48 protein-coding genes, 2 rRNA genes and 1 pseudogene (1 of these 51 running past the window's edge) are annotated in these 57,671 nt (G+C 66.6%); 28 read left to right on the top strand and 23 right to left on the bottom strand.

The annotated features are described in order from the left end of the window. Both H623_RS0100425 and rrf read left to right on the top strand, forming a co-directional pair. Window positions 1–200, top strand: a 23S ribosomal RNA gene (locus H623_RS0100425); the annotation flags it as partial. 134 nt (window positions 201–334) lie between these two features. Further along, window positions 335–451, top strand: a 5S ribosomal RNA gene (rrf, locus tag H623_RS0100430). Window positions 452–579: 128 nt separating this feature from the next. Here the strand turns inward: rrf and H623_RS0100435 are convergent. Continuing rightward, complete coding sequence (locus tag H623_RS0100435) at window positions 580–1,572, bottom strand: NAD(P)-dependent alcohol dehydrogenase (protein ID WP_211217951.1); 993 nt, start codon at window positions 1,570–1,572, stop codon at window positions 580–582. Window positions 1,573–1,722: 150 nt separating this feature from the next. Continuing rightward, window positions 1,723–2,748 (bottom strand): LacI family DNA-binding transcriptional regulator, encoded by a 1,026-nt coding sequence (locus tag H623_RS0100440; protein ID WP_026939752.1) that lies wholly within the window; start codon window positions 2,746–2,748, stop codon window positions 1,723–1,725. 199 nt (window positions 2,749–2,947) lie between these two features. Here H623_RS0100440 and H623_RS0100445 point away from each other — a divergent pair, with 199 nt between their 5' ends. From H623_RS0100445 to H623_RS0100460, 4 genes are all read left to right on the top strand, one after another. Continuing rightward, window positions 2,948–5,206, top strand: a complete 2,259-nt coding sequence (locus H623_RS0100445) for an arylsulfatase (protein ID WP_022898982.1) — start codon at window positions 2,948–2,950, stop codon at window positions 5,204–5,206. A gap of 72 nt (window positions 5,207–5,278) precedes the next feature. After that, complete coding sequence (locus tag H623_RS0100450; protein ID WP_022898983.1) at window positions 5,279–6,124, top strand: ABC transporter permease; 846 nt, start codon at window positions 5,279–5,281, stop codon at window positions 6,122–6,124. Then, window positions 6,125–6,946 (top strand): ABC transporter permease, encoded by an 822-nt coding sequence (locus H623_RS16975; RefSeq protein WP_022898984.1) that lies wholly within the window; start codon window positions 6,125–6,127, stop codon window positions 6,944–6,946. It begins immediately after the preceding gene. Further along, window positions 6,943–7,782: an ABC transporter ATP-binding protein gene (locus tag H623_RS0100460; RefSeq protein ID WP_022898985.1), complete on the top strand. Its 840-nt coding sequence runs from the start codon at window positions 6,943–6,945 to the stop codon at window positions 7,780–7,782. The genes H623_RS16975 and H623_RS0100460 overlap by 4 nt, the downstream gene beginning before the upstream one ends. Window positions 7,783–7,804: 22 nt before the next feature. Here the strand turns inward: H623_RS0100460 and H623_RS21875 are convergent, their stop codons facing one another. Beyond that, window positions 7,805–7,960, bottom strand: coding sequence for a hypothetical protein (locus tag H623_RS21875; protein ID WP_022898986.1), 156 nt, complete (start codon window positions 7,958–7,960; stop codon window positions 7,805–7,807). Here H623_RS21875 and H623_RS0100470 point away from each other — a divergent pair. Together H623_RS0100470 and H623_RS16980 are read left to right on the top strand one after the other, a co-directional pair. Continuing rightward, entirely contained in the window at window positions 7,947–8,888 is a 942-nt protein-coding gene (locus H623_RS0100470) for an ABC transporter substrate-binding protein (RefSeq protein ID WP_022898987.1), read from the top strand. The genes H623_RS21875 and H623_RS0100470 overlap by 14 nt on opposite strands. A 12-nt stretch (window positions 8,889–8,900) precedes the next feature. Continuing rightward, the gene (locus H623_RS16980) at window positions 8,901–9,710 is read left to right on the top strand and encodes an SDR family oxidoreductase (RefSeq protein WP_022898988.1); all 810 of its coding nucleotides are present in this window, start codon (window positions 8,901–8,903) and stop codon (window positions 9,708–9,710) included. A gap of 103 nt (window positions 9,711–9,813) precedes the next feature. Here H623_RS16980 and H623_RS0100480 read toward each other — a convergent pair whose 3' ends face one another. The 3 genes from H623_RS0100480 to H623_RS0100490 form a co-directional block, all read right to left on the bottom strand. Further along, window positions 9,814–10,650 carry a hypothetical protein gene (locus H623_RS0100480; protein WP_022898989.1) on the bottom strand — a complete coding sequence of 279 codons (837 nt, stop codon included), beginning with the start codon at window positions 10,648–10,650 and terminating at the stop codon, window positions 9,814–9,816. Window positions 10,651–10,856: 206 nt separating this feature from the next. Beyond that, the gene (locus H623_RS0100485) at window positions 10,857–11,777 is read right to left on the bottom strand and encodes a hypothetical protein (protein WP_022898990.1); all 921 of its coding nucleotides are present in this window, start codon (window positions 11,775–11,777) and stop codon (window positions 10,857–10,859) included. 1,059 nt (window positions 11,778–12,836) lie between these two features. Then, window positions 12,837–15,305, bottom strand: coding sequence for a glycoside hydrolase family 94 protein (locus tag H623_RS0100490; protein WP_022898991.1), 2,469 nt, complete (start codon window positions 15,303–15,305; stop codon window positions 12,837–12,839). Between the two features lie 568 nt (window positions 15,306–15,873). Here H623_RS0100490 and H623_RS0100495 point away from each other — a divergent pair. Further along, a complete protein-coding gene (locus H623_RS0100495; RefSeq protein ID WP_022898992.1) occupies window positions 15,874–17,727 on the top strand; it encodes a DUF262 domain-containing protein in 1,854 nt (617 codons plus the stop codon). A gap of 389 nt (window positions 17,728–18,116) precedes the next feature. Here the strand turns inward: H623_RS0100495 and H623_RS0100500 are convergent, their stop codons facing one another. From H623_RS0100500 to H623_RS21605, 3 genes are all read right to left on the bottom strand, one after another. Continuing rightward, window positions 18,117–19,472: a DUF3320 domain-containing protein gene (locus H623_RS0100500; protein ID WP_211217952.1), complete on the bottom strand. Its 1,356-nt coding sequence runs from the start codon at window positions 19,470–19,472 to the stop codon at window positions 18,117–18,119. 72 nt (window positions 19,473–19,544) lie between these two features. Continuing rightward, window positions 19,545–20,531 (bottom strand): ADP-ribosylglycohydrolase family protein, encoded by a 987-nt coding sequence (locus tag H623_RS16985; RefSeq protein WP_022898994.1) that lies wholly within the window; start codon window positions 20,529–20,531, stop codon window positions 19,545–19,547. A 70-nt stretch (window positions 20,532–20,601) separates the two neighbouring features. Beyond that, window positions 20,602–20,772 (bottom strand): hypothetical protein, encoded by a 171-nt coding sequence (locus H623_RS21605; protein WP_157560845.1) that lies wholly within the window; start codon window positions 20,770–20,772, stop codon window positions 20,602–20,604. 35 nt (window positions 20,773–20,807) lie between these two features. Here H623_RS21605 and H623_RS0100515 point away from each other — a divergent pair, with 35 nt between their 5' ends. Beyond that, window positions 20,808–21,215 (top strand): (deoxy)nucleoside triphosphate pyrophosphohydrolase, encoded by a 408-nt coding sequence (locus H623_RS0100515; RefSeq protein ID WP_026939754.1) that lies wholly within the window; start codon window positions 20,808–20,810, stop codon window positions 21,213–21,215. A gap of 18 nt (window positions 21,216–21,233) precedes the next feature. Here H623_RS0100515 and H623_RS0100520 read toward each other — a convergent pair whose 3' ends face one another. Together H623_RS0100520 and H623_RS0100525 are read right to left on the bottom strand one after the other, a co-directional pair. Beyond that, window positions 21,234–22,730 (bottom strand): sulfatase family protein, encoded by a 1,497-nt coding sequence (locus tag H623_RS0100520; RefSeq protein ID WP_022898997.1) that lies wholly within the window; start codon window positions 22,728–22,730, stop codon window positions 21,234–21,236. An 86-nt stretch (window positions 22,731–22,816) separates the two neighbouring features. Next, complete coding sequence (locus tag H623_RS0100525; protein WP_033370998.1) at window positions 22,817–23,980, bottom strand: ROK family transcriptional regulator; 1,164 nt, start codon at window positions 23,978–23,980, stop codon at window positions 22,817–22,819. Between the two features lie 291 nt (window positions 23,981–24,271). Here H623_RS0100525 and ngcE point away from each other — a divergent pair, with 291 nt between their 5' ends. Then, window positions 24,272–25,651, top strand: coding sequence for an N-acetylglucosamine/diacetylchitobiose ABC transporter substrate-binding protein (ngcE, locus tag H623_RS0100530; protein WP_022898999.1), 1,380 nt, complete (start codon window positions 24,272–24,274; stop codon window positions 25,649–25,651). A 226-nt stretch (window positions 25,652–25,877) separates the two neighbouring features. On the opposite strand, the gene H623_RS0100535 is transcribed toward ngcE, so the two are convergent. The 3 genes from H623_RS0100535 to H623_RS0100545 form a co-directional block, all read right to left on the bottom strand. Further along, window positions 25,878–26,234 (bottom strand): GntR family transcriptional regulator, encoded by a 357-nt coding sequence (locus H623_RS0100535; protein ID WP_022899000.1) that lies wholly within the window; start codon window positions 26,232–26,234, stop codon window positions 25,878–25,880. 22 nt (window positions 26,235–26,256) lie between these two features. After that, the gene (locus tag H623_RS0100540) at window positions 26,257–27,573 is read right to left on the bottom strand and encodes a threonine/serine exporter family protein (protein WP_022899001.1); all 1,317 of its coding nucleotides are present in this window, start codon (window positions 27,571–27,573) and stop codon (window positions 26,257–26,259) included. Window positions 27,574–27,712: 139 nt separating this feature from the next. Continuing rightward, entirely contained in the window at window positions 27,713–28,066 is a 354-nt protein-coding gene (locus tag H623_RS0100545; protein WP_022899002.1) for a DUF2695 domain-containing protein, read from the bottom strand. 165 nt (window positions 28,067–28,231) lie between these two features. On the opposite strand from H623_RS0100545, the gene H623_RS16990 reads away from it, so the two are divergent. From H623_RS16990 to H623_RS0100565, 4 genes are all read left to right on the top strand, one after another. After that, window positions 28,232–28,762 carry a MarR family winged helix-turn-helix transcriptional regulator gene (locus tag H623_RS16990; RefSeq protein ID WP_022899003.1) on the top strand — a complete coding sequence of 177 codons (531 nt, stop codon included), beginning with the start codon at window positions 28,232–28,234 and terminating at the stop codon, window positions 28,760–28,762. A gap of 9 nt (window positions 28,763–28,771) precedes the next feature. After that, a complete protein-coding gene (locus H623_RS0100555) occupies window positions 28,772–30,049 on the top strand; it encodes an MFS transporter (protein WP_022899004.1) in 1,278 nt (425 codons plus the stop codon). After that, window positions 29,992–30,291: a PIN domain-containing protein gene (locus tag H623_RS16995; RefSeq protein WP_022899005.1), complete on the top strand. Its 300-nt coding sequence runs from the start codon at window positions 29,992–29,994 to the stop codon at window positions 30,289–30,291. The genes H623_RS0100555 and H623_RS16995 overlap by 58 nt, the downstream gene beginning before the upstream one ends. 123 nt (window positions 30,292–30,414) lie before the next feature. Continuing rightward, window positions 30,415–31,731: an aspartate kinase gene (locus H623_RS0100565; RefSeq protein ID WP_022899006.1), complete on the top strand. Its 1,317-nt coding sequence runs from the start codon at window positions 30,415–30,417 to the stop codon at window positions 31,729–31,731. A gap of 57 nt (window positions 31,732–31,788) precedes the next feature. Here the strand turns inward: H623_RS0100565 and H623_RS17000 are convergent, their stop codons facing one another. The 3 genes from H623_RS17000 to H623_RS0100580 form a co-directional block, all read right to left on the bottom strand. Then, window positions 31,789–32,697 carry a GDSL-type esterase/lipase family protein gene (locus H623_RS17000; RefSeq protein ID WP_157560846.1) on the bottom strand — a complete coding sequence of 303 codons (909 nt, stop codon included), beginning with the start codon at window positions 32,695–32,697 and terminating at the stop codon, window positions 31,789–31,791. Between the two features lie 91 nt (window positions 32,698–32,788). Next, complete coding sequence (locus H623_RS17005; RefSeq protein WP_022899008.1) at window positions 32,789–34,306, bottom strand: site-specific DNA-methyltransferase; 1,518 nt, start codon at window positions 34,304–34,306, stop codon at window positions 32,789–32,791. A 99-nt stretch (window positions 34,307–34,405) separates the two neighbouring features. Next, window positions 34,406–35,158, bottom strand: coding sequence for an SDR family NAD(P)-dependent oxidoreductase (locus tag H623_RS0100580; RefSeq protein WP_026939755.1), 753 nt, complete (start codon window positions 35,156–35,158; stop codon window positions 34,406–34,408). Between the two features lie 285 nt (window positions 35,159–35,443). On the opposite strand from H623_RS0100580, the gene H623_RS17010 reads away from it, so the two are divergent. Together H623_RS17010 and H623_RS0100590 are read left to right on the top strand one after the other, a co-directional pair. Beyond that, complete coding sequence (locus tag H623_RS17010) at window positions 35,444–36,805, top strand: L-fuconate dehydratase (protein ID WP_022899010.1); 1,362 nt, start codon at window positions 35,444–35,446, stop codon at window positions 36,803–36,805. After that, window positions 36,802–37,755 (top strand): aldo/keto reductase, encoded by a 954-nt coding sequence (locus H623_RS0100590; RefSeq protein ID WP_022899011.1) that lies wholly within the window; start codon window positions 36,802–36,804, stop codon window positions 37,753–37,755. Before H623_RS17010 ends, H623_RS0100590 begins: the two co-directional genes overlap by 4 nt. On the opposite strand, the gene H623_RS17015 is transcribed toward H623_RS0100590, so the two are convergent. The 3 genes and pseudogenes from H623_RS17015 to H623_RS17025 all read right to left on the bottom strand — a co-directional run. Beyond that, on the bottom strand, window positions 37,742–38,680 hold the full coding sequence (locus H623_RS17015; protein ID WP_022899012.1) for an amidohydrolase family protein: 939 nt from the start codon (window positions 38,678–38,680) through the stop codon (window positions 37,742–37,744). The two genes, H623_RS0100590 and H623_RS17015, sit on opposite strands and share 14 nt — an antisense overlap. 1 nt (window position 38,681) lies before the next feature. After that, window positions 38,682–39,053, bottom strand: coding sequence for an L-rhamnose mutarotase (locus H623_RS17020; RefSeq protein ID WP_022899013.1), 372 nt, complete (start codon window positions 39,051–39,053; stop codon window positions 38,682–38,684). Between the two features lie 145 nt (window positions 39,054–39,198). Next, window positions 39,199–39,864: pseudogene (locus tag H623_RS17025) on the bottom strand (FadR/GntR family transcriptional regulator); the annotation flags it as partial. Window positions 39,865–40,019: 155 nt separating this feature from the next. On the opposite strand from H623_RS17025, the gene H623_RS0100610 reads away from it, so the two are divergent. The 9 genes from H623_RS0100610 to H623_RS0100650 all read left to right on the top strand — a co-directional run bounded on the left by H623_RS0100610 (window position 40,020) and on the right by H623_RS0100650 (window position 50,715). Next, on the top strand, window positions 40,020–41,105 hold the full coding sequence (locus H623_RS0100610; RefSeq protein ID WP_022899015.1) for an aspartate-semialdehyde dehydrogenase: 1,086 nt from the start codon (window positions 40,020–40,022) through the stop codon (window positions 41,103–41,105). A gap of 44 nt (window positions 41,106–41,149) precedes the next feature. Further along, a complete protein-coding gene (locus H623_RS17030; RefSeq protein WP_022899016.1) occupies window positions 41,150–41,824 on the top strand; it encodes a DUF1684 domain-containing protein in 675 nt (224 codons plus the stop codon). Then, complete coding sequence (locus tag H623_RS0100620; protein WP_022899017.1) at window positions 41,821–43,293, top strand: malate:quinone oxidoreductase; 1,473 nt, start codon at window positions 41,821–41,823, stop codon at window positions 43,291–43,293. The genes H623_RS17030 and H623_RS0100620 overlap by 4 nt, the downstream gene beginning before the upstream one ends. 422 nt (window positions 43,294–43,715) lie before the next feature. Beyond that, a complete protein-coding gene (locus tag H623_RS0100625; protein WP_084485467.1) occupies window positions 43,716–45,575 on the top strand; it encodes an ABC-F family ATP-binding cassette domain-containing protein in 1,860 nt (619 codons plus the stop codon). Window positions 45,576–45,730: 155 nt separating this feature from the next. After that, window positions 45,731–46,843 carry an Rv2578c family radical SAM protein gene (locus H623_RS20680; protein WP_022899019.1) on the top strand — a complete coding sequence of 371 codons (1,113 nt, stop codon included), beginning with the start codon at window positions 45,731–45,733 and terminating at the stop codon, window positions 46,841–46,843. Between the two features lie 136 nt (window positions 46,844–46,979). Next, the gene (locus tag H623_RS0100635; protein WP_022899020.1) at window positions 46,980–48,188 is read left to right on the top strand and encodes a sensor histidine kinase; all 1,209 of its coding nucleotides are present in this window, start codon (window positions 46,980–46,982) and stop codon (window positions 48,186–48,188) included. Beyond that, window positions 48,188–49,348 (top strand): hypothetical protein, encoded by a 1,161-nt coding sequence (locus tag H623_RS0100640; protein ID WP_022899021.1) that lies wholly within the window; start codon window positions 48,188–48,190, stop codon window positions 49,346–49,348. The genes H623_RS0100635 and H623_RS0100640 overlap by 1 nt, the downstream gene beginning before the upstream one ends. Next, window positions 49,335–49,988 carry a response regulator transcription factor gene (locus H623_RS0100645; protein WP_022899022.1) on the top strand — a complete coding sequence of 218 codons (654 nt, stop codon included), beginning with the start codon at window positions 49,335–49,337 and terminating at the stop codon, window positions 49,986–49,988. Before H623_RS0100640 ends, H623_RS0100645 begins: the two co-directional genes overlap by 14 nt. A gap of 46 nt (window positions 49,989–50,034) precedes the next feature. After that, window positions 50,035–50,715, top strand: coding sequence for a thymidine kinase (locus tag H623_RS0100650; RefSeq protein ID WP_022899023.1), 681 nt, complete (start codon window positions 50,035–50,037; stop codon window positions 50,713–50,715). Here H623_RS0100650 and H623_RS0100655 read toward each other — a convergent pair. Beyond that, window positions 50,708–51,496, bottom strand: coding sequence for a 3'(2'),5'-bisphosphate nucleotidase CysQ (locus H623_RS0100655; protein WP_022899024.1), 789 nt, complete (start codon window positions 51,494–51,496; stop codon window positions 50,708–50,710). The two genes, H623_RS0100650 and H623_RS0100655, sit on opposite strands and share 8 nt — an antisense overlap. Window positions 51,497–51,903: 407 nt before the next feature. On the opposite strand from H623_RS0100655, the gene H623_RS0100660 reads away from it, so the two are divergent. Beyond that, on the top strand, window positions 51,904–52,917 hold the full coding sequence (locus H623_RS0100660) for an LLM class flavin-dependent oxidoreductase (RefSeq protein WP_022899025.1): 1,014 nt from the start codon (window positions 51,904–51,906) through the stop codon (window positions 52,915–52,917). A 63-nt stretch (window positions 52,918–52,980) separates the two neighbouring features. Here the strand turns inward: H623_RS0100660 and H623_RS20785 are convergent, their stop codons facing one another. Both H623_RS20785 and H623_RS0100670 read right to left on the bottom strand, forming a co-directional pair. Beyond that, entirely contained in the window at window positions 52,981–56,049 is a 3,069-nt protein-coding gene (locus H623_RS20785; RefSeq protein WP_022899026.1) for a discoidin domain-containing protein, read from the bottom strand. 375 nt (window positions 56,050–56,424) lie between these two features. Further along, window positions 56,425–57,294 carry a dihydrodipicolinate synthase family protein gene (locus H623_RS0100670; RefSeq protein WP_022899027.1) on the bottom strand — a complete coding sequence of 290 codons (870 nt, stop codon included), beginning with the start codon at window positions 57,292–57,294 and terminating at the stop codon, window positions 56,425–56,427. A gap of 257 nt (window positions 57,295–57,551) precedes the next feature. Between H623_RS0100670 and H623_RS0100675 the strand changes: the two genes are divergently transcribed. After that, window positions 57,552–57,671, top strand: the start of a protein-coding gene (locus H623_RS0100675; RefSeq protein WP_022899028.1) for a class I mannose-6-phosphate isomerase. 1,653 nt of this gene lie beyond the right edge of the window; the window shows 120 of its 1,773 coding nt (coding positions 1–120); its start codon is at window positions 57,552–57,554; its stop codon lies off the right edge, out of view.

The raw sequence follows: 57,671 nt of genomic DNA on the forward strand, positions 1-57,671 counted from the left end.
GGAGCACCGCTGATTAGCTACGTTCGGGATGGATAACCGCTGAAAGCATCTAAGCGGGAAGCCGGCCTCAAGATGAGACTTCCATGCCCTTTAGGGTGAGAGGCTCCCAGCCAGACGACTGGGTTGATAGGCCGGATGTGGAAGCAGGGACTAACGACCTGTGCAGCTGACCGGTACTAATAAGCCAACAACTTGATAATCACCATTCTCATACCGTTGTAAGGCTGGTATGAGGAGCCCGATGCCCGCGTCCACTGAGTGGTTCTCGATGTACGGTCGAGAACCAACACAAACACGCTTTGTGTTGAACAAACACTGAAACATCACACACTGTTTCGGCGGCCATAGCGAGAGGGAAACGCCCGGACACATTCCGAACCCGGAAGCTAAGACTCTCAGCGCCGATGGTACTGCAGGGGGGACCCTGTGGGAGAGTAGGACACCGCCGGACTTAACTTAGCCAAGAAGGCCACCCATCGACGGGTGGCCTTCTTGCGTTTAAGTCGTGCGTGAGTGCCCGCAATCGGATCGCTGCGCTCGGTAGAAGATCGCGGCGGTGCGCGGCCGGATCGTCATGCTTCAACTCTTGCGCTGTTGCGGGAAGATCATCGCCTTCATCGAGTCGGGGACACGCGACGCCAACGTGATCGCCTCTTCCGTCTCATCGAGTGTGAAACGATGTGTGACGAGCGACTGCACGTCGACCCGGCCGGAAGCAACCAGCGCAATCGCGGTGGGCCAGGTGTGTGAGTAGCGATTGACGAGGCTGATTGTGAGCTCTTTCAAGTTCAACCGAGAGAGCGGGAGCTCGACATCCTTCTTGGGCATTCCGACCATCGCCGCGCGACCGTTGGTCCGCAGCCTCCAGAGTCCGGCCCCAAGCACTCCCGGTGCGCCCGAGCATTCCAGGAATACGTCGAATTCCGTGTCGGATGGTGCGTCACTGCGTTCGGTGACGAATCCGAGCCCGCGGGCCACTTCGAGCCGGAACTCGGAGACGTCGATCACGGTGACGCTCGCTGCACCGAGGGCGCGGGCCGTCTGCGCCGCGAGGATGCCGACGGGGCCGGCACCGGTGATGAGCACGTCGTCACCGGGCTCGAGAGAGGCCCGGTGACAGGCCCAGATGCCGACGGAGAGCGGTTCGAGCAGCGCGCCTTCTTCGAACGTCATCGAGTCGGGCAGCACATATAGGTTGCGCTCGTCCATCGCCAGGTATTCCGTCAGAGCTCCGTCGTGCGGAGGCGTGGCGAGAAACTTCAGCCGCGGACACAGGTGGTAGCGGCCGGCCAGGCAGTCCCGACAGTCTCGGCATGGTTGTCCCGGCTCGATCGCGACGCGGTCTCCCACCTTCACCTGCGTGACGGCACTGCCTATATCTTGCACACGGCCGGCGACCTCATGCCCCAGAATGAGCGGACCATCGACGACCCAATCACCGATGTATCCGACTCTGTAGTACGCGGTGTCGGAGCCGCAGACGCCGACCGCTTCGACCTGAACGATCACTTCTCGTGGCCCGATGCTCGGATAGCCGACGTCCTTAATCTCGATGGTCCCCAGCTCGGGCATGACTGCTGCGCAGTTCGACATTGACTTCATTGCTCCCTTTCGGCTCTTTTCGAGCTATCCGTTACCGCTTCTCCCATATACCCATTCCCCTGCGCGAGTTCGTAACGGTATGCGCCCTGTTGACCGCGCTACTCAGCTTGATGCGCCGTCTCACACCAGGCATCCGCATGATTCGCGAACGACGATGGTGGGGGTGATCAGCGTGCGCACGGTGGGACCGTCCGGGGCCTCGATGCGGCCGAGCAGGATGTCGGCGCAACGAACTCCGACCTCGTGTCCGCTCGCCGCGATCGTCGTGAGCGGCGGTTCCCAGAGCGCCGCCTCCGCCACGTCATCGAACGAGACCACCCGTACCGGACTCGGCCCTTCGGGGCGAGCCTCGCGAAGGGCGCGATACACGCCGAACGCCACCTGGTCGTTCAGGCAGATGATGGTCGGCGGGAGGGAGCCGTCGTCCAGCAGCCGCCTCGCTGTCTCAAGCCCCCATGATCCGTTCGGTGGACCGGGAATGTCGACCTCGAGCCAGGCATCGGATGCTGTCGCCAGAGCTCGCTTGATCCCGGCGACGCGATCCTGCCGCGGGCCGAGCTCGGTGAATCCTCCGAGGAAGGCGACGGGCCCATTCGTGTGCGTCAACAGATGCTCCGCAGCGCACGAACCGCCGGTCACGTTGTCGATGCCGACGTACGACAACCCTGGCACCGCGATGTCACGGCTCGCGATCACGACGGGGACCCCGACGGTGGAGAGCCGCTCGGCCATCGCCCGTGTGGTTCCGATCGCGGGGATGATGAGCAGCCCGTCGACCTGGCGCTCGAGCATCGACCGCACGAGGAGTTCCTGGCGATCCGTGCTCTCCAAGGTATTGGCGATCAGAGCCACCACGCCCGCGGCGGCCAGCGCCTCCTCGAGCCCGACGGTCAGTTCGGCGGTGAACCCGTTGGAGATATCGGAGACGATGACGCCGATCGACTGCGTCCGGCTCGCTCGCAGCGATGCGGCACCCCGATGGTAGACGTAGCCGAGCTCGTTCATCGACGCCCGCACGCGGTTGCGAGTGTCTTCGGTCAGGCTTCCGGTGTCGCGCAGGACGAGCGATGCCGTCGCTCGTGACACCCCGGCGTGCGCGGCGACGTCGGCCAGTGTGACGTGCGCCGCATTCGACGGCCGGCTCATCGCGCCTCCCAGTTCGTCGCGGTGCGCATCTCGTGCCTTCCATCGCCCAAACTAGATCGTTCTACTACTCGGGTCACCGATTTTCATGAGCGACCTGAAGAGCATCATATTTTCCCTTGACTCTAGACGCAACAACCCCATATCGTCCAAGTAGATCGATCTAGTAGAGATTGCTCGTGGTAGCGACGAAGGAGTCAGCGTGTCCTTAAGGCCCGGCATCCCATTCCGAGGTGAAATCGGAACGACGTATCGGGACTCGCGTCCGTGGTGGCCAGAGGAGCCCGAGGCGGTCGGAAAGCCGAACGTGGTCTTCATCGTGCTGGATGACATGGGCTTCGGCAGTCTCGGATGCTACGGCTCTGAGATCGCGACCCCCGCGATTGACTCGTTGGCCGCCCGCGGCGTGCAGTTCACGAACTTCCATGCGACGGCACTCTGTTCTCCGACGCGAGCCTCCCTGATGACCGGCCGCAATAGCCACGCCGTCGGCATGGCTTATCTGTCGCATGTCGACGACGGCTTCCCGGGTTACCGGGGACGGATCGGTCACGAGGCGGCGACGATTGCGGAGATGCTCGTCGACCAGGGCTACAACACGATGGCGATCGGCAAGTGGCACATGACGCCGATCGATCAGACCACCGCAGCCGGACCATATGACCAGTGGCCGCTCGGTCGCGGGTTCGAGCGCTTCTACGGCTTTCATGAGGCGCTGACGGATCAATTCACGCCCGAACTCTTCTACGACAACCACGTCGTTGACCAACCGATGTCGGAGGAGGATGGCTACCACCTCACCAGCGATCTCGTGGATCACGCCGTCGAATTCGTGCGCGACCAGACGTCGATCACGCCCGAGAAGCCGTTCTTCCTCTACTTCGCCCTCGGGGCGACGCACACCCCGTTCCAGGTGCCGCGCGAGTTCGTCGAGCGATACCGCGGCGCATACGACGAAGGATGGGACGTCATCCGTGAGCGCCGATTCCGAAAGCAACTGGAACTCGGCGTGATTCCACCCGGAACTGAACTTCCCCCGAGGAACGCGGATGTCGATGCGTGGGACTCCCTCAGCGAGGACGAGCGTGCCGCCTATACGAAGTTCCAGGAGGTCTACGCGGGATTCTTGACACACACCGACGCCGAGATCGGACGGCTTCTGTCGAGTCTGGAGGAACTCGGTCGGCTCGACGACACGTTGTTCGTGCTTCTCTCCGACAACGGTGCGAGTCAGGAGGGCGGCCGGCACGGCGTCTTGAACACGACGCAGTATGAGAACGGGCACTTTCCCGATGCGGCAGAGGTCGTGCGTCGCGCCGATGAGATCGACGGCCGCTCGGCACAGATCAACTATCCGCTCGGCTGGGCGCAGGCGGCCAACACGCCGTTGAAGAGGTACAAGCAGAACACGCACGCCGGCGGCATCCGCACGGCCATGATGATCGCACCGCCTGCGGGCCTGCCGATCCCCCTCGCGCGACGCGTGCAGCGCTTTCAGCACGTCACCGACATCACGCCGACCGTGCTCGACCTCATCGGTCTGAGCCCGACCGCTCCGGCGGAATACCGGGGCGTGGCACAGCTGCCCTTCGACGGACGCAGCATGAAGGACGTCCTTCTGCAGCCGGACGCCGTGGCGCCTCCACGCACCCAGTACTTCGAGACCGTGGGAAATCGAGCTGTCTGGAAGGACGGATGGAAGGCGGTCGCGTTCCATCCGAGTGGAACCGACTTCGCTGACGACCGTTGGGAGCTCTACCACATCGATTCGGACTTCTCAGAGTGTCACGACTTGGCAGCCGAGGAGCCCGAACATCTGCGAGAGCTCGTGGACGCATGGTGGGAAGAGGCGCGTCGCAATCAGGTGCTGCCATTGGACGACCGTGGATTCGCCCTCCGCACCAATGTGAGATTCCGACCGCACTCCCCGCGGGCCCGACAGAGGTTCGTGTATCACCGAGGGATGCATCACCTCGGTAACGGCGCCGCCGCACCGATCGCCGGGAGGTCGTTCGAGGTCAGCACGACGATCGACCGCCCTCTCGGAACTGAGTCGGGCGTATTGATCGCGCACGGAAGCTGGAACAGCGGCTATTGCATCCTGGTCGAGGACGGCAGGCTCGTGTACGACCTGAACTATTACAGCGACCACAAGGTGCTCCGTTCGACGACGGAGCTCCCGGCCGGTGAATGCGACGTCGCGGTGCGATTCGTCATCGACGATGTCGGGACAGGCGGCACCGTGACGATGACGGTCGACGGAGCGGCCGCCGGCGAGCTACGACTGGCCGAGACCTTCGAGTATTTCCTGGCGTTCCAGGGGCTGGACGTCGGGGCGGACCGGCTCTCGCCGGTGCGGGAGGACGGTCGCGGCGAATTCCCGTTCACGGGTGCGTTCGATCGCATCTGCATTCAGCTTCTCGATGACGCGACGAGCCGGTCGCACGAACCGCTCGACTGACGGATAGCCGATGGCACATCACCGGGCACAGAGGTATCACCGGGCACAGAGGTATGGACGGAGCGTGAATTCATGACAGTCGCCGTGAGGTCGACGCGTCGCGCTGCGCCGCGCAAGCCGAGCACGCAGTCGATGTGGCGCCGCGAACTGGCACGTGGCAAGAGCGTGCTGATCGGCGTCATCGCTGCCGTTGTGCTGGTCATCATCTGGTATCTGCTCACCCTGCCGGGTGGACTGATCCAGCCCTTGTTCCTCCCGCCGCCGCAGGGCGTCGCGACGCAATTCATCACCATGCTCTCCGAGCCGTATCTCGGATCGACACTGTGGGGGCACGCGATCGCCAGCCTCGGCGTGGTCCTTGAAGCATGGGCGCTCGGCGGCATCATCGGCATCCCTCTCGGCATCGCCGTTGCCTGGTGGAAGCGTGCCAGGTGGATCGTCTGGCCGCTGTTTCAGCTGATCAGGCCCGTGCCACCGCTTGCGTGGATACCGCTGGCCATCGTGTGGCTGGGCATCGGCGATGTCGCGCGGGTGGCCGTCGTGTTCGTCGCGGCGCTGGTTCCGTGGGTGATGAACTCGATCGAAGCGGTGAGGTCGATCGACCCGCTGCTCGTGAGCGCCGCTCGAACACTGGGCGCCAGCGAGCCGCAGATTCTGATGCGGGTCGTCGTGCGCACGGGGCTTCCGACCATTCTGGCCGGGGCGCGGATCGCACTCGGCAACGCGTGGACCACGTTGGTGGCCGCCGAGATGCTCGCAGCGACCGCGGGGCTCGGCTTCGTTGCGCTCAACGCGTCGCGCGTTCTCGACCTGGACACGCTTCTCGTGGCCATGGGCACGATCGGGATTCTCGGCGCTGCCCTCTCGATCCTCATCAGTTCGGCGGCCCAATGGATCGCGCCCTGGGCGGAGGACTAGATGACCCAGATCAAAAGCGCGTCCTCGACGCGCAACCGAAGCGTGAGGGTCGCGTCACAACCGTTCGTCTACGGCGCCGTCACGCTGTTGTGCGTGCTCGCGGCCTGGTTCCTCGCGACGGATGTCCTGCACCTGGTCGGTTCGAGTTTCCTCCCGTCGCCCGTCACCGTGATCGCCACGCTCTTCGGCCTGACCGTCCAGCCCTTCGCCGGCGCGACGCTCATGGGACATCTCGGGCTGTCACTGGCGCGATGGGCGTTGGGTGTCGGCGCAGGCATCCTGCTCGGCGTCCTGTTGGGGATCGTCCTGGCGTGGCTGCCACCCGTGCGCGCGGCGGTCACCCCGATCTTCGAGGTACTGCGCTACATCCCGCCATTCGCATGGGTTCCGATCGCGGTCCTCTGGCTTGGGGCATCCATGAGTGCTCAGGCGTTGGTGGTCTTCATCGCCGCGTTCCCACCGTGCGTGATCAACACCCAGCTCGGCGTGAGCACGGTCGATCCGATCCTCACGAATGCCGCACGCACGCTCGGGGCGCCCCCGATGACGATTCTCCGAAGGGTTGTCGTGCCGGTCGCCGCACCGTCGATCTTCACGGGTGCGCGCATCGCGGTGAGCAACGGATGGATGGCGCTGGTCGGGGCCGAACTCATCGTCGGCAAAGAGGGCCTCGGGTTCCTGATCGCCCAAGGTCAGTTCAACGGCGACGTCGCCATGATCTTCGTCGGAATCATCGTGATCGGGATCGTCGGCACGCTCATCGACTTCCTGATCGCCCGTGCCGAAGTCTGGACCCTGCCGTGGAAGACGGACAGCAAATGAACACCACCGTGATCAAGACCGGAGCCCCGATGAGAGAGGCCGACATGAACGACGCGACTCCGAAGATGGAGATCAGAGGAGTATCGAAGACCTACACCACGCGAAAGAGCGAGACATACGCGCTCGAGACGACGGACCTGTCGATCGGCACGGGGGAGTTCGTCACGATCGTCGGTCCGTCCGGCTGCGGCAAGTCCACGCTGATGATGATCGCCGCCGGCCTGGAGGAGCCGTCGACGGGAGAGATTCTCGTCGACGGGAGCCCGGCAGGGCCGGCGGGCCCGAAGCGCAGTGTCGTGTTCCAGAGATTCGCGCTCTTCCCGTCGGAGACGGTCGCCCAGAACATCGGCTTCGGACTCAGCGTTGCGCATGTCTCGAAGGTCGAGCGAACCGAGCGCATCAAGGAGCAACTGACTCTGATGGGGCTCGAACAGTTCAGGAACTCCTATCCGAAAGAGCTTTCCGGAGGCATGCAGCAGCGTGTCGCGATCGCCCGAGCTCTCATCGTGCGCCCGGAGATCTTGCTCATGGACGAACCGTTCGCCGCCCTCGACGCTCAGACCAGGACTGTCATGCAAGAAGAGGTCTCACGCCTTCACCGGCGCATGCAGTCCACGGTCTTCTTCATCACGCACAGCGTCGAGGAGGCCGTGTACCTCGCCGACCGTGTCGTCGTCATGTCCAAACGGCCCGGACGCATCAAGAAGGAGATCTCCATTCCACACGATGCGCCGTGGCGCACAGGCGACATCGAAGACGCCATGACGTACGGCGACTTCAACGAGCTGAGGAAGGAGATCTGGGACCTGGTTCGAGAAGAGATCACCACGCACTGACCTACCCATGCACCCCCCTCCATCAAGAGATCGAGACACTCATGCACAAGCACACATTTCGCACCGTCGCAGCTGTTGCTTCGGCAGCTCTGATCGCCGCAGCCATGGCGGGTTGCAGCTCGACGACATCCGACAGCTCATCAAGTAAGTCGACGTCGTCGAAGATGACGTCGATCACGCTCGCCAGCCAGGCGAACGAGGGCGGATTCCCGCTCTGGCTGGCTCAGAAGCTCGGATACTTCGCCGACAACAACCTCGAGGTGAAGATCACCTACGCGGCCAACGGCGCCGCGCTCCTCGGGTCAGGTGCGGCGGGCGACTGGCAGGCGGGCTGGATCGGCTCACCGCCTGCCATCACCGGATACCAGAAGTTCGGGCTCATCACGGTCGGCACCGAGATGCACGAAGACAAGAACCTCAAGCTCGTGATGCCGAAGTCAGAGCTTGCGAAGAGCTCGCCCGCCGAGATCCTGAAGACGGGGAAGGTCGGTACGACGACGAACAGCACCTGGAGTCAGGTGCTCTACGCGTGCGCCAACAAGTTCGGGGTCGATCCGTCGAAGCTGAACATCGTCCCTCTGGACTCGCCTGCAGTACGCCAAGCGCTCATCGCGGGTCAGATCCAAGCGGGGACGACCGACTCATCGGGCGACTACGACCTCCTCAAGGGCTCGGACAAGTTCAAGATCGTGTGCAATGGAGCACAAGCGGGAATCAGCATCATCGACCCCTACGTGGTCACACCGAAGTTCGCTAACTCGAACCCGAAAGCGGCCGCCGGGTTCACGGAGGCGGTCTACCGCGCGAACGAGTACATCGATGCGCACCACTCCAAGGCGCTGGACTACATGCAGGACTACTACGCGGATGCCGGCATCAAGGGCACGAAGGCCGCAGCCGAGTTCTCCATGTCGTTCCGCCAGTTCCCGACTCTGGATGAAGCCCTGAAGCAGATGAAGGACGGCTCGACCGAGAAGACGCTGAAAGCGACGGGTCAGTTCTTCGTCGACGGCGGACTCTACAAGAGCCTGCCTGACCTGTCGAAAGACATCGCGACCGGCCTGCCCATTCTCAAGGCGGCCCAGAAAATTCACGAAGGCCGATAGGCGCGGCACGTGATGGTGAGTGGTGCCCCGGCGGGGGAGGCCGGGGCACCAGGTCGAACCACGCCACCGCAGTTCTCCCTCTCCGGACGATGCGCGGTCGTCACGGGCGTCAACGGCGACATGGGCCGAGCGATCGCACTCGGCCTCGCCGCTGCGGGCGCTGATGTGATCGGGGTGGCGCGAAGACCGGGGAGCGATGAGCCCGTGCGACACGCGGTGACTGCACTGGGGCGTGACTACCTGTCGATGTGCGCGGATCTGTCCGTTCGTGCTGAGCTGGACCAGCTTGCACAGCGGTTGCGGCGATGCCGGCCGTCTGTCGACATCCTGATCAACAACGCGGCCGGCATCGTCCGCTCCGCCGCGGTCGATCACACCGACGGTGATTGGGAGGCCATCGTCGGCGTGAACCTGACAGCGTCGTTCACCCTGGCGCGCGAGGTCGGGCGCACGATGCTCGAGCAGGGCCGCGGCAAGATCGTCTTCATCGCCTCGATGCAAAGTTTTCAAGGCGGCATGAATCTCGTCGCCTACACGGCCACCAAGACCGGCGTCGTCGGCATCGTGCGTGCCCTTGCCAATGAGTGGGCGGCATTCGGCGTGAACGTCAACGCGATCGCCCCGGGCTACATCGAGACGGCGATGACCGCGCAGCGTCGGAGCGACCCTGATGCGCGGCGTGCCATTACCGACCGTATACCCGCTGGCCGTTGGGGAGGGCCCGAGGATGTCGTTGGCGCGGTCACCTTCTTGGCATCGCCGGCATCCGACTACATCGACGGTGTTGTTCTTCCGGTGGACGGTGGATGGCTCGTGCGCTGAGCGCAGCCTGGCCGGTCGTGCGGCTCCGCGTCAGCTGGCCCAGCCCATCGGCGTATCCGGATGCGAACCGACAGTCTTGACCAGGTGACGCGAAGCCCGCGTCCTATTGCAGCGCCTCGAATACCGAACCGTCGCCGAACGTGGCGACGCCACCTGTCACCGAGATCGGCACCTCGAACACGACGATGCCGCTCGCCTGCTGACCGGCGCCGAGCGTGACCTGGGGCATCTGGTTCGAGGCTCCGTACTGCGCGTCGGCGTGCGAGTACACGGTTCCGTTCGGGTCGGTGAAGCTGGCGTCGTAGGCGAGAGTGCCGGCATCCACACCGGCATCCGTGGCCTGCACGTTCACGATGAACGCGATGTACTTCATGCCGGCATCGGGCGCCTCGTACGAGTCGTAGCCGGTCCAGTTGGCGTCGTAACCGGTGATCCACTCGGTGTAGGTGACCACGGATCCGTCGAGGCGGTTCGTGCTCTGCATGGATGCCTTCGTGCCGGCCGGATACGGATTGTCGTACGACTGTCCCTCGGTCGCCTTCTTCTCGGCGGCCGCGGCGGCGGCATCCGCCTTCTTCTGAGCGGCATCGGCCTGAGCGGTCTTGTCCACCTCGCACAGGATGGCCGCGGATGCGTCGGAGTAGTCGTCCTGACAGCGCTCGATCTTCTCCTGCTTCCTCTGCTCGGCGAGGTAGGTGTGCTCGAGCGACTTCGCCTTTGCGACGTCGCCGCCCACGCACGTCTCACGCGCGTTCTTCGCTGTGAAGTCGTGATGGCACCGAGCGACGGTCGCCCGGTGCAGCGGCGGCGCGAGGAACGTCGCGTAGCTCAGCGCCGCCGATCCACCGACGAGCGCGATCGCGACGACGCCGGCGACGACATACGACAGGATGCGCAGCCCGGCGGGCCAGGCGCGGAATGCGGTCTGGATGTTCTTCATGATGGTTCTCCTTCTGTGGTTGTCGCTATGTGGGTGCGGGCTGCCTAGTGCTCGTTGAGCGAGCGGAGCGAGACGAAACGTCTCTGTGCACGTGCCCCTTCGACTCGCTGGGCTCGCTCAGGGTGCGCAGGGCGCAGGGGTGGGTGCCGCGCGCGCCCCGGGCGCAGGGCGGGCTGCTGAGCTCGCTCAGGGAGCTGGCACGGGCCTCAGGACGCGGATGTCGTGGGATCCGCTCCCGCGGTGCGCGCCCGCTCCTCGGTGGCCGCGCGGTTCGCGGCGTCGAGCCGGATGGTGTCGGCGGTGACCTGGTGCAGGGCGCTGCGGGCGGCATCCACGGGGGCGGTGTTCTGCTGCTCCCATGCGAGCGCCTGCTCCGCCTGCGCCACGGACTGGGCGAGCGCCGCGCGCGCGGCGTCGGCGTTGAGGGCCGCCTGTCTGACCGCGATCGCGAATTGGCGAACGTGGGCGCCGTCATCCGGATTGCAGGTGATGAGCGTGGCGAACTGATCACCCTGAACGAGCAGGTACAGCTCGCGGGTGTCGTGCATGCGCGTCTTCTTGGCGGTGGCGCCTACGATGGCGCCGACTGGACCGAACAGCAGAGCGCCGGCGCCGACCCGGGTGAGCGTGGACCGGCTGCTCGTGGCGAGGTTGCCGGCCGTGTCGACCGTGGCACTGACCGACGCGGTGAGCGGGAATCTGCCCTGCGGCACCACGATCGACATCGGCGTGACGGATGCCGCGCCGTCGCGACCGCGATAGCTCGCGAGCGTCTGGGTGGTCGCCGAGTGCGCCTTGGCGACGGCCTTCTCGGATGCCTTCAGCCGGCGCGTGCGCTCCTTGGTCGCCGTATCGAGCGCGCGTTCCGCAGCGGTGATGCGCGAGCGGTACTCGAGCCGCGCGTCGTGCAACTCGCGCTCGGCGGGGGAGAGAGCGGCGACGCGAGCCTTCGCGCGGGAGCGGATCACGAGCCAGATCGTGAGCGCGGCGCCGGCGGCGACGAGGAGCAGGAACAGGACGACGAGGATGCCGACAGCCGTGTCGGCGCCCATCGTCGCAGTCGACGTGAGTCGGCCGATGACGGCCGGATCAGGCGCGTCGGTGGGAGTGAGTGCGGAGTGGAACATGGTGCATCCCTCGGTGCGAGGGCCCACTGCTGTGGGGCCCAGCCAGCCGCGCTCTACAGTGTCGCGGCACCCGCCGAGTGGCGAATATTGCAGGATGCACGGTGCCACCGACATTTGCGATGCCCCAGCGCTGACGGTGCTTTTGGGAGCACTCGAAGTGGGGGTACCTCTCGCCGTCGTCTCACTGGAACAATCGCTCCACATAGGGAGCGGAAAGCAATGGTTCGAGCCAATTCAATTTCATATGCACAGTTGTCAGGGGAGGAATGCCGCGGCTTACGCGGCCCCGTCGCTGGTACGGAAGATCAGGTCGCGAACGCAATTCAAGCTCTGGGGAAAGCTGCTCGTGAGGGCAAATCATTGTCTGAATCGAAGCGGGGCAGTCAGACAGTCAAAGTGTGGTTGAGATCAACGAACATGCTTATCCGCCAGGCGGAGAGGACGCTTCGATACTTGACTGAGGCGGACCTGGCCTGGCTACCTCAAGCAAGGCTGCTACGGCAGCAGATCGAGGCGGCGAAGACATCGCATAGCCATGTCGAAGCTATGCACATCGCCGGAGGCATGCGGACCAGCCGAGCTGCAAGCAACGTCCCACGATCCATGGTTCGAGGTCTAACAGCCGAACTCGATCGGATAATTCGCTGTGGCGAGTCATTCGGAGTTAGTGGTAGGGGCAGCGGCCGGGAAGAACGTGAGTGGCTTGAGATGGCCGAGGAGATCATCGTTGAGTGCCGGGAGTTTAAGGCGCGTCATTCGATACCACGTTCCGATCGTGCCATGCTCTTTTCTCGAGTAGCAGAGCTTCTAGATCTATATCGCAAGGTTGGACGGGGAACCGCGCGGTCAGATGCAAGAAAAGTAAGACAGCCGCAAACCACCGCTAACGTTCCTGCAAGAGCATTGCACGCACCTCAGAACGGGCCCATGTCGGACAGCTACTACTCAGATCCGATCGTCGATAAGTGACTGTGCAGAGCCTGGGAGCTCCAAGGCTCGGACCATCACTCAGGGGTTCTACGTCTGCGACGGGCCAGCAACCGGCGGCGTCGGATCTGGCTAGACGCGCGCCTCCACCCGCACGGTGCTCCCGGCGGGCGCGTGCGGCACGAGGTTGCCGTCGATCGCGGCGCCGTCGACGGTCAGCTTCGCCACCGCGCCATCCGCGCCCGAGTTCGTGACAGTGATCACGTACGTCGCTCCGCGCAGCACGCGCGTGACGGTGAACTCCGGCACCTCGGGCCCGATGCGCGGGTCGACGATGAGGCCGTCGTAGTCGGGACGCACCCCCAGCAGGTGCTGCGAGATCGCCACGAAGTTCCAGGCCGCGGTTCCCGTCAGCCACGAGTTCTTCGCCTCGCCGTGCCGCACTGCCTGCTTGCCCGCGATCATCTGCGCGTACGCGTAGGGCTCGAGGCGGTGCACGTCGCTGATCTCCTCGCGGAATGCGGGGGCGATGCGCTTGTAGAGGTCGTAGGCTCGGCCGCCGCGGCCCACCCGGGTTTCGGCGATCATCACCCACGGGTTGTTGTGGCAGAAGATGCCGCCGTTCTCCTTGTACCCGGGCGGATACGTCGACACCTCACCCATGTGCACCTGGTAGGTCGTGTAGGCGGGGTACTGCAGCACCAGCCCGTGCGCGGTACCGAGCATCTCCTCGGCGGCGTCGAGCGCCTTGATCGCCGGCGCGTCGGCGTCATCGGGGCCCGACCCGACGCCGATGCCGGCCATGACGGCGATGCCCTGCGGTTCGATCCAGATTTTGCCTTCGGGATGCTCGTGGGTGCCGATCTTGCCGCCGTAGTAGTCGTAGGCGCGCAGGAACCACCGGCCGTCCCACGCGTGGGTGAGCACGGCATCCCGCATCTCGTCGACGAGACCGCGAGCGCGCTCGGCGACGTCGGTCAGGCCGCGGCGCTCGGCGAGCTCGGCGTAGTCCGGACCGTAGAACACGAACTGTCCGGCGATGAAGACGGACTCGGCGACCCCACCGGTCTTGTTCTCGGTGGTCTGGAACGGTTCGCCCGGCGTCGTGGAGAACGCGTTGAGGTTGAGGCAGTCGTTCCAGTCCGCACGACCGATGAGGGGCAGCCCGTGCGGGCCGCGGTGGTCGACCGTGAACTCGAACGAGCGGGTGAGGTGCTCGAACAGCGGCACCTCGCTTCCGGGCTCGTTGTCGAACGGCACCGGCTCGTCGAGGACTCCGAAGTCGCCGGTCTCTTTGATGTAGGCGGCTACGCCCGCGATCAGCCAGAGCGGGTCGTCGTTGAACCCAGAGCCGATGTTGTTGTTGCCGCGTTTCGTGAGCGGCTGGTACTGGTGATACGCGGATCCGTCGGGGAACTGCGTCGAGGCGATGTCGATGATGCGTTCGCGGGCGCGCTCGGGGACGAGGTGCACGAATCCGAGCAGATCCTGGTTGGAGTCGCGAAAGCCCATTCCGCGGCCGATGCCGGTCTCGAAGTACGACGCCGAACGCGACATGTTGAACGTGACCATGTTCTGGTACTGGTTCCAGATGTTCACTTGGCGGTCGAGGCGCTCGTCGCCCGAGCTCACCGAGTACTTCGACAGCAGGTTCGACCAGTGGTCGCGCAGCGCCTCGAGCGCGGCATCCGCCTGATCTGCAGTCGCGAAGCGGCCCAGAAGCGCGTGCGCCGGCGTCTTGTTGATGATCTGGTGGGCGTCGTCTGCCCACTTATCACCGACAGGGTTCTCGACGTAGCCGAGCACGTAGACGAGGGACTTCGTCTCGCCCGGCTCGAGCGTGATCTCGACCGAGTGCGAGCCGACCGGATACCACCCGCTCGCCACCGAGTTCGCCGACTTTCCCGAGCGGGGAACGGATGCCTCGCCCAGCGAGTTGTACGCGCCCACGAACGTGTCGCGGTCGGTGTCGAAGCCGTCGGCGCGCGTGTTGACCGCGAAGACGGCGTAGTGGTCGCGGCGTTCGCGGTACTCGGTGCGGTGATAGATGGCCGAGCCGTGCGGTGAATCCTGCTCGACCTCGACCTCGCCGATGGAGAGATTGCGCTGGTAGTTGGTCTGGTCATCCTCGGCGTTCCAGAGGCAGAACTCGACGAAGGAGAACGCCGTGAACGTCTTGACAACATCCGTCGTGTTCGTGAATTCGACCTTCTGGATCTCGGCCGTCTCGCCGAGCGGCACGAAGAAGAGGGTCTTCACCCGTAGACCGCCGCGCTCGCCCGTGATCGCGGAGTAGCCGAGCCCGTGCCGGGCCTCGAAGAAGTCGAGGTCGGCCTTGACGGGCAGCCAGCTGGGGGTCCAGACATCCCCGCCGTCGTTGATGTAGAGGTAGCGGCCGCCGGCGTCCGCGGGGATGTTGTTGTAGCGATACCGCGTCAGGCGCCGCATCTTCGCGTCGCGGTAGAACGAGTAGCCGCCAGCCTGGTGCGAGAGCAGGGAGAAGAACTCCTCGGACCCCAGGTAGTTGATCCAGGGGTAGGGGGTGTGCGGGGTCGTGATGACGTACTCGCGGGCAGCGTCATCGAAGTGGCCGTAGCGCATAGGTGTTCCTCGCTGTTTCTCTCTTCGGCGCCGATGCCGAACCATGGGCGTGCATGCCGAACGAATCGCTCGGGTCGAGAGTAGCGGAAATCGTGGGAGCGCTCTCACGGTGTGCTTGCGGCAGGCCGGCAGGTCTCTCAGGGGTTGGCTGCAGCGTCTTCAACGTGATGACATGGGACGTCTCTTGCGCTTCTCAGACAACGACTTGCGGCACCTAGCCAGGCGCGCTGTGTCAGGAGGTGGCGTGCGAGTACAAGTTGCCGACCGCATCCGTAAGCTGGCGTCGTGGGCGTGGCGCCTTCATCCGCTTTGAAAGTCGTCACCGTGTATGACGAAGGAGACCTATTTCATGCCGGCGCCGGTGTCCCGTATACAGGCACAGTCGCTGTTGAAGGCCGCGAGCCGCTCCGGATAGGTGGAGGTCCATCCGCCCGGCCGGTTGGTGCTTTACATCAGGGCTTGGGGCCGGGGGATAGTGCTGCTACTTTGGCGGGTCCATTTCTGACCAGTACTCTCGGAATATCGCAACCTGGCGGGTTGCATGTCACTGAACCGCGAAGGATGAGGAATGGGATTCAGCACTCCGCAGTACTTGGTTTCGGAGTACATCAAGTGGACCCACAACGGCACTATTCAGCTTCCTGACTTCCAGCGTGGTTACAAGTGGGAGGACGATCGGATCCGGCAGCTCCTAATCACAATCCTCCGTGGCCACCCGATGGGCATCGTCATGCTGTTGAAAACCGGCAATGAAAGCGTGCGCTTCAAGCCAAAGCCTCTGGAAGGAACTGCCCCTGCTGACGAGGTTGAAGCACAGAAGCTGTTGCTCGACGGTCAGCAACGGTTGACGTCGCTCAGCCAGGCCCTCGTCGGAACCGGGGTCGTCGCAACGAAGGACTCCCGTGGCAAGCTGCTTGATCGGCGGTACTACGTTCACATGGAGACAGCGATTCAGGGCGAAGATCGCGTTGATGAAGCAGTGATCTCGGTTCCGGCAGATGGAGTTGTGCGCTCGAACTTCGGGCGAACCATCGAACTCGATCTATCGACTCCAGAGCTGGAGCGCGAACACGGCTACTTTCCATTGCGGCTCCTTTATCAGCCGGATGAGGTCATGACCTGGATGTTCGCTCTCGGCAATATTCCGCTCGCGCAGCAGTTCAACAAGAGAGTCCTCGGTCCAGTCGCGTCGTACACGATTCCGGCCATTGAGCTCGATCAGAACACAAGCAAATCGGCGGTGGCGACGGTCTTCGAGAAGGTCAATACCGGTGGTATGCCACTGAATGTTTTTGAACTGCTTACGGCAATGTTTGCGGGCGATGCAGCGTACTACGATCGCACTGGCGAAGACTTCCGCCTTAGCGATGACTGGCACGCTGCCCATCAACAGTTCGCGGCCGAGCCTGCCATCCGGGGAGTCAGCAGCACCGACTTCCTGCAAGCGATCACGCTTGTCGTAACGCGTGCAAAGAACCTGGCCGATTCGTCGTCCCGGCCGCCGGCGATCTCTGCGAAGCGCGACGACATTCTCGAGCTACAGCTCGACGACTACTTGATCTGGCGAGACAAAGTTCGCGACGCGTTTCTCTGGGTCGCGACTTTCCTCGCAGACCAGCACGTCTTTGATGCCCGATTCCTGCCGTACGCAACGCAACTTGTCCCACTCGCTGTCATCCGCACGATCCTCGGCACGGGCACCGACTTGCACAGTGCCCGGCAGCGCATCACGGAATGGTTCTGGTGCGGAGTGCTGGGCGAACTCTATGGCGGGGCGACCGAGACTCGGTTCGCCCGAGATGTCGAACAGGTTCCTGCGTGGGCGCAAGGCGACGAAGGTGCAGCAGTTCCGCGTACCGTGTCGGACGCGAGCTTCCAGGAGTCACGCCTATACACGCTGCGCACGCGGGGCTCGGCCGCATACAAGGGCATCTATGCGCTGCTCATTGGTGAAGGCGCGAAGGACTGGATGTTCGATCAGTCCTTCGGCAAAGTGCAATATACCGATCTGAAGACGGACATCCACCACATCTTTCCGTACAAGTGGTGCATTGATAATAAGATCGATCCGGTCCTTCGAGAGAGCATCGTCAATAAGACTGCGCTCGCTGCAACGACGAACCGGACGATCGGTGCCGCCGCCCCATCGAAGTATTTGCGCGTTATAGAGGACCGATCGAAGGTGGACGAGTCGGAGCTCGATGCGTTGCTGCGCACCCACCTTGTCGACCCTGACGCGCTTCGCGCCGACGACTTCGACGCACACTTCGCGCACAGGAAGGAGGCTGTACTCCATCTCATTGAGAATGCGATGGGTAAACCATTGCAACGTGAAGCTTCCGTGCAAGAACCGGCTCGTTTGGCCGACGATTTCGAGGAGGAATCAGCGGATCTCGAACTAGAAAACGCCGAAGACGATTGACCGCAGGTCGCGGCCGTCCGGTGAGACTCCGGATCTGCTCGCCGCGTCTAGTGTCCCCCGTCATGTGGAAACTGTGCAGCGCGGAAATAGATAGGTCGTTCCGTCGTTCCGTCGTTCCTGTTGCCGGTCAGCGGTGTCTGTTCCAGCGGATGGCCTTTCAACCGGTGAAGAACTACAGAAGCGCGACTCGATTGGTCGATACTCACACGCGTTTTCGGAGTATGTCAAGGTTCTCTATGACTATGCGGGTGAACGGAAAGGGCGATTCCAAGGAAGCGTGCGTCAACATCTTGCCAAACGCAAAGACGAAGAACGCATAGCCTTGATTTCGTATCCGTTGCCAATCGAGCAAGAGATGGGCCGCAGTGCGTTCCCGAGAGCGTCTGCTCTTAGAGCGCCGCCAGTGCACCCTCGAGATGCTTCACGAACTGCTTCGTGCGCCGCTTGCGTCCGAAGGTCTGCAGCACCCGGGTCTCGAGCTCGATGCGGTCGAGAGACTGCGGCGATGCCTCACCAAGAATGAACCGCGCTGAGTTCGCGATCTCGACCGGAGAGATCTGAGTGAAAGGGCGATTCACTTCGCTGGAGTTCGGCCGGAACTCGTGCCAATTGTGAGGGTCAAGATCTGCGGGCCATACGAACTTGTCGCCGTCGATCTGAAGGCCGCACTGGCTGATCTGATACGAGATCTTCTTTGCTCTTGCCGGATGTACACGGTGAAGATCGAATGACTCGGCTACCAAATCGACAAGTCGCTCGAGGCTGATCGGGCCCTCAAATTCCACGATCTCGGACGCGACGGCGCGGACCTTCTCCTTCGCGCTCTTCTTCGCGATGTTGTCGAGAACGCTCACGTCGCCGACCACGACGATGGGCCACGGCTCGAAGACTTCTCGCTGCGCACCGATTGTCGGCGTACCCGCGTCGGAGCGAACGAGCACCGCAGGATCGGGCTCGACCAGTTCGCCCTCGTCGTCACTCGTCGTCATTCGCGCGAGAGCGGACGTAGCGACAGGCGCGGAAACGCTGGGCTCTTGCGGATGCCCCGTCTCTGTTGACACGGCATCCCACAAGTTCGAACGTGCGGCCTTGGCTTCGTCCGCACCCTGCTTGTCTCCGAGGTTGTCGAGAAGGCGGGCGACGAAATCGTCGCTGCGCCAGGCATCCAGCGCGGTGAACTCATCGTTGTGCGCCCATCTGTTGCGTACGATGCGTAGCTCGCCGCCGAGCACGGATGCCGTGTGGTTGTGGTCGTCGAACGGATAGCCGAGGCCGCCCAGTCGCTGAGTGAGCATGCGGAGCTGGCACTGCAGGTCGGTCGTGGCGTAGATCTTCGGTGGATAGCCCTTGGCGCTATCGAGCTCGGAAAGGATCGTCGTCCATGGGAGCCCATTGAGGGCTTTCGAGAGGCGGGCGGTGATGATCGGATCGAGCCGCCCGGCGAGCGCGTCGAGACTGCGTTGCACTGATTCTCTGTAAGTCACGTAGATCCTTGTCGCTCTGTGTGGCGGAGGCAATTGGTGTCGCTGCGCCGTGGGAATTCGGCAGGGTGCCTCACTTTGCACGCTAGCGAGCACCTGCGACGGTGGCGTTGGAAATGCAGAACGTGTGCCACGAAGTGGGGTGAATGTCGGGGCGCTGCATGGCGCGTCATGAACCATGACGCCGATCTGGAATGGATGCGGATCCACCTGACCCCGTCGCCTGAACCCGAACTCGCCTTCAGGAGGGCTGGCGCGCTTCACCCTTCCCACCGCTTTCACCAGGAGCCGGTGCGGGGCGGCCGTCCGCACCGGCCGACGGCCGCGAACGCGTCGTCAGCCTCCACCCCGCACGGCCAGCACCGCGGAGCGCATCAGATCGTCGCCGCCGCGGCCCGGCCCGCCGTGCAAGTGGCGCCGAAGCGACCAAGGCAGCGCCGACGCGCCCCACTTCGCGCCGGCCAGCGATCCGGCGATCGCCGCGACGGTGTCGGTGTCGTAGCCGCACCTCACCGCGCGCTCGAGCGTGTCGAGCAACGAATCGGCGTGCACGATCGCCGACCACGCGGCCTGCAGGGCGGCGACGACCCATCCGTTGTTCTCGATGTCGCGCGGCTGCCGGCGCTCCGCCTCGTCGAGCAGCTCGTGCCAGCGCGCACGGCGCTCCTGCGGCAGCAACTGGATGCCCGCCCTCATGTCGTACTCGCCCGTCACGATCGCGTGGCGTACCGCCAGTGACCAGATCACGCAGGCGTCGCCGGCATCCGTCTCGAAGTGCGTCAGGTCGCTGACACGGCGGGCGACGGAAGCGAGCGCATCCGGATCGTCGAGGTAGCCCAGCGCGATCGGGCCGGTGCGCATCAGCGAGCCGTTGCCGCCGGAGCGTCCGTTCGCCTCGTGCAGGGCGCGGGCGGCGCGGCGGGCGTCCTCCTCCGTGGAGTCGGCGGGCAGCGACCTGAGGATGCTCCGGGTCTGGATGCCGACATCCTTCGCCTCGCGCGTCCAGTCGCGCCATTCACGCACCACGCCGGCCAGCACGGCGGGGTCATCGAGGCGCTCGCCGCGGGCGAGGGCGTCGAGCAGGGGGATGGCCATGCTGGTGTCGTCGGTCCACTCGCCGAGCTCCCATCCGCCGCCGGCGTGCAGGACGACGGGCTCGTCGTCGGGGATCGGCGGGTGGAACTCGTAGGGGGCTCCGAGCGCGTCGCCCGTCGCCGACGCGAGCACGGCGCCCACGGCGCGGTCGATCTGCGCCGAGGAGAGGTGCGAAGCGGGGATGTGGGTGGTGAGGTGCTGATCGGTGTTGTGCTGGCTGGCGGTCATAGTGTCCTCCTTGTGGGACGTGACTCAGGTGTACAGTCTCGCGACCCGCTGGCGAAGGGCGGCGCACCGGTCAGCCGGCGGCACCGGCGAGAACGGGATGCTGAGCACCCACGGTGGTGAGGTGCACGAGGGCCGCGCCGTGCGCGTGGTCGGTGAGCGGCGACAGCGCCTCGAAGACTTCGGATGGTACCGGCGGCTCGTGGCTCGGCACCAGGCTGAGCCCGCGGGCGCTCTGACGCATTCGGCCGAGGCGCCTGCTCACGCCACACTGGGCATATGCCCATGCTCATTTCCGTCGTCGCCGCCGTCATCACGCGCGGCGACCGCATCCTCGCATGCCGCCGCAACGCGGGCCGCGAAGCGGGCGGGTTGTGGGAGTTCCCCGGCGGCAAGATCGAGTCGGGGGAGTCGCCGGCGGAGGCGCTGGTACGGGAGATCCGCGAGGAGCTGGGTGTGGGCATCCAGGTCGGTGAATTGCTGCACCGTGGGAGCACTCCCGTCAACGGCCGGATCGTCGACCTTCGCTGCTACTGGGCTTCGCTGACGGATGCCACGCCCTCCACGAGCACGGATCACGACGCTCTGCGGTGGTTCCGCCGCGACGAGCTGCGAGACATCGAGTGGCCCGAGCCGGACCGGCCGGCGGTGGCGTTGCTGCTGGACGGGGCGCGGACGAACGCGTAGCGGCCCGGGCTCGCCGGGTCAGAGCTCCACGAGGTCGTAATCGCTGCGCGCGGTGAGCTTCAGCGGCACGTCGAAATCGGTGGTGGCCGCCATCCAGCGGGCGAACACGTCGTCGCCACGCTCCACCAGTTGCGTGTAGAGCCGGTCGCAGAGCTCACGCCGGATACCGTCGTAGAGCGGCACGTCGTACACGTTCGTCAGCTCGAACGGGTCGGCCTCGAGGTCGTAGAGCTCGTTGAACGACTCCGGATTGACCACGAGCTTGTGGGTGGTGGTGCGCAGCATCCGTTGCTGGTAGTGGAAGTGGTGGCCGTGGAACTCGGCGACGAAGTCCTCGCGCCAGCCCTCGGGGACCTCGCCGCGCGTGAACGGCGCGAGGGAGCCGCCGTCGACCGCGAGCGCAGTGTCGGAGCCGGCCAGATCGAGGATGGTGGCGGTCATGTCCGTCAGCGTGACGAAGTGGTCGTCCTCGTTCGGGGCGACGCCGCCGGGAACGCGCAGCAGACCGGGGATGCGGTAGATGTCGTCGTACATCGCCGGCCCCTTGTCGTTGAGGCGGTGCGCGCCCGTGAACTCGCCGTGGTCCGCGGTGAAGAAGACCGCAGTCGATTCGTCGAGGCCGAGTCGGCTCATCTCATCGAGAACGCGGCCGACCTCGTAGTCGATCATGGCGACGTAGCCCCAGTAGACGGCGATGAGCTTGCGCCATTCGGCCGCGGTGAACGAATCCGACGACCAGTACAGCGAGTACTGGCTCTGCACCGGCGGCTTGTTCGCGAACGTCTCGTGGAAGCTCGCCGGGAGCTCGACGACTTCAGGATCGATGAGGTCGTAGTACTCGTCGGGAATCACATAAGGAAGGTGCGGACCGAAGAAGTGCAGCGACAGACTGAACGGCTTCTCGTCCGCAGCGTACTTGCGCAGCAGGTCGATGGCCGTGTCGGCGAGGAAGTGCTCGAAGGTCGCCTCGACCGGCATCTCCAGACGCGCGGCCAGCAGGTGGCCCGGACGGTCCCCGGGAAGCGTCCCGCGCACCGGCTCGGTCATGCTGAACTCGGGCAGGCCGTGCTCGGTCAGGTAGGCGCGATAGGCCTCGTGCATGATCGGGTTGATCGCGCCGGGGAAATACGGCCCGTCGAACCCGTACGTCGCCGGCGTCGCCAGCTCTCCGACGTGCCACTTGCCGATGAGGCCGACGTTGTATCCGCGCTCACGGAGCTCCTGTGAGAAGGTGAACGATCCGTCGAGAAGCTCCGTGCGGTATCCGATGTTCCACTCGCTGTTCGCCAGCAGCCGGTGCCGGAACGGAGACTGACCGGTGAGCAGGCTGGCGCGGGCCGGGGTGCAGATGGCGGTCGGTGTGAAGGCGTTGTCGAAACGCGTGCCTGTCTCGGCGAGCCGGTCGAGATTCGGGGTCTGCGCGTGCGGGTTCCCGTAGCACCCCAGCGAGTCGATGCGGTGCTGGTCCGTCATCAGGAACAGGATGTTGCGGCGCGGATCTGCGTTTTCGTCCACGGAAGATCATCGTCCTTTCGTTTCGGTGATGGTGGTCGTTCCCACCACGCCGGGTGCTCGAAGTCGTCGAGCGATCGGGGTCGCCGTCAGGCGACCGTGGTCGATTCGGGTGCGGCTATGGCCGGCCGCACGGTGAAGGGCATGAGCGCCGACGGTGCTCCCGTGGCGTGGCGCACGAGTGCGATTCCGCCCCGCACGCCCGCGTCGTCCGCGAGCGTCGAACGCGAGATGCGAATGGTCGCCGCCGTCGGCAGCTGAATGCGCTTGTTCACCTCGTCGGTGAAGAGCGCGAGAGCGTGGTCATCGAGGTGCGCGAGGATGCCTCCGAGAATCAGGTGCGAGACATCCAGTGCGTTGATCTGTTCTCCGATCACGCGTCCGCACAGCGTCGCGCACCGCTCCAGCTCCTCGCGCAGTTCGGGCAGGCGCGCGAGTTCCGCGGTGGTGCGATCGCCGCGGGAGACGCCGGCGCGCTTGAGAAGAGCGGGGAGATTCGCGACCTGCTCCAGGCATCCGCTGCGTCCGCACCGGCACGGTTTCGTGGCCGGCGCCACAGTCACGTGCCCGAAGTCGCCCGCCGCGCCGTTCGCTCCGCGGTACACCTGGCCGCCGATCACGATGCCGCCGCCGATGCCGTCTTCCACGTGGAAGTACACCACGGTCTCGCTGCGGCTCTCGGAGCCTGCGGATGCCTCGACCAGCGCACGCAGGCGCAGATTGTTCTCGACATACACCGGAGCACGGAACTCCTCGCCGAGCAGGCGGATCGCCGGGCGCCAGGTTCCCTCCAGGGGATCGTTCGTCACCGGGCCCGGAACGCCGACGCCGATGCCTTGCGGGGCGAACGACTGGATGCCGCTCTCGCGGCACAGAGCGCGCAGCTCTTCGATCGCGATCTCGGCCCGGTCACGCCAGTTCAGGCCGCGGCGATGCCGATGATGCGACGTGGCGACCACCTGGTGCAACGGGTCGGCGATCCCGACGAAGAGGTCGCCCCAACGGAACTCGACGCCCACCGAGCGCACGCTGTGCTCGGCGAGGGCGACGACCTGCGTGGGGCGTCCGGCACCCTCGTTGCGGGTGCCGACCATCGGGCCCGACGTTGCGATGCCCGATCGGATGAGGTCGTTGACGATGCCCGACACCGTGGCACGTGATAGACCCGTGCGTTCGCCGATGACCGCACGGCTCGCGGGCCCGTAGCGCAACAACTGCACCACGCGGTCGACGTTCGTTCGGCGTACGGACACGGCACCAGCCAGACTCTGATCCGGGCACAAGGCCATTTATGTTGAGGAAGCTTACGTAATTAGAGCACCTGTGCCCGCACATAACAACGATTTCTCGGATGCTATCGCGTATTTATGTCTAAGTACTAGACGAAATAATTCGCCCCTTTCATACTGGCTTCGTTCACCGGAAAACGGGGACCGGGTTCGACGACGAAGCCGGTTCCCGGTGACCGCCGGCGGACGGTCGGATCGTGAGCACCGCGCGCCGACGGCATCCATGCACGTGCCCGACAGAGAGAAGCGAACACCATGGCACTCGAACAGCAGCCACTGAATCGACGACAATTCCTCCGGATCGGTGCGGCGGCGACCGCGGCGGTCCCCCTCACCCTCGCGCTTGCCTCGTGCTCGCAGGGAGGCTCGAGCGCGTCCGGCGCTGCGGACAAGACGGCGCAGAACCCGTTCGGGCTCAAGGATGACTCGAAGATCGAGGCCGTTTTGTTCAACGGTGGTTTCGGCATCCAGCAGACCATCAATGCGGCCAAGGATGTCGAGAAGAAGTTCAAGGGCGTCAAGGCGAAGGTCAGCCCCACCGAGAACCCGGCGCAGGAGCTGCAGCCGCGTTTCGCGGCGGGCGACCCGCCGGACCTCATCAACAATTCGGGCGCGAACGCCATCCCGTTCAGTCTCATTCTGAAGAGCCTGTCGACGTTCGACGATCTGATGGAAGCCGACAACTACGAGGGCAAGAAGATCTCGACGACGCTCTACCCGGGCGTGAAGAAGCAGGGGTCGTTCCCGGGCAAGTTCGTCGTCATGCCGTACGTGATGTACATCTACGGTCTCTGGTATTCCGACAGCCTGTTCAAGGAGAACGACTGGAGCGCGCCCAAGACGTTCGACGAGGCCATGGATCTCGGCGCCAAGGCGAAGGCCAAGGGCAAATACCTCTTCGTCTGGGGCAAGGAGGCCGCCACCTACTACCTGACGTTCGCCCTCGACTCGGCGATCAAGGCCGGGGGTCTCGACGTCATGCACGCCGTCAACAACCTCGAGCCCAAGGCCTGGTCGCAGAAGCCGATTCAGGATGTCTTCAAGGCCCTCGAGCGCATCGTGAAGGCAGGCTACTTCCTGCCCGGCGGCGCAGGCATGCAGTTCACCGCGGCCCAGGCGAAGTGGAGCAACGATCAGGCAGCCCTGTTGTATCCGTCGGGCGGGTGGATCGAGAACGAGATGAAGAAGGCCACCAAAGACGGATTCGACATGGTCATGGCGCCGGAGCCCACCGTCGGGACCGACCTCGCCATGCCGTTCACGGCCATGCACGCGGCGCCGAACCAGAACTACATCGTGCCGTCGACCGCGAAGAATCCGGCGGGTGGCAAGGAGATTCTGCGGGCGATGCTGTCGAAGGATGTCGCCTCCGACTTCTCGAAGTCGAGCGCGGCTCCCACGATCGTCAAGGGCGTGGTGCCGGATGACGCGTTCGGCTTCTCGGGGCTCGCGTCGCAGCTCAAGGCGCTCGACACCGCCGGTTCGGATGTCTTCGACTACGAGTTCATCACGCTGTACGGGTTGAACACCGACCAGCTCGTGATCTGGAACGACTTCCTCTCCGGCAGCGCGAGCGTGAGCGACCTCACGACCCAACTGCAGAAGATCTCCGACGACGCGGCCGCGGCGAGCTAGGGCTCGTTCGGGTCGTTCTGAGTCGAGGAGACAAGCGACGCGGTCGGGCCGCGTCGTCCGGCGGAGGACTTCGGGTGTTCCTCTTCGCGCCGGACGGGTCGATGGGCCGCGCAGACACGGGTACTGCGCGGCCCATCGTGATTCAGCTCGGCACTCGGCTCAGCGCACTGTTCGGCGCTGCGCTGCGCTGCGCTTGGGTCGTGGGCGAGAGTGTCTCGGCGTGGAGTCAACGGTGGTTGCGCTGAAGGTAGGTGATGGTGCGCTCGGTCGTGAAGCCGAGTGCAGACATCCGTTCGAGGTAGTCCTCCGTGAGCCGCGCCGCCTTGCGGTGGGTGTCGTTGCCCGAGGTGTCCTCGGCTACCGTCGTGCCGTTGCGCCCTCGGGTCTGCAGATAGCCGGCCGCCTCGAGCTCCTTGTAGGTGCGGGCCACGGTGTTCGGCGCCATTTCAAGATCGCTCGCCAGCTGTCGTACGGAGGGGAGCTTGTCGCCGGGGGTGAGCTCACCGCTCGCGATCTGCCCGATGATCTGGTCGCGGAGCTGCTCGTAGAGAGGCGTGGACAGTGCGGGGTCGACGGTCAGCATGATGCCGCCAGCATGTCACGCTTCAGACACGACGGCGATGCGCCGCGATGGAAAGGATCGGCCCGCGCCCGCGTCGCACGACCCGGGACGTGCTGCGCCATGACGCCTGCATGATGTACTGTCCGGCGATGGCGCCGGCCGCGAGCGCGGCGGCCACGGCGGCGGCGACGAGCGCGTCGAGCAGGCCGGCGACCGCGCCGGAGGCGAGCTGCATGAGCGCGTTGAACATGACGAGGCCGGGGAGCAGCGGCACCAGATCCGTGACGACGAGCGCGAGGATGGGCGTGCGGCTCCAGCGTGCGAGCAACGACGCGAACATGCCGATCACGACCGCCGCTGCCGCCGAGGACCATACGGGGCCCAGTGAGAAGGTGAAGCACGTCAGATAGATGGCTTCGCCGATGGCGCCGAGCAGAGCCACAGCCCAGAGCGCCCGCGACGGCAGCTGACAGGCGAGCGCGAAGCCCAGCACGATGACGATCGCGCCGACGACCGTGATGAAGATGGGGCCGCCGGCAGGAACGCCGCCGGAGATCACGTCGATGGAGAGCCCGAACCACGTGAACATCACCGAGGCGCCGAGAACACTCGCGGCGATGCCGATCGTGACGACCACCGCCTCCGTGAGCCGGGCGAGCCCGGTGAGATAGAAGCCGGAGAGGATGTCCTGCACTCCACCGAAGATGAGGCTGCCGGCGAGGAGCACGATGATCGTCGCGATGACGACGAGGCGGGCCGACTCTTCCGGGTCGACGAGGTGCACCAGGACGGCCGCAACCGGGCCGATCAGGCCCCCGACGATGCTGGTGAAGAAGACCGGCGCGCGGCGCGCGGCCATCGCGGTCGTGATTGCTTCGAGTGCGAACGAGGCGATGAACGCGACGGCCGCGATCACGAGGTCACCGCCGAGGAGCAGTGCTGCGCCGGCTCCGATCAGGCTCCAGCCGATGCGGCGCACCGTGCGCGGAGTCTGCTTGCGCGAGATGATGCGCGCGAGCCGCCGCCGGGCGGTCGCCAAGTCGACCCGTTCCTCGGTGATCTGGGCGAAGAGCGCGGATGCCGCCGTCAGCTTCGAGAAGTCCATGTTGCGCCCCGCGATGGTGCGGTGTCGCGCAACCGACTCGTATGTACTCGGGTTGGTCCACGTGAGGCTCAGCATGGTGTGCGTGACGTCGGAGTCGACGTTCCGCACCCCGTAGGTTCGCGCGATGGCCGTCATCGCGGTCGTGGCATCCGCTGCACCGGCGCCCGAGCTGAACAATACTTCGGCGAGGCGGATCGCGAGGTCGAGGACGACCCGGATGCGTCCCGGCGCATCCCACGGATCTTCCTGCGGCATGGATGCGACCCTACGCGTCGGGTGGACGAGAGGTCTACGGTTCGCGCGCGAGGATGATCGCCGCGGGCATCCGGCATCCGGCGCCCGGGAGGCACGACGGCGAGTCCGTTGCTGCGGCACGCGTCGACTGGTACCGAAATCAGAACCATGGCATTCCGCGTCGGTGGCGCGACCACAGCGAGCATGGCTGTGTGGATCCGCGACGCACGCCGCCGCAGGGCATGACGTGCTCGTCATGCGGTATGAACACGTTCATCAGCACCTCGCAGTCGCAGTATCCGCCGCCATTCATCACGCGGTGCTCGAGGGCGGTCGCGCGGGGAGCGGTGGCATCGCGATAGTTGCGCGTGAGGCGGAGTGATCCATCGCATTGGAGGTCGCGGAGCATCCGGTCGAGATAACACGGCAGGCATTCGCGAGGCAGAGGAGCGGTGATGGCGTCGGCCATCGTGTGTACGAAGTCCTCGGCTTCGCTGTCGATTGAGGAATCCATGTCGGGAGCCTGGCATGCGGTGGAGCGCGGTCCGGCGCGGATGGACTTCTGTGGAGAACGGGGGCTCTTGGCTCCGGGCGGGGACGGAAAGTCTCTCGCGCGGCCGTGGCGGCGCCGCGAACTTCGGGCGGATACCAAATAGATAAGCACTGTTATATTAGCACTATGACATCTCACGAGAGCGGTGGCGATCCGGCGGGCGCCAAGGCGTCCCGGCCGCGGGCCCTCGCCGATCTGCCGAGCGCCTGGCGTCCCCTGAAGGCGTTGCAGAAGCGCATGGACGACGACATCGCCGCCGCGTACACCGCGCTCCACATCGAGGGTGTCCGGCCGCGGTTCAGCATGGCGGTGATGTTTCTGCAGGACGGGCCCTTGAGCATCAGTGACTTGGCGCAGCGCTGTGGCGTGACGCAGTCGGCGATGAGTCAGTCGGTCGCAGCGATGCGCTCCGCAGGCCTGGTGGAGTCCGAGTCGGGTGAAGATGCCCGCAGTCGTGTCGTCTCGCTCACCTCGCGCGGTAACGCGGTCGCGCCACAAGTCTGGAGCGAGTGGTACGCGACCGAAGCTGCCATCGACGAGGTCGCCGCGGAGGCAGGAGTCGCGCTGGACGAGGTGGTGGCCCGCATGCGCGCTGCCCTCGACCGGGAGTCGTTCACCGAGCGGCTGCTTCGGCTCATGCGGGCCGCGCATGAGTGAGCGAGTCCTGTGAGTCTGCGCGACCATCTGATCGACATTCGCCCGCTGCGTCGGATCCCCGCGTTCCGGGCGTTCTGGATCGGCACGACGATCTCCAGCTTCGGCAGCCAGCTCAGTGCGTTCGCCCTCCTCTACTACGTGTGGGAGCTGTCGCACTCGGCCGCTCTCGTCGGACTCACCGGGCTCGTACGGGCCATCCCGCTCGCGATCTTCGGACTGATCGGCGGCAGCCTGGCCGACAGGGTGAACCGCCGAACGCTTCTGATCGTCGTGCGCCTGACGCAGCTCGTGTCGGCGGGAGTGCTCGCCACGATCGTGCTCCTCGGTGCGGGAAGCGTGCCGATCGTCTACGTGTTCATGGCGATCGGAGGAGGCCTCGCCTCGATGGCGGTGCCGGCGGCGCAGACGTTCGCGCCCCGGCTGCTCGCCGGTGAGAGTCTCAGCGCGGGCCTCGCGCTCATGCGCCTCTCGTCGCAGTTCGCGATGCTCGCCGGCCCGTTCGTCGCGGGACTGCTCGTCAACGGCCTCGGCGTCGGTTTCTGCCTCGCGGTCGACTGCGTCACATTCCTGGCCGCACTGTGGGGCATCGTCAGCCTGCCCGCGGATGCCTCGAAACCGCAGGCGGAGACGTCCGGCAGCCGCTCGAGTCGCGGCATCCTCGGCGCCGTTCGGTATCTGCTGCACACCCCGGTGCTGGTCGGCGCTTTCGTCACGGACCTGAACGCGACGGTGCTCGCCATGCCAACGGCACTCTTCCCCGTGATCAACGCCGAACGCTTCGGCGGGTCACCGGTCACGCTGGGACTCATGCTGCCCGCGGTCGGGCTGGGAGGCATCCTCGCCGGCGTCTTCTCCGGCCGCATCACCCGGCAGCCGCGTCAGGGCGTCGTCATGATGGTGTGCTGCGCCATCTGGGGCGGCGGCATGGCCCTGTTCGGGTTCAGCGGCTGGCTGCCGCTCGCCCTCATCGGGCTCGTGATCGCGGGCGCGGCCGACACCGGTACCGTCGTCAGTCGCGGCACGATCGTGCAGCTGTCGACCCCGGATGCCCTCCGCGGCCGCATGAACTCGCTCGACTTCCTCGTGGGCGCGGGCGGGCCGAGCCTCGGCGATCTTCGGGCCGGGCTCGTGGCCTCTGCGACCTCGGGCGCGATCAGTGCGGTGTCCGGCGGTATCGCCTGCGTCGTCGGCGCCGGCGTGATCGCCGCCGCGATCCCGAGACTGCGCTCGTGGCGCACGCTCGAGCACAGCGAGTCGGATGCCTCGCCCTCCCCGCCCGAGACCTGACGCGAATCCTCCCCGAACACGAACAGGGTCGAGGTGTCATCGGGCTCCTGCATCGCCTGCCCATCCTCTATTCATCGTGGGAGGACATCGTCGACCGCGTGTGGGAGCTTCGGCATAACCTGACGTCGACGGACGCCGCGTACGTCGCGCTCGCCGAAGCCGCGGATGCGACACTGCTCACGAAGGACCGTCGGCTGGCCGCGGAACCGGGTAGCCGCTGCACGGTCGAAGTGCTTCCGTAGGAGCGTGGAGGTGCTCTCGTCACGCGGAACGGAGTGGCATCGAGCGCTCGGTAAGATTGGGATACCAGACGTGAGCGCCGGCATCCGCCTGCTGCGTCGCATCCCACCCTCAGGAGTCTCCGCGTGGCATTGATCGTGCAGAAATTCGGCGGTTCGTCCGTCGCCGACCCCGAGAGCATCAAGCGCGTCGCGAAGCGCATCGTCGAGACGCGCAAGGCGGGCAATGAGGTCGTCGTCGCGGTCAGCGCCATGGGCGACACGACGGACGAGCTCATCGACCTCGCGCACGAGGTGACGCCGATTCCCGAGCCGCGCGAGCTCGACATGCTGCTCACCGCGGGCGAGCGCATCTCGATGGCGCTGCTCGCGATGGCGATCAAGTCGATGGGCTACGACGCGCGTTCGTTCACGGGCAGCCAGGCCGGCATGATCACCGACGCCCGACACGGTGCCGCTCGCATCGTCGATGTGACTCCCGGCCGCATCCGGGAGGCGCTCAACGAGGGAGCGGTCGTCATCGTCGCGGGGTTCCAGGGCTTCAGCCGGGAGTCGCGCGACATCACCACGCTCGGTCGAGGCGGGTCGGACACGACGGCGGTGGCGCTCGCCGCGGCGCTCCAGGCATCCATCTGCGAGATCTACACGGATGTCGACGGCGTCTTCACCTCGGACCCTCGCCTCGTTCCGCTGGCTCGCAAGATCGACCACATCACGAGCGAGGAGATGCTCGAGCTCGCCGCGGCCGGCGCGAAGGTGCTGCACATTCGCGCTGTCGAGTACGCGCGCAGGCACGGTGTCACACTGCACGTGCGGTCATCGTTCAACAACAACGAGGGCACGTACGTGCTCAACGAAACGTCGGACAGCTACACGGAGCAGCTTGCAGCGCTCCAGCAGAAGCTTCAAGAAAGAGGCAAGACAGTGGAAGAGCCGATCATCGCCGGTGTGGCAGTGGACATGAGCGAGGCCAAGATCACGGTCGTGGGCGTTCCGGATGTTCCGGGCAAGGCCGCGCAGATCTTCAGGATCGTGGCCAAGACGAACGCGAACATCGACATGATCGTGCAGAACGTGTCGGCGGCGGCGACCAGCCTCACGGATATCTCCTTCACGCTCCCGAAGGGCGACGGCCAGCGCGTTCTGCAGGCGCTCACCGCAGAGAAGGGCGACGTGGGCTTCCAATCGCTGCAGTACGACGACCAGATCGGCAAGCTCGCGCTGGTCGGCGCCGGCATGCGCTCCAACGCCGGTGTCTCGGCATCGCTGTTCGACGCGCTCTACACCGCCGGCATCAACATCGAGATGATCTCCACCAGCGAGATCCGCATCTCGGTCGTGACGCGTGCCGACACCGTCGCCGAAGCCGCTCGCGTCGTACACCAGGCATTCGGCCTCGACGCCGAGAGCGAAGCGATCGTCTACGCCGGCACGGGGCGATAAGAGAAGAGCCCGACTCAACACGGGTACGGTGCACGCCGGCCGGAGCGCGAACGCGGCCTACGTCGTCAGCGGTCGCAGCGTCTTGGCGTAGCGTGCGTAGCCGGTCGCCGTCGGGTGGAACGCCTCGAGACCGCTGAGCACGAACCACGGCTTCTTCGCATTCACGCCGTGCCCGTTGAACGAGATGTCGACGAAATGGATGTCCGTGCCCGCCTCCTGCTGCTTCTCCACCGCATCCGCGATGGTCGCGTCGAGCGATGCCACTGCCGCGTCGACCGCCACAGCGGCCGACAGCTCCTGGGAACCGATCGTTTTCTCCGTGATCGGCGGCAGGTCGTAGAACAGTGGATAGTCCGCCACGAGGATGCGAGCGTTCGGCGCAGCCTTGGCGATCGCCGCGTAGGTCTTTTCGAGCTTCTTCGGCAGCGTTTTCAGCAAGGCGACGGAATTGTGCACGGCGGCCTTGCACGACCTGCTCTCCCCGTTGCCGCACACCGAGGGGAGCGTGCTCACGTCGAGATCGTTGCCACCGATGGTGATGGTGATGAGGTCGACGTTGTCATCGAGCGACTTCACCTGGGAACGGAGCACGTCCTCAGTCGTGGCGCCGGCGCAGGCCTTGAACGCGACCAGGTTGATCGACTTCGCCTTCGCGAGCAGCTTCGCGTAGGCGTGCGGGCTGCGATAGCAACCGCCGTGGGCGCTCCCGCCGCCCATGCCCGACGAGTACGAGTCGCCGAGCGCCACGTAACGCAAGGGATCGGAGCTCGTGCCCTTGCGTAGCGTCGACGTCGGAGTCGGCACGGGCGTGGAGATGGTGGCCGTCGGAGCGGCAGTCGATGCGGACGTGCCCGTCGGGTCCGAACGGTCCGAATGGCCGCTCGAACAGCTGGTGAGGGCGAGCGCGGCGATCACGAGCGCGACGGCAGTGGCGTGCACACGCACCGCGGGGGTTCGTCTGCGCATCCTGCGAATGTAGTGCACGCAGCCGCGAATCACGTGGATGTCGCAGCACACATGGATGCCGCACGTCGACCTCCTCGCAGAGGTCCCGGCATCACTCGCTCGCCGTCGCCAGCCGCTGCACCCGGAATCCGCAGTCGACGGTCGGATGATTCTGTCCCACCCGCTCGGCCGCCCGCCGAACGCGCTCCACCGTCAGCGCCGCGACGGTCTCGAACCCGGCGCGCGCCGCGTCCGATCGCGGAGACACCGGCTCGGGCAGTTGCACGAGCATGAAGCGCCGCCGTGCGCCGTCGGCCGCGTTCTGCTCCAGCACGGCCTGGGCCGTGCTGCCCGATCCGGCGAAGAAGTCGAGCACGAGGTCGTCGTCGTCGCTGGCCACTGCGATCAGGGTACGCAGCAGTGACACGGGCTTCGGCGTCTCGAACAGATGACGCATGCCGAGGGCATCCAGATCGGCCTGCCCCTCCGCCGTCGTCGGCCCGAGGATCACATCCTTCAGCGTCATGCCGTCGACATCACGCACTTTGGTGCGAATGCGCAGCGACGCGCCCGACACCTCGAACTCCAGGTCGTCGGAGTCCGCGAGCACCTTCGCGCGGCTCCAGCGCCAGGCGTGCCAGCGCAGTCCGTCCCGGTGATTCGGATGCGGCAGTGCGGTGACGAATCCCGGGAACTCGGTGTCGTCATCCACGTCGCTGACCCGTACCTCGCCCGTCGTCGGATTGAAGTGGATGCGATACACGAGCGTCGGTGCCGTGCGCTCGTTGAACCTCGAGTTCGTGTTGTAGAGCTCGTTCTTCGTCACATACGGTCCGTGTTCGTCGTGCTTGACGCGGTAGCCCGGCCGCCGATACACGGCGGGCATGCGCTCATGGAACTCGGAGCCCGACCCCCTGAACCGTGCGATCGCCTCCGCATCCCGCGCGAAGCACACGATGTACTCGTGGGTTCCCGCGGGTCCGCCGATCGAGATCTGCCGCCCCTTGAGGTTGCTCACCCACACGATGGTCGCCACCACGTTGCGCGCCCCGAAGACCTCGGCCAGCATCAGCTTCAACTGAGCGACCTCGTTGCCGTCGATGCTGACGAACCCGACCCCATCAGATGCCAGCACCTCTCGCGCGAGGATCAGACGCGGGTACATCATGCTCAGCCAGTCCGCGTGGAGGCGAGCGCCGGAATCCGGTCCGTCACGGGGATCGTGCGGTCCGTGCCTGTCACGGAACTCGCGCACGCCGATCGAGAAGTCGTCGTTGTAGACGAAGTCGCTGCGCGTGTTGTACGGCGGGTCGATGTAGATGAGCTTGACCGCGCCGGCGTGCGTGTCGCGCAGCAGCCGGAGCACCTCGAGATTGTCGCCAACGATGATGGTGTTGCCGGTGCTGTTGCTCTCGCTCGTGCCGCTGCTGTTGCCCGTACCGCCGCTGTCGCCCGCACCGTCGCTGTCGCCCGCACCGTCGCCTGTGCCGCCGCCGCTGTCGCTCGTACCGGGCCCGACCGAGAGCTCCGGCACATCGATGAGCCGAGTGGATGCCCGTGCCTGCGCCGATCGTGCCGCCGCGCGCTTTCCGGGCCACATCAATCCGTATCGCTCCGGCGCCTCGGTCACGCGTGCTCCTCTCGTGTGAAGAACACACTAGAGGCACGCGCGTCTGCGGGATCGGCGCCAGCAAGGCCGGCGACGTCGAGCGCCGCTACGGCAGCGCGACTACTCCCGCGGCCGGGGCCGCAGGCCGGCCATGCCGCCGTCCACCTCCAGGAACGTTCCCGTGGTCGACCCCGCCCGGGGGCCGGCCAGGTAGGCGACGGCATCTGCGATCTCCTCCGCAGTGACGAGGCGACCGTGCGGCTGGCGCGCCTCGAGTGCGGCGCGCTCCGCCACCGGGTCCGGCGCGGCGTCCAGCAGGCGTCCGACCCAAGGGGTATCGGCGGTGCCCGGGTTCACGGCGTTGACGCGGATGCCCTCGTGCAGGTGATCCGCGGCCATCGCACGGGTCAGCGCGAGCACGGCTCCCTTCGACGCGGAGTACAGCGCGCGCTGCGGGAGGCCGGTGGTGGCCGCCACGGACGACGTGTTCACGATCGCGGGCGACGGCGACCGGCGCAGGTGGGGGAGCGCCGCGCGGGAGACGCGGGCCATTCCGACGACGTTGACGTCGAGCACGCGGTGCCACTCCTCGTCGGAGTTTCCGGTGATGTCGCCGGCGGCCCCGATCCCCGCGTTGTTGATGAGAATGTCGAGGCGGCCGAACTCGTCGATCACTCGCTGCACGCCGGTGACCACGGTGGCGTCGTCGCCCACATCCACGCGCACAGCGAGATCCGCGCCGGCGGCCTGCGGTGCGAGATCGAACACGGCGACCCGCGCGCCCTCCGCGCGCAGCCGGCGGGTGATCGCGGCGCCGATGCCTGACGCGCCTCCCGTGACGATCGCGACGAGTGAGGTGAAGTCGGCGGCCATGCCATTCCTTTCGTGCGTGAGGCGGCCCGTGGAACCGTTCGGGATCGCATGTCCACGGAAGCGCGATTCGGGCGAGCCCGACTGAACATCGGAACTGTCCATGGCCCGAGAATGCCTGTCCCTGCCGATTGTTGCACATCGTTCCGCCATTGACACACCAAACATCGGATGTTTAGGCTGTCGTCAATTCCACCCGTGACGCGAGTCACCCGTCACGTGCGCCGTGCGGGCGGCGTGAATCGGGCTGGAGCCGAGAGCCGAGAGCCGACGCAGAGTAAGGACACCATGAGCACGATCGTCGCCGTCGACGCCCGGGACGTGCGCTTCCCGACATCCCTCTCCCTCGATGGATCGGATGCCATGAACCCCGATCCCGACTACTCCGCCGCCTACGTGACGATTCGCACCGACGCAGCCGACGGCCTCACCGGCGACGCCTTCGTCTTCACGATCGGGCGTGGCAACGACGTCGAAGTCGCGGCGTTGAACGCACTGCGCGACCACCTGATCGGTCTGAACACCGAGGACCTGCTCGCGGACATGGGCGCGGCGTCCCGCCTCTTCATGCACGACTCGCAGCTGCGCTGGCTCGGGCCCGAGAAGGGCGTCATGCACATGGCGATCGGCGCCGTCGTGAACGCGCTCTGGGACCTGCGCGCCAAGCGCGCCGGCGAGCCGCTCTGGCTGCACCTGTCGAGGCTCAGCCCCGAGGAGCTCGTCTCGCTCGTCGACTTCCGCTACATCACCGACGCGCTCACGCCGGAGGAGGCGCTACAGATCCTGCGTGACGCCGAACCGGGCCGCGAGGAGCGCATCCAGCGGATGCTCGATCTCGGCTACCCGGCCTACACCACGACGCCGGGGTGGCTGGGCTACTCCGACGAGAAGCTCGCACGGCTGTGCCGGGAGGCCGTCGCGGACGGCTTCGAGCAGGTCAAGCTGAAGGTCGGCGCGGACCTGGCCGATGACATCCGCCGGTTCCGGATCGCACGCGAGGTGCTCGGCGAGGGTTTCCCGATCGCCATGGACGCCAATCAGCGCTGGGGCGTGCAGGAGGCGATCGACTGGGTGAGCGCGCTCGCCGAGTTCGAGCCGACCTGGATCGAGGAGCCGACGAGTCCTGATGACATCCTGGGCCACGCCGCCATCGCCCGCGGCGTCGCACCGGTGCGCGTCGCGACCGGGGAGCACGTTCAGAACCGGGTCGTGTTCAAACAGCTGCTGCAGGCGGGCGGGGTTCAGGTGATGCAGATCGACGCCGCGCGCGTCGGCGGCGTGAATGAGAACATCGCCAACCTGCTGCTCGCGGCCAAATTCGGGGTCCCGGTTTGCCCGCACGCCGGCGGCGTCGGCCTCTGCGAGGCCGTGCAGCACCTCTCGATGTTCGACTTCGTTGCGATCAGCGGCACCATGGAGGGCCGCATGATCGAGTTCGTCGATCACCTGCACGAGCACTTCGTGACCCCTGCCGTCATCGCCAACGGCCGCTACGTGACACCCACGGCACCGGGTGCCGGCACCGAGATGATCCCGGCGTCACTCGACGAGTTCGAGTGGCGGCCTGGACAGGCGGCGACCGTGCTTGTCGAGGAGCCGGGTGCAGACCCGATCGAAGGGGAGATCATCGCTGAGGATGCCCGCGCATGAGCCTGCAGCTGCCTCGCCTCGGCTACGGTGCGGCCCCGCTCGGCAACCTTTATCACCAGGTGAGCGACGAGCGAGCCCGCGCTTCGCTCGACGCGGCGTGGGACGGCGGCATCCGCTACTTCGACACCGCACCGCACTACGGCCTCGGGCTCAGCGAACGCCGGATCGGCGCGTTCCTGCGAGAGAAGCCGCGCGACGAGTTCGTCATCTCGACCAAGGTGGGTCGGCTGCTCGAGCCGAACCCGGCGTTCGCCGGCGGTCGCGACCTCGCCGACCAGTACGACGTGCCCGACGATCTCGTGCGGCGCTTCGACCCGAGCGAGGCGGGCATCCGGCGCAGCGTCGAGGAATCGTTGGAGCGTCTGGGACTCGACCGGGTGGACATCCTCTACCTGCACGATCCCGACGTGTACGACCTCGATCGCGGTCTGCGCGAAGGGCTGCCGGCGTTGGCGAAGCTGCGCGAGGAGGGGCTGGTCGCTGCTGTCGGCGTGGGCGTGAACGACGCCGCGGCGGCCGCGCGCGCGGTGCGCGAGGGCGACCTCGACCTGGTCATGATCGCCGGACGCTACACGCTGCTGGAGCAGCCCGCGCTGGACGAGCTGTTCCCCGCCTGCGAGGACCGCGGCACGCACATCGTCGCGGCGGCCGTCTTCAACTCCGGACTGCTCGCACGGCCGGTACCGCCCGACGACGCGACGTACAACTACGAGGCGGCACCGGCATCCGTCATCGAGAAGGCGCGCGAACTCGCCCGAGTCTGCACCGCGCACGGGGTGGAACTGCCGGCCGCCGCGCTGCAGTTCGCGCTGCGGGATCCGCTGGTGGCCTCGGTCGTGGTCGGCAGCGCGAACCCCGACTCGGTGCGCCAGAACATCGAGCGCATGAACGCGCCCATTCCCGACGAGTTGTGGGCGGCGCTCGCCGCCGACGGCTTCATTCCGGCGTGACGCCGTAGAACCGCGCGGCCGTCTCGCCTTCGATCGATGCGATCGCGCGCTCGTCGAGGCCGACGGCATCCGCGGCCCGGCGCACACGCTCGCGCCACGTGGCGAGCGTGCCGGTCGCTCCGGTCAGCGCACTGACCGGCCAGTCGCTGCCGATCATGGCGCGGTCCGGACCGAACGCGCGCAACGCGTGCTCGAGGAACTCCCTGGCGTGCGCGTCGAGCGTGCTCGTCGAGGATGCCTCGGCCGCCAGCCCGCTCAGCTTCACGTGCGCGAGCGGCAGTCGCGCGAGTCGAGCGATGGACTTCGCCCACGTGCTGCCCTCGCGGCTCTCGAGCCCGGCGTCGACGGGTGGCTTGCCGACGTGGTCGAGCACCACGGGCAGCTCTGGTACCTCTTCGAGCAGGTCGGTGACGGTGTCGAGCTGACGGTGGCGCACGCACACGTCGAACGTGAGTCCGCGCGCGGCCAGCCGGCGCAGCCCGCCGACGAGAGCGGCGCGGGAGGCAGCATCCCGAAGCAGGTCGTCCGGCTCATCTTGGAGCAGGTGGCGGACACCTGTGACACCCGCGCCCGCGACGCGCACGCCTGCGAGAGCATCCAGGTGCCGGTCGAGGGCGTCGCCGGAGCGCAGGTCGGCATCGGCGACGATGGCCACGAGCTCCGGCCAGTCGAGCCCGGCGACCCAGCGCGCCTCCTCGAGCGCCTGGTCGGCGCGGCACGCCGCCTGCACGAAGACCATGCCTGTTGTGGCGATGTCGTCTGCGGCACCGGGCGTCTCCGGAGGCAGAAGAATCCCGCGATCGACGTCCGTGGGCAGAAATGTGCGGCCGAGAACCGCGTCGCTCTCGAGCCACGGGTAGCTGAGTCGCCCGAGGTCCCACACGTGCACGTGAGCGTCGATGAACCGGTGTGCAGGCCCTGCCACGTCAGTCGAGACCCATGTCGGGGAGGTCGACGTGGGCCGCGGCATCCTGCTCGCGCTGCTCGCCCAGGCGCCACACACCCTCGAGCGGCGCGTATGCGGGTTCGCCGTCGGGTCCGAAGAAGTCGTCGACGAACGCTCCGATGTGTGCCTGCCACCGTCGGTCGGCATCGTCGGCGCGGATGATCTCCATCGCCTTCTCGAAGTCGTCGCATTCCACGAGGTGGAACAGCCGATCGCCGGAACGCCAGATGGTCCAGTCCTGGATGCCCGCCCGATCGAACAGATCGCGCACGTCGTCGGGAACGCGGGCGTGCTCGCGCAGATAGTCGTCGATCGCTCCGGCGCGGAGCGTCGAGTGCAGTGCGATTCTCATGTTTCGATCACTCCTTCGTGGTCGGTGTCGTTCGACGCAGGCTGTCCGCGCCCGCGGCGGGCGCGACGGCGTCGTCTGAAGCGGCGTCGTCCAAGGCGGCGTCGTCCTCTGCCAGGGGTCGCGGTATCGGATCGCTCGTGGCGCCCACCGCGGTACGCAGCCAGTCCTCGATGCCGGCGATGTGCGTGAGCGCGCGGGCGGAGGCGAGCTCGGCGTCGTGCTCGCGCAGAGCGGAGACGATCCCGCTGTGCTCGGCGATCGTGCGGTCGATCACGCTGCCCTGGGTGAGGCCGCGCCAGATGCGTGCGCGCACGGTGTGGCTGGAGATGGAGTCGATCAACTCGGCGAGGTAGTCGTTTCCGCTCGCCTTCACGATCTTCGAGTGGAATACGAGGTCGTGCTCGACGAGTGCCTCGATGTCGTCGGCGGCGGCCCTGTCGACCAGCTCGGTGAGTTCCGCGACCTCCTCGTCGCTGACGCGCATGGCGGCCAGTCCCGTCGCGGCAGGCTCGAGGATGCGCCGCACACCGAAGATCTCCAGCACCGACTTGTCGTCGTGCAGGTCGATCACGAACGAAAGAGCCTCGAGCAGAAGCCGGGGTTCCAGGCTCGTGACGTACGTGCCGTCGCCACGACGCACATCCAGAACCCGGATGACCTCGAGCGCCTTGACCGCTTCGCGCAGTGAGGAGCGCGACAGACCGAGGCTCTCGCTGAGCTCCTTCTCCGGCGGAAGACGATCGCCGGGCGCCAGTCGCCCGCTCGTGATCATCTCCTTGATCTTGAGGATCGCTTCGTCAGTGACGGCCATACGCGATGGTACCGCGGAGACGTCGGATGAATCCGGCACTGGGCGTGCATCGGCGCAGGTCTGGCAGAATGGAAAGCCAATCCCCTTCTTGGCGGCGGTGGTACGCGTGCGCGGCCGCGCGAGCACTACGGCCGCATGAGCGCTAAGGAACTGGCATGGGCAACGGGCTCACCGTAGGAATCGTCGGCGCAACCGGGCAGGTCGGCACGGTGATGCGCCGCATTCTGGCCGAGCGCGAGTTCCCGGTGGAGACGCTGCGCCTGTTCGCCACGAGCCGCTCGGCTGGGCGCGCCTTGGAGTTCGACGGCCAGCAGATCGTGGTCGAAGACGTCGAGACCGCCGATCCGAGCGGCATCGACATCGCCCTGTTCTCCGCCGGTGCCGCCGGCAGCCGTGCCTACGCGCCGAAGTTCGCAGCCGCAGGTGCCGTCGTGATCGACAACTCGAGCGCCTGGCGCATGGATCCCGCGGTTCCGCTCGTGGTCAGCGAGGTGAACCCGCACGCGCTCGACGCCGCAGACCCGGCCAACGGAGGCCGCGGCATCATCGCCAATCCGAACTGCACCACGATGGCGATCATGCCCGTGCTCAAGGTGCTCGACGCCGAGGCGCAGCTGCAGCGGTTGACGGTCAGCACGTACCAGGCGGTCAGCGGCTCGGGACTCGCGGGAGCGCAGGAGCTGGCCGAACAGGCCGAGGCGGCCGTGGCATCCGGCGATCTGCTCGGCCTCGTGCACGACGGCACCGCCGTTGAGCTGCCGGCGCCGGTGAAGTACGTGCGTCCGATCGCGTTCGACGTGGTGCCACTGGCGGGCTCGATCGTCGACGACGGGCTCAACGAGACCGACGAAGAGAAGAAGCTGCGCAACGAGAGCCGCAAGATCCTCGAGCTCCCCGAACTGCTGGTGAGCGGCACGTGCGTGCGCGTTCCCGTCTTCACCGGCCACTCCATGTCGGTCAACGCGGAGTTCGCTCGGCCCCTCAGCCCCGAGCGTGCTGCGGAGCTGCTGAAGGATGCCCCGGGTGTCGCGCTCTCGGATGTCCCGACCCCGCTCCAGGCCGCCGGAACCGACCCCAGCTACGTCGGCCGCATTCGACAGGACGAGGGTGCGCCGCAAGGCCGCGGCCTCGCGCTGTTCGTCTCGAACGACAACCTGCGCAAGGGCGCGGCATTGAACGCGGTGCAGATCGCGGAGCTGGTGGCGGCCAAGAAGCGGGCCGCAGCGGCCGTCGCCGTCTGACGCGCCCCGGGGCGTCGCCGAGGCGGCTTCCGTAGTCTGGCCGCATGACAGGCATCCGCTCCGCTCTCGACGTGGCGGACTGGCGCCGCCGCGTCTTCGCGCTCTACGACCTGGTGCGCGACATCTCGACCGAGGACCCTGCCGCAGCGCACGCGGCCTGGGTGGTGGAACGCGACGTGCTCTTCGCGACGCATGCGGCGAGCCCCGTGCTGCCGCAGGACCGCGCAGGCTTCTCGGGGCTTCCCGTACCGCGGTACGACCCGGCGTGGCGTTTCGATCTGTCGATCGAAGCCGCCGAGCACGTGGAGTGGAACGTGCAGACCGGCACAGACGGCATCGTGCCGTTCGAACGCGTCGGCATCGTGCGGGTGCCCGAGGTCGGCAGCCTCGATGTGTGGCGCCTGCGGTCGTATGCCGGCGGGCTCTTCGTACCGGTGAAGGATGCCTCGGCCGGCCGCGCGAACGGAACCTACGGCGGCGGTCGCTACCTCCTCGACACCGTGAAGGGCGCCGATCTCGGCCCGGGGGCGCGACCCGACTCGATCGTGCTCGACTTCAACTTCGCCTACAACCCCAGCTGCGCCTACGACCCGGCCTGGGCGTGTCCGCTCGCGCCGGCAGGAAACACGGTCCCCGTCGAGGTGCCGGTGGGGGAGCGGTATCGCGACGCCGTCCGCGAGCAGGGCATCCGTGACAGCCCCATACAATTGATCGAGTGAGTGATTCCCGAGCCCCGTTAGATGTAGTCCTCATCGGTGGGGGCATCATGAGCGCCACGCTGGGCACGATGATCCAGCGACTGCAGCCGGACTGGACGATTCGCATCTACGAGACCCTCGGCGACGTCGCCCAGGAGAGCTCGAACCCGTGGAACAACGCCGGCACCGGACACGCGGCCATGTGTGAACTGAACTACATGCCCGAGGCGAAAGACGGGACGGTCAGCGCCACGAAGGCGATCGGCATCAACGAGCAGTTCCAGCTCAGCCGCCAGTTCTGGTCGTCACTCGTGAAGCAGGGCGATCTGCCGAACACGTTCATCAGCTCGACTCCGCACATGACGTTCGTGCGCGGCGGAGACAACGTGAAATACCTTCGCAAGCGGTACGCGGCGCTCAAGGACCAGCCGCTGTTCGCCGGCATGGAGTACTCCGAAGACCACAAGGTGATCCGTGAGTGGGCACCGCTACTCATCAAGGGCCGCAAGCGCGAGCCGATCGCGGCCACGCGCATCACCACCGGCACGGACGTCGACTTCGGCGCGCTCACGCACGAGCTCGTCGAAGGGCTGACCGAACGCGGCGCCGAGCTCTGGACGAACTGCCGCGTGAAGAAGATCCGCCGCGCCAGAGAAGGCAACTGGCGCATCAAGGTGCAGCACACGGTGGGGAACACCCCGCACACCGTGGATGCCCGGTTCGTCTTCGTCGGAGCAGGTGGCGGTGCGCTGCACCTGCTGCAGAGCACCGGGATCGACGAGATCAAGGGCTACGGTGGTTTCCCGATCAGCGGCAAGTTCTTCCGCACCACGAACCCGAAGATCGTCGCGCAGCACCAGGCGAAGGTCTACGGCAAGGCAGCCGTGGGCGCTCCGCCGATGTCGGTGCCGCACCTCGACACGCGCGTCGTGAACGGGGAGGCCTCGTTGCTCTTCGGCCCGTATGCGGGCTTCAGCCCCAAGTTCCTCAAGCGCGGCTCCTGGTGGGACCTGCCGGGATCGATCCGCGGCGGTAACATCGGGCCGATGCTGGCCGTGGCCCGCGACAACTTCGACCTCGTCAGGTACCTCATCTCCGAGCTTCTGGCCTCACGGGCCAAGCGGGTGCGCTCGCTGCAGGAGTTCATGCCGACCGCCAAGAGCGAGGACTGGGAGCTCATCACCGCCGGGCAGCGCGTGCAGGTGATGAAGAAGGATGCCGACCGCGGCGGAGTGCTCCAGTTCGGCACCGAGGTGGTCGCGTCATCCGACGGAAGCATCGCCGGTCTGCTCGGGGCGTCCCCCGGGGCCTCGACCGCCGTACCGATCATGCTCGATCTGTTGAAGCGCTGCTTCCCGCAGAAGTGGACCGCCTGGGAGCCGCAGCTGCGCGAGCTCATCCCCACCATGGGGACGACGCTGAACGATCAGCCGGCCAAGGCCGCGGAGGTCATCGCGGAGACGTCGAAGGTGCTCGACCTCGCCGGCTGACCCGCCGCCTGCGACGGTGAAACGTACCGATCCGGGTGAAACCGCCCGCGCTGCGGTATGTCTCGGCCGAATCGGTATGTCTCGCCGGCCGGGGCTGCGGTCGTCGGGGCCGCACGCCCGTCCCGTCCGGCGCGCGCGGTGGACAGAGGGCGCCGCCTCTGGTAACGTCTCGCGAGCTATGAAGAAGTGACCACCTTCGTCCCGCGCATGAGGCTCGACCCCTGCGGATTCGCGACCATTTCACGTCGCACCGCAGCGCATCCGGCGAAGAACGGCCACCGTCACCGGTGGTGCACATGACCGTGCTCGGTCTCGGCGCCGCTCCGTGATGTCGTCCGGTTCTCTTCGATTCGAGGATGCCCACGCCCGGCGGGAACTTCACGTTCGCGCTCGCGAGCACGCCCACCGAGAGGCGGTTCCCCATGACTGCACCTTCGAACCCCACCGACATCAGGACCAGCCCCGTCCATTCCGTCAAGGTCGAGCCGCCGCGCGCCCACTCCAGCGGGATCGGCGCGGCTCGCGCTGACTTCACACGCGCCGACCACATCCGGGCCGACGGTGTCTCGCTCGCCTACGAACTGCGGCCGGTACTCCGGCACGTCTCGCTCGTCGTGCCGCCCGGTGCGCGGGTCGGCCTGATCGGCGAGAACGGAGTCGGCAAGTCGACGCTGCTGCGCGTGCTGGCGGGCGCGGAGGCGCCCGACAGCGGCACCGTCGCGCGTCCCGCGCGCACCGGACTGCTCTGGCAAGAGGTGCGCTTCGCGCCGCACGAGACGCTGCGCTCCGTCATCGAAGACGCCCTCGCGGGGGTGCGCGCCGTGGAGCGCGAACTGGACGCGGCGGGCGCGGCGCTGGCCGAGGCATCCACGTCGATCGGCATGGAGCAGGCAGCGGACCGATACGACCGCGCACTCGCCGCAGCCGAACGAGCGGATGTCTGGAGCGCCGATGCGCGCCGTGACCGTGTGCTCGCGGGGCTGGGTGTGGCGGGCATCCCGCTGGAGCGCACACTCGGCCAGGTCTCCGGCGGCCAGCGCAGCCGCTTCGCGATGGCGGCGTTGCTGCTGAGCAGGCCGGATGCGCTCCTGCTCGACGAGCCGACAAACCATCTGGATGACGAGGCCGTGGAGTTTTTGCAACGCCAACTCGTCGAGTGGCACGGGCCGGTGCTCTTCGCCAGCCACGATCGCGTATTTCTCGATGCGGTCGCCACCGCGCTGGTGGACCTCGACCCGTCGCGCGCGAGTGCGGAGTCGCTCGCCGGCTCCCCTGCGGGCGGAGAGAGCGGCGGCAGGGCCGTCAGCGGTGCGCGCGAGTCCGTGCGCGCATCCGGGAACGGCGCCACCGTCTTCGGGAAACCGTCGACCGGTGAGGGCGCGTTCAGCGCCTACCTCGGGTTCAAGGCGGCGGAGCGCGACCGCTGGGAACGGCAGTACCGCGACGAGCAGGACGAGCTGAAGAAGCTGCGACACGACGCTGCCGTGACAGCGCGCGGTCTTCGGTCGCACGGCGCGCGGACGCCCCGCGACAACGACAAGTTCATCGGCAAGTTCAAGAGCCAGCGGGTGGATGCTCAGACCTCCCGACGCGTGCGCAACGCTCAAGGGCGTGTCGACGAACTCGAACGCAGCCAGGTGCGCAAGCCGTCCGCGCTGCTGAGCTTCGCGGGCATCCCGGGCGGAAGTCATGCACTGGACGATGCCGCCGGGACCCTGCTTCAGGTGACGGATGTCTCCGTGCGGCACCGCTTGCACGTCGCCCGCCTGCGCGTCGAGCCCGCTGCGCGCGTGCTCGTCACCGGAGCGAACGGCGCGGGAAAGTCCACGCTGCTCGGACTGCTGGCGGGGCGGATCGTGCCGGACTCCGGCACGGTGACGCGTCGCCGGGGCTTGCGTGTCGGCCTGCTGGAACAGGACGTGCGGTTCGCGCATCCCGACGCCAGTCCGCGCGCCATGTACGAGAAGGCGATGGGGGAACGGCGGGCCGAGCAGTTGCCGCTGACGTCGTTGGGACTGATCGCTCCGCGTGACGTCGATCGGCCCGTCGGGTCCCTGTCGGTGGGACAGCAGCGGCGGTTCGCGTTGGCGCTGATCATCGCGAAGCCGCCGCATGTCTTCCTGCTCGACGAGCCGACGAACCACCTGTCGCTCGCTCTTGCCGGTGAGCTCGAGGATGCCCTCGGCGGCTACCCGGGGGCGGTGGTCGTCGCCAGCCACGATCGCTGGTTGCGGCAGCGGTGGGAGGGCGCCGAGCTGGCGCTGGAGTCGCTGGCGCGATAGCCCAGCGGTGGCGGTGGCGGTGGCGGCAGCCACAGCCACAGCCACAGCCACAGCCACAGCAGCCCCGGCGGTGGCCGCGGTGGAATCCGCAGCTCAGATCGACTATCCCTCCTGGCGAGGTTGCGATAGTGCCGAATAAATGTTCGAATGTTGCCATGCGGTGGAGTGGCCAAGAGATCACCTCGGAGCAGAAGGATGCTCTTCCCGGTCTGGCGCGTCTCAACAACCTCGTGCGTTCCGTGCGCACGCCGGAGTTCGCGGGAGTGACGTTCCACGAGGTGCTGGCGAAGTCCGCCCTGAACAAGGTGCCTGGTGGTGGCGGCGCGCTGCCGTTCGGCTGGACCATCAATCCGTATCGGGGCTGCAGTCATGCATGCTTGTACTGCTTCGCCCGTCCCACCCATCGTTACCTCGACTTCAACATGGGCACCGACTTCGATCGCGAGATCGTCGTGAAGGTGAACGTGGCCGAGGTGCTGCGCAAGGAGCTGGCGAAACCGAGTTGGGGCAGGCATCCCGTCGCTCTCGGCACGAACACCGATCCGTATCAGCGGGCAGAGGGGCGCTACGCGCTGATGCCGGGCATCATCGATGCGCTCGCCTCATCGGGTACACCGTTCAGCATCCTCACGAAGGGGTCGCTGCTTCGACGCGACCTCGACCGGCTCGAGGATGCCGCCACGCACGTTCCCGTGGACCTCGCCCTCTCGATCGCGGTCTACGACGACGAGTTGCAGAAGTCGGTCGAGCCGGGCACGCCGAGTACCAAGGCGCGTCTCGAGACGGTGCGCGCGGTACGGGAGCGCGGGCTCGACTGCGCCGTGTTCATGATGCCGATCCTGCCGTACCTCACCGACACCCGTGCGCATCTGGATGCGGCGCTCGCGGCCGCGAAGAACGCGGGCGCCACGTCCGTGCTGTATACCGCGCTGCATCTGCGCCCCGGTGTGAAGGAGTGGTTCATGCTCTGGCTGGAGCGCGAGCATCCTGAACTGCTGCCGAAGTACCGTGCCATGTACGGGTCGCAGTCCTACGCGCCGGTCGGCTACCGCAAGTGGCTGGCGGCGCGCATGAAGCCCCTGATCGCCGCGCACGGGCTGCGCAGAGGAGAGGAAGACCCGATCACGGGCGGAGTGCGCTCCGCTGCGCTCAACGCGATGCGCGACGAGAACGGTGATCGGGTGCGTCAGCGCGACGGAGCCGAGCGGGTGCGGCCGGCCTTCGTGCCCGCCCCGGTTGCTCCCGAAGAACGGCTCACGCTGTTCTGACATGTCGACTCCGATACGCAGGAGGACCAGGTGACTGAGAATGTGTCACGAATCGACGCAGGAATCTCCGGATGCATTATCGGGGGACAACAAAGGGGTACAGGTCGGCGCTCGTCGCATGTCATAATCCTGAGCGATGTCTCTGGGGGTCCCGGCGCAAGTCGCCCGCGATGCAGGCAATCGCGCTGTCGCGGTGTCGACGCAGGTTGCCGCGTTGATCTGCCTCGCTGCGGCGTTCGTGTCGGTCCTCGCCCCCGGTTTCACCGAACTCGGCGGCGGTGGCCGCTGGTGGGTGGCCGGCTGCCTCCTCCCCATGATGGCGGCCATGCTGGCGGTCATGATCACGCGGGCCACCCTGGCGAAGGTGATCTACGTCGTCGTGGGGTGGGCATCCACCTTCGTCTACACCGTTGTGCTGCTGCATCAGACGCAGTCGTACACCGACACCGATCTCTTCGTTGTGGCGCTGCCGCTGATCGCCCTGATCTTCATCGGTGGTTCCGGGCCGGATGCCCGTGTCGGCGTCATCTGGGCGACGCTGGCGTATGCGTCGGGCGACCTCGCCGTGTTCGCGGCGGCGCTGGTGGCGGGTCGGGAGTTCCGGCTCGATTCGATCTCGCTCACCACCTACATCCTCTTCATGGTGCTGCTCCTGTTCCATGGCATCACCCGCGGTGCCTACCGAGGCGCGCACACGCTCATGCTCCGCACCCTGCGGGAACAGCGGGCGGACGAGATCCGCCGAGCTGTCGCCGCCGAACTGCGCGCCGAACTGCACGACACGACCCTCAGCGAGCTCGCCGCGGTGGCGTCGGCGACGCCCGGGCCGGTCACCGCCCGGTTCCGTGAGCGGATCACCTCCGACATCCGCCACTGGACCCAAGATCCATTCGCCTCCTCGAGCCCCCGCGAAGGCGGCGATGAGGGCGAGTGGCGCACGAGCGAGCTCGCCGAGGCGATCGAGCACGCGCGCGATTCCGGGCTCATCGTGGATGTCAGCGGAGACCGCGCGCCGTACGCCGCCCTGTCGGGGCACAAGCGACGCGCTCTCGGCCTGGCCGCGCGGCAGTGCTTGGTCAACGTGCAGAAGCACTCAGGACAGTCTCGCGCCGAGGTGATGCTCTCCTCCTCAGACGACGCCGTCTCGGTCGTCGTCGTGGATGCTGGACGCGGCTTCGACGTTGCCACGCTGACGGCGGAGGGCAACGACCGCATGGGCCTGCTGCACTCGGTGATCGGCCGCGTCGAACGGGTCGGAGGCTCTGTGTCGGTCTTCTCGAAGCCAGACGCCGGAACCTCGGTGCTCATTATCGTGCCGTCCCTCGACGACGAAGGGCACAGCTGATGGCGGCGACCGTGCTGTCCAGCATCCCGGCACGACTGGACCCCATCGGCGCCGTCGCATCTTGGATGCTCGCCCCGCTCGTCAGCGTGATCGCCGTCGCCTATGCCATCTCACGTGACATCGCCGGCAGCGCGGAGATCAGGCATCCCGAGATCGCGACCGCAGCGGTTCTTCTTCTCGTCGTGAGCGGAACACTGCTGACCATCGCGGCTCATCCACGCTCGGGCAGGCTCGGAGCGGTCGGCGCCGTGCTCGTGGTCGTGTGCGCCATTGTCGCCGCGGCGTTGTCATCTGTGTCGACGTGGGGGCACAACCAGTACATCCAGGACGACTGGGGACAGCTGGGCATCGGACTGTTCATCTTCGGGCTGCTCTGGCTGCGCCCGCCGCGGGAGATCGGCGTGTTCGGCGTGTTCGGAGCGATCGTCGTCGGAGCGCTGGCGGCGGGCCAGGCAGGAACGCTGAGCATCGCGAACACTCCGTACGTGTATGCGGTCGTCGCGATGACTCCGGTACTGGTCTTCGCAGCGGTTGCCGCGACGAGCGGGGCCATCCTCTCCCGGTACAGCATCGACTGGCTCACCTCGGCACGCCGAAGCATCGTCGATATCGAACCGGAGCTGCGGATGCTCGAACACGACGCCCTGCATCGGGCCCAACTCGACGAGTTGCGGCGCGTGACGCTGCCGCTGCTGGCATCCATTGCGGACCGAGGCTTCGTCACGGCCGGCGACGTCGTGGCAGCGGCCACGGTATCGGCTCGACTTCGCGAGCACGCTCTCGAACAGTCCCGTATCACGTGGGTCGAGGGCCTCATCGAGACGACGGGGATGAGTTCACGCGCGGTCGACGACCCCGAACGTCTGTTGCCGCGCATGGGCTCGCGGGAACGAGCGGCACTGACAGCGTGCCTGAAGGAACTGGCGGGACTCGGGGCGATCGACATCGTCGCCGCCCGCATCACCGTCGCCTCGGCCCCGACCGTCGGGCCGTCGGCGCGTGCACGATTCGAGGTTTCGGTACCTCTGGCGGCACAATGGCGTCTTGCGCGCCGAACCGCGCGGCCGTTCGTGAGCGTGCTGCGGGGCCTCACGGGCGACGTGTCCATGACGAGGAATGAGGCGATCATGACGATGAGGCTCGGTTTTGAACCCGCGTGAGGCGCGCACGCCGGTGCGCGTGGGCATCCTGGACGATCACGAGTTGCTGCTCGACTCCCTGTCGAACTGGATTCGCGACCACGAACCGCTGTTCGAGCTCGCGGTCGCAGCACCGACCTGGGTCGAGCTCGTGCACTCCTCGGCGTTCCCGGTCGATCTCGTGTTGATGGACCTCAATCTGTCCGAGAAGGTGTCCATCGAGGCGCGGGTGCGCACGTGCCGGGCGGCTGGGGCATCCGTGATCGTGCTCACCGCGCTCGACACCCCCGAAGAGCGCGACCGCTGCCTCGGCGCGGGTGCCCTCGCCTTCCTGTCGAAGGCACAGCCCGTCCGCGATGTGATGGCCACCGCCCGCAGCGTGATGGGACTGATGGATGCCGGCGCCGGCGCACCCGCGCGCGTCGCCTCTTTCGTGCAGCCGGCCACGAAGCCGCACCTCAGCGACGGCGAGCGGATAGCGCTGCTGTTGTACGTCGACGGCAAGTCCACCTCCGAGGTGGCCGACGAGATGCATGTGCAGTTCGAGACCGCGAAGACCTACCTCCGCCGCGTGCGCGACAAGTACGGCAGGGTCGGGCGACCGACGAGCACGCGCGCCGATCTCATCCGGCGCGCCGCCGAGGACGGCTTCCTGACGTAGGCGAGCGCATCCCTCGTCCACCCGGAACGACGAATACGATGTTCGGGTGGCGAAACTGTACTTCCGGTTCGGGGCGATGAACAGCGGTAAGAGCACGGCGTTGCTGCAGGCCGCCTACAACTACGAAGAGCGCGGCCATCGCGTGCTGCTGGCGAAACCGGCGATCGACACCAAGGGTGATGCGACCATTGTTTCCCGGCTCGGAGTGGCGCGCGACGTCGACTTCACGATCGAATCCGACTCCGACCTCTATCACCGATTCCAGGTGCACCGCGAGCGGACCATGTCGCGGTTCGGGCGCGACGTGAGCTGTCTGCTCGTCGACGAGGCGCAGTTCCTCACCGAGGAGCAGGTCGATGATCTGTTGCGCATCGCCATTCTGGAGAATATTCCGGTGCTGGCATATGGCATCCGCACCGACTTCCAGACCGTGGCCTTCCCCGGTAGCCGCCGCTTGCTCGAAGTCGCGCACAGCCTCGAGGAGTTGAAGACCATCTGCCGCTGCGGTCGCAAGGCCATCTTCAACGCGCGCACGATCAACGGCGTCTTCGTGTTCGACGGCGACCAGGTGGCGATCGAAGACGACGACACCGTCGTGTACGAGTCGCTCTGCGGCCTCTGCTATCTGCAGGAGAGCGGCGGCGAGCTCAACGACGGTCGCCGCCATTGGCCGGTCGGCGGTTCGGTGGCCGCCTACGCGTCGGAGCCCGACTCGGACTTCACGTAGCGGCGCTCGCCTCGGCGATCCACTTCGATAGCGTCGACCACGCCACGGGGGCGCAGATCGCGAGATCGGGAAGCCACGGGTTCTCCCTGTTGTACTCCAGCTGCGTACCGTCCAGTCGCGACGTGTGCAGCCCAGCCGACCGGGCGACGGCCACCGGCGCTGCCGAGTCCCACTCGAATTGGCCGCCGCCGTGCACATATGCGTCGACCTCGCCGGTGACGACGGCCATTGCCTTGATGCCGGCCGAGCCCATCGGCACGAGCTCCACGTCGTGCCGCGCGGCGATCGCGTCGACGACGGCCGGCGGACGCGTCCGGCTGACCGCGAGCCGCAGCGGACGCGAGCCATCCCACGATTCGACCGGAGCTTCGGGATGTCCAGGGCCGGTGTGCAAGATCAGCCCGCGTGCCGGCATCCCGACCGCGCCGCCAACGAGGCCCCGGCCGCGTTCCCAGAGTGCGATGTGCACGGCCCAGTCAGTGCGCCAGACGCCGTCGGGACCGCGCTCGGCGAATTCGCGTGTGCCATCGAGCGGGTCGATGATCCAGACGCGATCCGCTCCCACACGGGCGGGATCGTCGGATGCTTCTTCCGACAGCACGGCATCGCCGGCGGCGCGCTTCGTCAGCTCCGCGGCCAGCCAGGCCTGCGATCGTCGGTCGCCGGCGTCGCGAAGTTGCTTCACATCGTAGGGGGCGTCACCGATCTCGCCGCGCAGGCCGAGCAGCACCTCACCGGCCCCGGCCGCCAGCTCGGTGAACATCGCCGTGTCGTCAGTCACCTGGTCTCCCGTGATCGAATCCCATCGAGCCTAGCGAGGGCGTTTGCCGCGCCGCCCCAGGATGCCAACTCCGCTGTCGCGAAGCGCGACCCCTGCGCGGCGGGTTCAGGAAACGCGACTCCCTGCGCCACGCAGGCGCATTCTTCGACAGCGGAAGGGAGCGGTGGCCCCGTTGATGCCGCAGCCAGGTGTCGGGACGGTGGGTAAGGCGTCTGAGCCGTCGTGTCAGGAGAGGCGGAGGGCTGTCGGGCGCTGGAGCGCTGTCGGGCGCTGGAGCGCTGTCGGGCGTTGGAGGGCTGCCGGGGCGCTGGAGCGCCGCCGGGGCGCTGGAGGGCTGCCGGGGTGCGCGGGAGGCTTACAGGCGGCGCGCCGGGAATCCTCGTGCGCGGTGTGCCGTTGCACTTGGCGTGACCGATCTCCGCAACGTCCCCCTCAGCGTGCTCGATCTGGCGACCCGTGAGGCGGGGGCGACGAACGCGGACGCGGTGGCCGGTAGCATCCGTCTGGCTCGCACCGCCGAGAGCCTCGGCTTCGAACGCTTCTGGGTCGCGGAACATCACGGCATGCCGGCGGTCGCCTCGAGCGCCCCGGCCGTGTTGATCGCGGCGATCGCTGCTCGCACCGAGCGCATCCGGGTCGGAAGCGGTGGCGTCATGCTGCCGAACCACGCGCCGCTCGTCGTCGCCGAGCAGTTCGGCACGCTCCGGGCGCTGTACGGCGACCGAATCGACCTCGGCATCGGCCGTGCTCCGGGCACCGATCAGGCGACCGCCGCCGCACTGCGCCGCAGCGAGGATGCCCTGGGTGCCGACGATTTCCCCCAGCAGCTTCTCGACCTGCTCGGGTTCTTCACCGGCGGATTCGCCCCCGACGACCCGCTCGCCGGTCTGCGCGCCGTGCCGGGTCTCGGCGACCAGCCGGAGGTGTGGCTGCTCGGATCCAGCGCCTTCAGCGCCCAAGTCGCCGCCGCTCTCGGCCTGCCGTTCGCGTTCGCACACCACTTCGCCGGACAGAACACCGAGGAGGCGCTCGACCTGTACCGCGAGCGGTTCCAGCCGAGCGAGACGCTGTCGCAGCCGCACACCATGATCGCCGTGACAGTGCTGGCGGGCGACGACCCCGACGAGGTGCGGCGGCAGTCGTTGCCCGCTGTGCTGTCGTTCCTCCAGATGCGGCGCGGACTCAAGCCCGAACCGGTGTCGGTGGCCGAGGCATCCGCTTACGAGTTCAGTCAGCTCGAGCTCGACTTCATGGCGGCGCGAAACGCGCGACAGGCGTTCGGCACGGCAGACGTGGTGCGTGACAAGCTCGCGTCGCTGCTGCATTCGACCGGCGCTGATGAGCTCATGATCGCGTCGGGAGCTGCGGAATCGGATGCCCGCGTGCGCTCCCTCGAGATCGTCGCCGACCTGTTCGCGTAGCGGCGCCGCGCTCCGTCGGTTCTTCTGCGACCCGACGAAGCGCGGCGTTCCGGATGGTTCCCGCTAGCCGCGTGCGCCTTTGCGGCGGCGCAGAACCGTGAACGCCACCCCGAGGCCGAGGAGCAGGATCGCGGCGAGGCCGGGAAGGAAGGGGTCGCTGCCCGTGTCGGCCAGGGCCGCATCGGACGCGGACCCGCTCGAGTCGTCGCTGGAGCCGGCAGCGCCCGTGGATCCCGATCCCGTGGTGCCCGACGGATCGGACGGGTCGGCGCCGCCCGTGGACGGGTCCTGATAGACGGCCAGGTTCAGCATCTGGTCGGCAGCGGCGGTGAAGTCACCGGCGGCGCGCGTCTTCTGGTTCCACGTGCGGCCGGGCGTCGTCGCGGCCTTCGAGGAGTCGATCCCGAGAACGAGGCCCGAGTACCGGTTGACCAGCCGCACCGTGCCGTCCGCCTCGCCCGTCTCAGCCGAGGTGTTCGGAACGATGAACCACTGCTGGCCGACGCCCGCCGCGTCCTTCGACGTGAGTGTCAGCGCGGCGCCCCAGGCGCGTCCGGCCGCCGTCGAGCCGTCGACGCCGAGCAGGTCGCCCGACCCGTCGGCGATCGTGTACGAGCCGTCGCCGGTGGCCGCGAAGCTCCAGACACCGGATGCCTTGTCGACGTCGGTCGCGCTCGTCACCGCGCTACCGTCAGAGTCCACCTGCAGCAACTGGTCGTTGCCGTTCGCGATCGTGTACTTCTTCGTGGTGTCGATCGCACTGGCCGGTTCGTCGCCGTCGATCGTGACGTTAGCGTACTCCGCCGCGGAACCATCCATGCAACCGAACGAGCAGTAGGAGCGGAACGACTTGCCCACGATGGCGGTGTTCGTCTTGTTCGCGGGGTCGATGAACCAGCGGTACCAGGATGCCGTCGTGTAGTCGGTCCCCGTGTCGCCGAGCTTGAACCACTTCTGCGTCGCGAGGCTCTTCGTCGCGTAGAACTCCTGTGGCGCCTTGCCCGACTGGTCGACCGCCTGAGGCTCGCCGATGTACAAGCCGAGATACGCGTCGTACGTGACGTCCATCACGAACAGCGGGGAGGTCGCGGGCATCTCGCCTGCGGCGATCTGCTGCTGCGCCGTGCCCTGCGTGTTCGGGTTGTACTCCTTCCCGGGAGCGGTGTACGCGGTCGGGCTGTCATCGGTGACGGGAGTCATGTTGCTTTCCTTGCCGCCGATGCCCGGCTGCGTCCACGTGCCGTCGTACCACTTCTCCCAGGAGCCGGTGGCCATCTTGCCGGAGATCGGAGCCCGGGCGACGTGCTCGTAGAACGCGACCCAGCCGCCGGACTTGTTCACGACGCGCGACCCGTAGAAGGCGTAGAAGTATCCGGATGCGTAGTCGACGTAGAGACGCGGGTCGCCGTCACCGTAGTAGTAGGTCTGGTTGGGGAACGCCGCGGCATCGCCTCTGACAGTGCTGAACGGCGACGTGATTGCGTGACCCGGGATGCTCCACGTCTTGCCCTGGTCGATCGAGACGGCGTAATCGATCGAGTCGTAGTGCAGGCCGTCGCCGAACGGCTCCGGCGTGAACTCGTTGTGCACGAGCCCGTACCAGTCGCCGGTGTCGGGGTCGACCCAGATCTGCGTGAGGTCGCAGTAGTTCGCCTCGCTGTGCGCGGTTGAGCCTTCGGCGACCGTGGCCTCGGTGCCGGTGGGGCTCTCGTTGCAGCGCTTGGTCGTGTCGTTGTTCTTATCCGCGGCGTCGTTCGGGTTGACGGCGTTGTTGAGCGCCGACACCGACGTGGCGTCGTCGATGTTCGTCCCCGACCAGAACGCCCACTTGCGCGGATCGCTCGCCCCGTAGATGGCCTCGGACTGACTGAAGTAGAACGTGCCGTCCTGATCGACGTACGGGCTCGCAGGCGTGTCCCATGGGCTGGACCAGGAACCGAGCGAATCGGCAGTCACACTGTACGGGCCGTCCGGCTCCGTCGGTGAGGTGTCCACGGGAGCCGTGTCGGCGTCCGTCGAGTACGCGACGAGTTCGGAGGCGGAGGCGTTCGGCGTGCCATTGATCGCGTTCTCCGCCTCGAAGCGCACGTAACGCGCCTTCACGGCCTTGTCGAACGTGACGTACTGGATCTCGGCGGCGCTCGTGGGCTGCGTGAAGGTGGCGGTGCCAGAAAGCGCCCAGCCGGAGGCATCCGGATCCTTGGCCGTCGACTCGTCGTCGGTCGTGAAGACCTTGGCGTCCTTCACCGGGCCATTGCTCTGCACCTTGACCGAGTACCCGAGGCCGGTGAGGTCGAACGAGCCGCCCACGTCGAACGTGATCCAGTGCGGCATCGGGTCGGGGTCACCGCCGTTGTACGCCGAAGCCCACTGCGTGGTGTAGTCCTGATCGAACGCGGAGCCAGGGGACCCGTCGCCGCTGCTGGTCGCCTCGGAGTCTGCTCCGACCAGCGCGTACTGGGCGTTGGTGATGGCCTTGCCAGCGGGCTGATCCGAAACGTCGTCGGTCGAATACACGACGATCTCGGAGGCCGACGCGTTGTCCGACCCGTTCACCGAACTGAGCACCTTGAACTCGACGTAGCGCGCCGTGACAGGCTTCGCGAAGGTTACGTACTGGATCTCGGTGGCGCTCGTGGGCTGGCTGAAGGTAGCGGTCCCCGCTGAGGTCCACTGGTCACTGGACCCATCTTTGGCCACGTTCGCGTCGTTGGTCGTCAGCACCTCGACGTCCTTCGCCGGCCCATTGCCCTGCACCTTGACCGAGTAGCCGAGGCCGGTCAGCGTCTGTTCGGCGCCGATGTCGAAGGTGACGTAGTGCGGCATTGGTGTGTCAGCGATCCCGCCGCCGTGATAGCGCACCGCCCACTGCGTCGAGTAGTCGCCGTCGAAGGCGCCGGCGGCGGTGCCGTCGAGAGCGGGTGGGGAGGGGTAGGGATCCGACTCGGAGTCGACGTCGAGCACCGTGTAATGCGAGTCGTCGACGGCAGTGCCTGCGGGCGGCGTGTTCACGGTATCGGCGCTGGCAGGAACGGCCGTGCCGAGAGCGACCGTGGCGGTGACGGCCAGAGCGACGACTCCGGCGAGGGCGGTGCGGCGCGAGCGGGCCGCATGGGCGGTACGTGGGGGCATGTGTCTACCTAGCTACGTCGTTGGGCTCGATATGGCGGAAGCGACTGCCACACTACGCCGCTGATATCGGTAACACCAGTCCTGGCATGAGAATAAGACCACCCACTGTTATCGGGGCTCAAGGGCGTGGCCGCCCATTCGCCGAGTCAGGTGATGGGATGCTCGCAACCGCCGAGGCCGCTGAGACATGTCACAAGCAATCGGCCGGCCGCGTCGTGGACCACCGGTCACGATCTCCGCACGGCTGTTCGAGCCTCGACGTGTGCGTGCGGTGAGTGGCCGTGCCCACGCGAATGGATGCGAGCAGATTGCGCTGGGTTCGACCTAGCGTCTCCTGGTACGCGTCAGCCGGGCCGCGCTGGGGCGGTCTCTCGGTCAGGCGTACTGCGTGACCGCAAGCTTCAATCGAGCCCGAACCTCTTCATCGACCTGGTCCAGAGCCATTCGCGAGGTCCCAGCGTCGATGCCTTGCTCAGCGAGGCCAGCGCGCATGCGTTCGGGGTCGCCGTCGACCAGGTCGACGACCGCGTCGATATCCGCCTGCAGCGACGCGAGTCTTCCCCTGTCGCCGCGCTCGATCGCATCGGCCATCGCGACGAACGGCTTCGGGAACACGGAAGCGACGCCGGAGACCACTCCCTGCGCACCGTGATCAATCACGTTCGCGAGCTCACGGTCGGCGCCGGCGTACAGCCGGAAACCTTCCGGCGCGACGGACCGGTACTGCTCGAGCGTCTGCAGACCTTCACCGCTGATCTTCGCTCCCACGATTCCGGGCACGCGCGCGATCTCCGCGAAGAGCTCGGGGGAGACCGGATTGCCTGTCCTCGCGGCGAAGAGATAGGCATACATCTCAAGGCCGTCTGCAGCGGCAGAGATCTCACGGTAGAACGACAGGATTGCTGCGTCGCTCGCGGGCAGATAGTAAGGCGTGAGGGCCGCGACCGCTGTGGCTCCGGCATCCTTGGCCTGCCGGATGAGTCGTTTGGCTTGGAACGCGCTGGCCGCGCCGACATGCACGACGAGCCGCTTCCCCGCCAAGGTCTCGATGCTGAGCTTCGTCAGTTCGCCGCGTTCCTCCTCGGAAAGAGCGGCGAACTCGCCGGTGGTGCCGAGTACGAACGCTCCGTCAGTGCCCGAGGATGCGATGTGCTCCAGGATGCGCCTTGAGCCCGCGAGATCCACGGATCCATCTGATGAGAAGGCGACCGGAGCCGCGGTGAGGATGATGGGTCTTGTGGTCATCTGAATTCTCGCTACTCATGACGGACGAAATGTCGGCAGCCGACCGCGTTCGTGGCCGATCTACGGGCCGATTCTAAGCGACCGCTATGACGCCGAAGCGGCGAGACAACACGGTAGTTCGCCCACCAGGCTCTCCGGTCGAAGCTCGCGCCGATGACCGCCCTTCATCCGTCGGGCCTCAAATGCGATCGACGGTCGACTTGATCCAGTTCTGTGGTCTTGATAACGTTACCAAGCAGTGCATCTTGGAGGCTGATGTGGATAAGTATCTGCCGGGAGCGGTAGACGGTTCGTCGTACGACAAGTTCCCGACGGTCCCGCTTCCTCCCGGCCATCGCCTATGGAGGGGTGCCGCGGTCTGGGAGCGAATCGGCCAG

The organism is Humibacter albus DSM 18994 (genome assembly GCF_000421825.1).
GTDB lineage: Bacteria > Actinomycetota > Actinomycetes > Actinomycetales > Microbacteriaceae > Humibacter > Humibacter albus.

Excerpts from the sequence above, each read along its gene's own strand:
- H623_RS21605 (WP_157560845.1), bottom strand. The coding sequence starts at position 20,772 with ATGCGTCAGAGCGCCCGCGGGCTCAGCCTGGTGCCGAGCCACGAGCCG.
- H623_RS20785 (WP_022899026.1), bottom strand. The coding sequence starts at position 56,049 with ATGCCCCCACGTACCGCCCATGCGGCCCGCTCGCGCCGCACCGCCCTC.
- H623_RS20680 (WP_022899019.1), top strand. The coding sequence starts at position 45,731 with ATGCGGTGGAGTGGCCAAGAGATCACCTCGGAGCAGAAGGATGCTCTT.
- H623_RS17030 (WP_022899016.1), top strand. The coding sequence starts at position 41,150 with ATGACAGGCATCCGCTCCGCTCTCGACGTGGCGGACTGGCGCCGCCGC.
- H623_RS0100440 (WP_026939752.1), bottom strand. The coding sequence starts at position 2,748 with ATGAGCCGGCCGTCGAATGCGGCGCACGTCACACTGGCCGACGTCGCC.
- H623_RS17000 (WP_157560846.1), bottom strand. The coding sequence starts at position 32,697 with ATGCGCAGACGAACCCCCGCGGTGCGTGTGCACGCCACTGCCGTCGCG.
- H623_RS0100450 (WP_022898983.1), top strand. The coding sequence starts at position 5,279 with ATGACAGTCGCCGTGAGGTCGACGCGTCGCGCTGCGCCGCGCAAGCCG.
- H623_RS0100480 (WP_022898989.1), bottom strand. The coding sequence starts at position 10,650 with ATGAAGAACATCCAGACCGCATTCCGCGCCTGGCCCGCCGGGCTGCGC.
- H623_RS0100435 (WP_211217951.1), bottom strand. The coding sequence starts at position 1,572 with ATGCCCGAGCTGGGGACCATCGAGATTAAGGACGTCGGCTATCCGAGC.
- H623_RS0100545 (WP_022899002.1), bottom strand. The coding sequence starts at position 28,066 with ATGGATTCCTCAATCGACAGCGAAGCCGAGGACTTCGTACACACGATG.
- H623_RS0100635 (WP_022899020.1), top strand. The coding sequence starts at position 46,980 with ATGTCTCTGGGGGTCCCGGCGCAAGTCGCCCGCGATGCAGGCAATCGC.
- H623_RS0100515 (WP_026939754.1), top strand. The coding sequence starts at position 20,808 with ATGCCCATGCTCATTTCCGTCGTCGCCGCCGTCATCACGCGCGGCGAC.
- H623_RS16985 (WP_022898994.1), bottom strand. The coding sequence starts at position 20,531 with ATGACCGCCAGCCAGCACAACACCGATCAGCACCTCACCACCCACATC.
- H623_RS17020 (WP_022899013.1), bottom strand. The coding sequence starts at position 39,053 with ATGAGAATCGCACTGCACTCGACGCTCCGCGCCGGAGCGATCGACGAC.
- H623_RS17010 (WP_022899010.1), top strand. The coding sequence starts at position 35,444 with ATGAGCACGATCGTCGCCGTCGACGCCCGGGACGTGCGCTTCCCGACA.
- H623_RS0100540 (WP_022899001.1), bottom strand. The coding sequence starts at position 27,573 with ATGCCGCAGGAAGATCCGTGGGATGCGCCGGGACGCATCCGGGTCGTC.
- H623_RS0100535 (WP_022899000.1), bottom strand. The coding sequence starts at position 26,234 with ATGCTGACCGTCGACCCCGCACTGTCCACGCCTCTCTACGAGCAGCTC.
- H623_RS0100670 (WP_022899027.1), bottom strand. The coding sequence starts at position 57,294 with ATGACCACAAGACCCATCATCCTCACCGCGGCTCCGGTCGCCTTCTCA.
- H623_RS0100470 (WP_022898987.1), top strand. The coding sequence starts at position 7,947 with ATGACGTCGATCACGCTCGCCAGCCAGGCGAACGAGGGCGGATTCCCG.
- H623_RS0100490 (WP_022898991.1), bottom strand. The coding sequence starts at position 15,305 with ATGCGCTACGGCCACTTCGATGACGCTGCCCGCGAGTACGTCATCACG.
- H623_RS0100485 (WP_022898990.1), bottom strand. The coding sequence starts at position 11,777 with ATGTTCCACTCCGCACTCACTCCCACCGACGCGCCTGATCCGGCCGTC.
- H623_RS0100640 (WP_022899021.1), top strand. The coding sequence starts at position 48,188 with ATGGCGGCGACCGTGCTGTCCAGCATCCCGGCACGACTGGACCCCATC.
- H623_RS0100610 (WP_022899015.1), top strand. The coding sequence starts at position 40,020 with ATGGGCAACGGGCTCACCGTAGGAATCGTCGGCGCAACCGGGCAGGTC.
- ngcE (WP_022898999.1), top strand. The coding sequence starts at position 24,272 with ATGGCACTCGAACAGCAGCCACTGAATCGACGACAATTCCTCCGGATC.
- H623_RS16980 (WP_022898988.1), top strand. The coding sequence starts at position 8,901 with ATGGTGAGTGGTGCCCCGGCGGGGGAGGCCGGGGCACCAGGTCGAACC.
- H623_RS0100495 (WP_022898992.1), top strand. The coding sequence starts at position 15,874 with ATGGGATTCAGCACTCCGCAGTACTTGGTTTCGGAGTACATCAAGTGG.
- H623_RS0100590 (WP_022899011.1), top strand. The coding sequence starts at position 36,802 with ATGAGCCTGCAGCTGCCTCGCCTCGGCTACGGTGCGGCCCCGCTCGGC.
- H623_RS16975 (WP_022898984.1), top strand. The coding sequence starts at position 6,125 with ATGACCCAGATCAAAAGCGCGTCCTCGACGCGCAACCGAAGCGTGAGG.
- H623_RS0100580 (WP_026939755.1), bottom strand. The coding sequence starts at position 35,158 with ATGGCCGCCGACTTCACCTCACTCGTCGCGATCGTCACGGGAGGCGCG.
- H623_RS16990 (WP_022899003.1), top strand. The coding sequence starts at position 28,232 with ATGACATCTCACGAGAGCGGTGGCGATCCGGCGGGCGCCAAGGCGTCC.
- H623_RS0100460 (WP_022898985.1), top strand. The coding sequence starts at position 6,943 with ATGAACACCACCGTGATCAAGACCGGAGCCCCGATGAGAGAGGCCGAC.
- H623_RS0100625 (WP_084485467.1), top strand. The coding sequence starts at position 43,716 with ATGACTGCACCTTCGAACCCCACCGACATCAGGACCAGCCCCGTCCAT.